Annotated in this window: 56 protein-coding genes and 1 riboswitch (2 of these 57 only partly in view); of the genes, 23 read left to right on the forward strand and 33 right to left on the reverse strand. The window is 74.5% G+C overall.

What is annotated here, in order from left to right:
* Positions 1 to 106, reverse strand: the 5' end (the start) of a protein-coding gene (gene glnA, locus BUB17_RS07240) for a type I glutamate--ammonia ligase (protein WP_072915634.1). It extends 1,328 nt beyond the left edge of the window; only the first 106 of its 1,434 coding nucleotides appear in the window; its start codon is at positions 104 to 106; its stop codon lies beyond the left edge, outside the window.
* Positions 107 to 272: 166 nt separating this feature from the next.
* Between glnA and BUB17_RS07245 the strand changes: the two genes are divergently transcribed.
* Positions 273 to 692, forward strand: a complete 420-nt coding sequence (locus BUB17_RS07245; RefSeq protein ID WP_072915637.1) for an RDD family protein — start codon at positions 273 to 275, stop codon at positions 690 to 692.
* A gap of 51 nt (positions 693 to 743) precedes the next feature.
* On the opposite strand, the gene BUB17_RS07250 is transcribed toward BUB17_RS07245, so the two are convergent.
* The 3 genes from BUB17_RS07250 to BUB17_RS07260 all read right to left on the reverse strand — a co-directional run bounded on the left by BUB17_RS07250 (position 744) and on the right by BUB17_RS07260 (position 4,012).
* Positions 744 to 1,586, reverse strand: a complete 843-nt coding sequence (locus tag BUB17_RS07250) for a DUF4191 domain-containing protein (RefSeq protein WP_175561311.1) — start codon at positions 1,584 to 1,586, stop codon at positions 744 to 746.
* 157 nt (positions 1,587 to 1,743) lie between these two features.
* Positions 1,744 to 2,718: a lipoyl synthase gene (lipA, locus tag BUB17_RS07255; RefSeq protein ID WP_072915640.1), complete on the reverse strand. Its 975-nt coding sequence runs from the start codon at positions 2,716 to 2,718 to the stop codon at positions 1,744 to 1,746.
* A 94-nt stretch (positions 2,719 to 2,812) separates the two neighbouring features.
* The gene (locus BUB17_RS07260; protein WP_072915643.1) at positions 2,813 to 4,012 is read right to left on the reverse strand and encodes a hypothetical protein; all 1,200 of its coding nucleotides are present in this window, start codon (positions 4,010 to 4,012) and stop codon (positions 2,813 to 2,815) included.
* Positions 4,013 to 4,349: 337 nt separating this feature from the next.
* Between BUB17_RS07260 and BUB17_RS27730 the strand changes: the two genes are divergently transcribed.
* On the forward strand, positions 4,350 to 4,472 hold the full coding sequence (locus tag BUB17_RS27730; protein WP_244277010.1) for a hypothetical protein: 123 nt from the start codon (positions 4,350 to 4,352) through the stop codon (positions 4,470 to 4,472).
* 8 nt (positions 4,473 to 4,480) lie between these two features.
* On the opposite strand, the gene BUB17_RS07270 is transcribed toward BUB17_RS27730, so the two are convergent.
* The gene (locus BUB17_RS07270) at positions 4,481 to 6,763 is read right to left on the reverse strand and encodes a putative bifunctional diguanylate cyclase/phosphodiesterase (protein WP_141242940.1); all 2,283 of its coding nucleotides are present in this window, start codon (positions 6,761 to 6,763) and stop codon (positions 4,481 to 4,483) included.
* Positions 6,764 to 7,001: 238 nt separating this feature from the next.
* Between BUB17_RS07270 and leuS the strand changes: the two genes are divergently transcribed.
* Positions 7,002 to 9,890, forward strand: coding sequence for a leucine--tRNA ligase (leuS, locus tag BUB17_RS07275; protein WP_072915645.1), 2,889 nt, complete (start codon positions 7,002 to 7,004; stop codon positions 9,888 to 9,890).
* A 58-nt stretch (positions 9,891 to 9,948) separates the two neighbouring features.
* Here leuS and lipB read toward each other — a convergent pair whose 3' ends face one another.
* The 3 genes from lipB to BUB17_RS07290 all read right to left on the reverse strand — a co-directional run bounded on the left by lipB (position 9,949) and on the right by BUB17_RS07290 (position 12,703).
* A complete protein-coding gene (gene lipB, locus BUB17_RS07280) occupies positions 9,949 to 10,596 on the reverse strand; it encodes a lipoyl(octanoyl) transferase LipB (protein WP_072915648.1) in 648 nt (215 codons plus the stop codon).
* A gap of 125 nt (positions 10,597 to 10,721) precedes the next feature.
* Positions 10,722 to 11,456 carry a Type 1 glutamine amidotransferase-like domain-containing protein gene (locus BUB17_RS07285; RefSeq protein WP_072915650.1) on the reverse strand — a complete coding sequence of 245 codons (735 nt, stop codon included), beginning with the start codon at positions 11,454 to 11,456 and terminating at the stop codon, positions 10,722 to 10,724.
* Positions 11,457 to 11,458: 2 nt separating this feature from the next.
* A complete protein-coding gene (locus BUB17_RS07290) occupies positions 11,459 to 12,703 on the reverse strand; it encodes an FAD-dependent oxidoreductase (protein ID WP_072915653.1) in 1,245 nt (414 codons plus the stop codon).
* Between the two features lie 118 nt (positions 12,704 to 12,821).
* On the opposite strand from BUB17_RS07290, the gene BUB17_RS07295 reads away from it, so the two are divergent.
* Positions 12,822 to 14,561, forward strand: a complete 1,740-nt coding sequence (locus BUB17_RS07295) for a serine/threonine-protein kinase (protein ID WP_141242941.1) — start codon at positions 12,822 to 12,824, stop codon at positions 14,559 to 14,561.
* Positions 14,562 to 14,567: 6 nt separating this feature from the next.
* Here BUB17_RS07295 and BUB17_RS07300 read toward each other — a convergent pair whose 3' ends face one another.
* The 3 genes from BUB17_RS07300 to lpdA all read right to left on the reverse strand — a co-directional run bounded on the left by BUB17_RS07300 (position 14,568) and on the right by lpdA (position 18,877).
* Positions 14,568 to 15,476 (reverse strand): TIGR01777 family oxidoreductase, encoded by a 909-nt coding sequence (locus BUB17_RS07300; RefSeq protein ID WP_072915658.1) that lies wholly within the window; start codon positions 15,474 to 15,476, stop codon positions 14,568 to 14,570.
* 72 nt (positions 15,477 to 15,548) lie between these two features.
* A complete protein-coding gene (gene sucB, locus BUB17_RS07305; RefSeq protein ID WP_072915661.1) occupies positions 15,549 to 17,450 on the reverse strand; it encodes a 2-oxoglutarate dehydrogenase, E2 component, dihydrolipoamide succinyltransferase in 1,902 nt (633 codons plus the stop codon).
* A 47-nt stretch (positions 17,451 to 17,497) separates the two neighbouring features.
* Complete coding sequence (gene lpdA / locus BUB17_RS07310) at positions 17,498 to 18,877, reverse strand: dihydrolipoyl dehydrogenase (protein WP_141242942.1); 1,380 nt, start codon at positions 18,875 to 18,877, stop codon at positions 17,498 to 17,500.
* Positions 18,878 to 19,030: 153 nt separating this feature from the next.
* Here lpdA and BUB17_RS07315 point away from each other — a divergent pair, with 153 nt between their 5' ends.
* The gene (locus BUB17_RS07315) at positions 19,031 to 19,339 is read left to right on the forward strand and encodes an oxidoreductase (protein WP_072915666.1); all 309 of its coding nucleotides are present in this window, start codon (positions 19,031 to 19,033) and stop codon (positions 19,337 to 19,339) included.
* Between the two features lie 70 nt (positions 19,340 to 19,409).
* Here BUB17_RS07315 and BUB17_RS07320 read toward each other — a convergent pair whose 3' ends face one another.
* A complete protein-coding gene (locus BUB17_RS07320) occupies positions 19,410 to 20,918 on the reverse strand; it encodes a leucyl aminopeptidase (RefSeq protein ID WP_072915669.1) in 1,509 nt (502 codons plus the stop codon).
* Between the two features lie 201 nt (positions 20,919 to 21,119).
* Here BUB17_RS07320 and gcvT point away from each other — a divergent pair, with 201 nt between their 5' ends.
* Complete coding sequence (gcvT, locus tag BUB17_RS07325) at positions 21,120 to 22,238, forward strand: glycine cleavage system aminomethyltransferase GcvT (RefSeq protein WP_072915993.1); 1,119 nt, start codon at positions 21,120 to 21,122, stop codon at positions 22,236 to 22,238.
* An 18-nt stretch (positions 22,239 to 22,256) separates the two neighbouring features.
* Here the strand turns inward: gcvT and BUB17_RS07330 are convergent, their stop codons facing one another.
* From BUB17_RS07330 to BUB17_RS07345, 4 genes are read right to left on the reverse strand one after another with little or no spacing between them, the layout of a single operon-like run.
* Positions 22,257 to 23,390: a YihY/virulence factor BrkB family protein gene (locus BUB17_RS07330; RefSeq protein ID WP_072915672.1), complete on the reverse strand. Its 1,134-nt coding sequence runs from the start codon at positions 23,388 to 23,390 to the stop codon at positions 22,257 to 22,259.
* Position 23,391: 1 nt separating this feature from the next.
* A complete protein-coding gene (locus tag BUB17_RS07335; protein ID WP_072915674.1) occupies positions 23,392 to 23,667 on the reverse strand; it encodes a DUF4235 domain-containing protein in 276 nt (91 codons plus the stop codon).
* Positions 23,664 to 24,221: a DUF3618 domain-containing protein gene (locus BUB17_RS07340; protein ID WP_072915677.1), complete on the reverse strand. Its 558-nt coding sequence runs from the start codon at positions 24,219 to 24,221 to the stop codon at positions 23,664 to 23,666. Before BUB17_RS07340 ends, BUB17_RS07335 begins: the two co-directional genes overlap by 4 nt.
* On the reverse strand, positions 24,218 to 24,655 hold the full coding sequence (locus BUB17_RS07345) for a phage holin family protein (RefSeq protein WP_072915680.1): 438 nt from the start codon (positions 24,653 to 24,655) through the stop codon (positions 24,218 to 24,220). Before BUB17_RS07345 ends, BUB17_RS07340 begins: the two co-directional genes overlap by 4 nt.
* 124 nt (positions 24,656 to 24,779) lie before the next feature.
* Between BUB17_RS07345 and BUB17_RS07350 the strand changes: the two genes are divergently transcribed.
* Positions 24,780 to 24,992 carry a hypothetical protein gene (locus BUB17_RS07350; RefSeq protein WP_072915682.1) on the forward strand — a complete coding sequence of 71 codons (213 nt, stop codon included), beginning with the start codon at positions 24,780 to 24,782 and terminating at the stop codon, positions 24,990 to 24,992.
* Positions 24,993 to 25,115: 123 nt separating this feature from the next.
* Here the strand turns inward: BUB17_RS07350 and BUB17_RS07355 are convergent, their stop codons facing one another.
* Positions 25,116 to 26,099, reverse strand: coding sequence for an aldo/keto reductase family protein (locus tag BUB17_RS07355; protein ID WP_072915685.1), 984 nt, complete (start codon positions 26,097 to 26,099; stop codon positions 25,116 to 25,118).
* A 46-nt stretch (positions 26,100 to 26,145) separates the two neighbouring features.
* Complete coding sequence (locus BUB17_RS07360; RefSeq protein ID WP_083606121.1) at positions 26,146 to 26,754, reverse strand: DUF3043 domain-containing protein; 609 nt, start codon at positions 26,752 to 26,754, stop codon at positions 26,146 to 26,148.
* Positions 26,755 to 26,900: 146 nt separating this feature from the next.
* Between BUB17_RS07360 and BUB17_RS07365 the strand changes: the two genes are divergently transcribed.
* Positions 26,901 to 27,248, forward strand: a complete 348-nt coding sequence (locus BUB17_RS07365; RefSeq protein ID WP_072915689.1) for a HesB/IscA family protein — start codon at positions 26,901 to 26,903, stop codon at positions 27,246 to 27,248.
* 90 nt (positions 27,249 to 27,338) lie between these two features.
* Here the strand turns inward: BUB17_RS07365 and asnB are convergent, their stop codons facing one another.
* From asnB to BUB17_RS07380, 3 genes are read right to left on the reverse strand one after another with little or no spacing between them, the layout of a single operon-like run.
* A complete protein-coding gene (asnB, locus tag BUB17_RS07370; protein WP_072915692.1) occupies positions 27,339 to 29,270 on the reverse strand; it encodes an asparagine synthase (glutamine-hydrolyzing) in 1,932 nt (643 codons plus the stop codon).
* A gap of 52 nt (positions 29,271 to 29,322) precedes the next feature.
* A complete protein-coding gene (locus BUB17_RS07375; protein ID WP_072915695.1) occupies positions 29,323 to 29,694 on the reverse strand; it encodes a DUF3817 domain-containing protein in 372 nt (123 codons plus the stop codon).
* Positions 29,684 to 30,049 (reverse strand): metalloprotease, encoded by a 366-nt coding sequence (locus BUB17_RS07380; RefSeq protein WP_072915697.1) that lies wholly within the window; start codon positions 30,047 to 30,049, stop codon positions 29,684 to 29,686. The genes BUB17_RS07375 and BUB17_RS07380 overlap by 11 nt, the downstream gene beginning before the upstream one ends.
* A 288-nt stretch (positions 30,050 to 30,337) precedes the next feature.
* Here BUB17_RS07380 and ctaC point away from each other — a divergent pair, with 288 nt between their 5' ends.
* On the forward strand, positions 30,338 to 31,207 hold the full coding sequence (ctaC, locus tag BUB17_RS07385) for an aa3-type cytochrome oxidase subunit II (RefSeq protein ID WP_083606124.1): 870 nt from the start codon (positions 30,338 to 30,340) through the stop codon (positions 31,205 to 31,207).
* A 45-nt stretch (positions 31,208 to 31,252) separates the two neighbouring features.
* Positions 31,253 to 31,654, forward strand: coding sequence for a cytochrome c oxidase subunit 4 (locus tag BUB17_RS07390; RefSeq protein ID WP_072915702.1), 402 nt, complete (start codon positions 31,253 to 31,255; stop codon positions 31,652 to 31,654).
* Between the two features lie 683 nt (positions 31,655 to 32,337).
* Here BUB17_RS07390 and qcrB read toward each other — a convergent pair.
* From qcrB to ctaE, 4 genes are all read right to left on the reverse strand, one after another.
* Positions 32,338 to 33,999 carry a cytochrome bc1 complex cytochrome b subunit gene (qcrB, locus tag BUB17_RS07395; protein ID WP_175561312.1) on the reverse strand — a complete coding sequence of 554 codons (1,662 nt, stop codon included), beginning with the start codon at positions 33,997 to 33,999 and terminating at the stop codon, positions 32,338 to 32,340.
* On the reverse strand, positions 33,999 to 35,111 hold the full coding sequence (gene qcrA / locus BUB17_RS07400; protein ID WP_083606126.1) for a cytochrome bc1 complex Rieske iron-sulfur subunit: 1,113 nt from the start codon (positions 35,109 to 35,111) through the stop codon (positions 33,999 to 34,001). Before qcrA ends, qcrB begins: the two co-directional genes overlap by 1 nt.
* A 64-nt stretch (positions 35,112 to 35,175) precedes the next feature.
* Entirely contained in the window at positions 35,176 to 36,063 is an 888-nt protein-coding gene (qcrC, locus tag BUB17_RS28190; RefSeq protein ID WP_072915705.1) for a cytochrome bc1 complex diheme cytochrome c subunit, read from the reverse strand.
* 7 nt (positions 36,064 to 36,070) lie between these two features.
* Positions 36,071 to 36,685 carry an aa3-type cytochrome oxidase subunit III gene (gene ctaE / locus BUB17_RS07410; RefSeq protein WP_072916003.1) on the reverse strand — a complete coding sequence of 205 codons (615 nt, stop codon included), beginning with the start codon at positions 36,683 to 36,685 and terminating at the stop codon, positions 36,071 to 36,073.
* Positions 36,686 to 36,817: 132 nt separating this feature from the next.
* Here ctaE and BUB17_RS07415 point away from each other — a divergent pair, with 132 nt between their 5' ends.
* Positions 36,818 to 37,234 (forward strand): hypothetical protein, encoded by a 417-nt coding sequence (locus tag BUB17_RS07415; protein WP_072915708.1) that lies wholly within the window; start codon positions 36,818 to 36,820, stop codon positions 37,232 to 37,234.
* A complete protein-coding gene (gene trpD / locus BUB17_RS07420; protein ID WP_072915712.1) occupies positions 37,231 to 38,274 on the forward strand; it encodes an anthranilate phosphoribosyltransferase in 1,044 nt (347 codons plus the stop codon). Before BUB17_RS07415 ends, trpD begins: the two co-directional genes overlap by 4 nt.
* A gap of 66 nt (positions 38,275 to 38,340) precedes the next feature.
* On the opposite strand, the gene BUB17_RS07425 is transcribed toward trpD, so the two are convergent.
* Positions 38,341 to 38,628: an Lrp/AsnC family transcriptional regulator gene (locus tag BUB17_RS07425; protein WP_072915715.1), complete on the reverse strand. Its 288-nt coding sequence runs from the start codon at positions 38,626 to 38,628 to the stop codon at positions 38,341 to 38,343.
* Positions 38,629 to 38,715: 87 nt separating this feature from the next.
* Positions 38,716 to 40,569, reverse strand: a complete 1,854-nt coding sequence (locus BUB17_RS07430) for a DEDD exonuclease domain-containing protein (protein WP_244277012.1) — start codon at positions 40,567 to 40,569, stop codon at positions 38,716 to 38,718.
* 167 nt (positions 40,570 to 40,736) lie between these two features.
* Here BUB17_RS07430 and BUB17_RS07435 point away from each other — a divergent pair, with 167 nt between their 5' ends.
* The 5 genes from BUB17_RS07435 to BUB17_RS07455 all read left to right on the forward strand — a co-directional run bounded on the left by BUB17_RS07435 (position 40,737) and on the right by BUB17_RS07455 (position 46,896).
* The gene (locus BUB17_RS07435; protein WP_072915720.1) at positions 40,737 to 42,467 is read left to right on the forward strand and encodes a D-alanyl-D-alanine carboxypeptidase family protein; all 1,731 of its coding nucleotides are present in this window, start codon (positions 40,737 to 40,739) and stop codon (positions 42,465 to 42,467) included.
* A gap of 98 nt (positions 42,468 to 42,565) precedes the next feature.
* Positions 42,566 to 42,910, forward strand: a complete 345-nt coding sequence (locus BUB17_RS07440) for a hypothetical protein (protein ID WP_072916006.1) — start codon at positions 42,566 to 42,568, stop codon at positions 42,908 to 42,910.
* 196 nt (positions 42,911 to 43,106) lie between these two features.
* Positions 43,107 to 43,255: riboswitch (cyclic di-AMP (ydaO/yuaA leader) on the forward strand.
* Between the two features lie 16 nt (positions 43,256 to 43,271).
* Positions 43,272 to 44,327 (forward strand): C40 family peptidase, encoded by a 1,056-nt coding sequence (locus BUB17_RS07445; protein ID WP_083606128.1) that lies wholly within the window; start codon positions 43,272 to 43,274, stop codon positions 44,325 to 44,327.
* A 158-nt stretch (positions 44,328 to 44,485) separates the two neighbouring features.
* Complete coding sequence (locus BUB17_RS07450; protein ID WP_083606130.1) at positions 44,486 to 45,772, forward strand: M48 family metallopeptidase; 1,287 nt, start codon at positions 44,486 to 44,488, stop codon at positions 45,770 to 45,772.
* Positions 45,769 to 46,896, forward strand: coding sequence for a glycosyltransferase family 4 protein (locus BUB17_RS07455; protein ID WP_072915726.1), 1,128 nt, complete (start codon positions 45,769 to 45,771; stop codon positions 46,894 to 46,896). The genes BUB17_RS07450 and BUB17_RS07455 overlap by 4 nt, the downstream gene beginning before the upstream one ends.
* Positions 46,897 to 46,959: 63 nt before the next feature.
* Here the strand turns inward: BUB17_RS07455 and BUB17_RS07460 are convergent, their stop codons facing one another.
* On the reverse strand, positions 46,960 to 48,753 hold the full coding sequence (locus BUB17_RS07460; protein WP_072915728.1) for an AMP-dependent synthetase/ligase: 1,794 nt from the start codon (positions 48,751 to 48,753) through the stop codon (positions 46,960 to 46,962).
* A 154-nt stretch (positions 48,754 to 48,907) separates the two neighbouring features.
* On the opposite strand from BUB17_RS07460, the gene BUB17_RS07465 reads away from it, so the two are divergent.
* Genes BUB17_RS07465 through BUB17_RS07480 form a run of 4 tightly spaced genes read left to right on the forward strand, consistent with a single transcriptional unit; the run spans position 48,908 to position 51,826 of the window.
* The gene (locus tag BUB17_RS07465; RefSeq protein ID WP_072915731.1) at positions 48,908 to 49,342 is read left to right on the forward strand and encodes an SRPBCC family protein; all 435 of its coding nucleotides are present in this window, start codon (positions 48,908 to 48,910) and stop codon (positions 49,340 to 49,342) included.
* 7 nt (positions 49,343 to 49,349) lie between these two features.
* A complete protein-coding gene (locus BUB17_RS07470) occupies positions 49,350 to 50,507 on the forward strand; it encodes an ArsA family ATPase (RefSeq protein WP_072915733.1) in 1,158 nt (385 codons plus the stop codon).
* Positions 50,504 to 50,836, forward strand: coding sequence for a hypothetical protein (locus tag BUB17_RS07475; RefSeq protein ID WP_072915736.1), 333 nt, complete (start codon positions 50,504 to 50,506; stop codon positions 50,834 to 50,836). Before BUB17_RS07470 ends, BUB17_RS07475 begins: the two co-directional genes overlap by 4 nt.
* Positions 50,837 to 51,826, forward strand: a complete 990-nt coding sequence (locus tag BUB17_RS07480) for an ROK family glucokinase (protein WP_072915738.1) — start codon at positions 50,837 to 50,839, stop codon at positions 51,824 to 51,826.
* 28 nt (positions 51,827 to 51,854) lie between these two features.
* Here the strand turns inward: BUB17_RS07480 and BUB17_RS07485 are convergent, their stop codons facing one another.
* The gene (locus BUB17_RS07485; protein ID WP_072915741.1) at positions 51,855 to 52,535 is read right to left on the reverse strand and encodes a hypothetical protein; all 681 of its coding nucleotides are present in this window, start codon (positions 52,533 to 52,535) and stop codon (positions 51,855 to 51,857) included.
* 170 nt (positions 52,536 to 52,705) lie between these two features.
* Here BUB17_RS07485 and BUB17_RS07490 point away from each other — a divergent pair, with 170 nt between their 5' ends.
* On the forward strand, positions 52,706 to 53,470 hold the full coding sequence (locus BUB17_RS07490) for a lysophospholipid acyltransferase family protein (RefSeq protein ID WP_244277014.1): 765 nt from the start codon (positions 52,706 to 52,708) through the stop codon (positions 53,468 to 53,470).
* Between the two features lie 103 nt (positions 53,471 to 53,573).
* On the opposite strand, the gene BUB17_RS07495 is transcribed toward BUB17_RS07490, so the two are convergent.
* On the reverse strand, positions 53,574 to 53,876 hold the full coding sequence (locus tag BUB17_RS07495; protein WP_012949357.1) for a DUF6221 family protein: 303 nt from the start codon (positions 53,874 to 53,876) through the stop codon (positions 53,574 to 53,576).
* 70 nt (positions 53,877 to 53,946) lie between these two features.
* Between BUB17_RS07495 and BUB17_RS07500 the strand changes: the two genes are divergently transcribed.
* A complete protein-coding gene (locus BUB17_RS07500) occupies positions 53,947 to 54,432 on the forward strand; it encodes a polyadenylate-specific 3'-exoribonuclease AS (protein ID WP_072915743.1) in 486 nt (161 codons plus the stop codon).
* A 33-nt stretch (positions 54,433 to 54,465) separates the two neighbouring features.
* Here BUB17_RS07500 and BUB17_RS07505 read toward each other — a convergent pair whose 3' ends face one another.
* The 3 genes from BUB17_RS07505 to BUB17_RS07515 all read right to left on the reverse strand — a co-directional run.
* Complete coding sequence (locus BUB17_RS07505) at positions 54,466 to 55,101, reverse strand: helix-turn-helix domain-containing protein (RefSeq protein ID WP_072915746.1); 636 nt, start codon at positions 55,099 to 55,101, stop codon at positions 54,466 to 54,468.
* Position 55,102: 1 nt separating this feature from the next.
* Complete coding sequence (locus tag BUB17_RS07510; protein ID WP_208983334.1) at positions 55,103 to 55,486, reverse strand: hypothetical protein; 384 nt, start codon at positions 55,484 to 55,486, stop codon at positions 55,103 to 55,105.
* A 124-nt stretch (positions 55,487 to 55,610) separates the two neighbouring features.
* Positions 55,611 to 55,989, reverse strand: the 3' portion of a protein-coding gene (locus BUB17_RS07515) for an NmrA family NAD(P)-binding protein (RefSeq protein ID WP_244277016.1). 500 nt of this gene lie beyond the right edge of the window; 379 of the gene's 879 nt are visible here — the last part of the coding sequence; the start codon falls outside the window, past its right edge — the gene reads right to left on this strand; it ends in the stop codon at positions 55,611 to 55,613.

Raw genomic sequence — 55,989 nt, forward strand, 5'->3', positions numbered from 1 at the left:
TCGTGAAGTGCTGCATGACGCCGGGCAGGTCGCAGAAGCGGACGTCGACGTACTCGACGTCGTTGTCGCGGATGTAGGCGGCGACCTCGTCGGGACTGGTGAACATCGATCCTCCGGGTTGGGGCGGACAGCCGATGGCGAACCTACGAGCGGGCGGTTGCCCCCGGGTGTCTCAGGTGTTTCCGCGCGGTAACAACGGCTTCCGGCGTGTCGCCGGCCCGTTGCCCGTCGGCCGGACGGGCGTTCTGCGGGCGCCTCCTAGGCTTGGGCTCATGGTCGGGGACGCGCAGCCACCCTCTCAGGAGCGCCCGCGTGGCGCCGCACTGGGACTGCCCTCCGGCGGTCCCGGTTCGCTGGCCACCTTCACCAGCCGGGTCGGTGCCTTCTCCCTCGACGCGATCGCCGCGGCGCTGGTCGCGGGCCTGTTCACCGCCCCCTCGCTACCCGGCAACTGGAGCCTGCTGTCGTTCGGGCTGATCGCCGTGGTCACCCTGGTCGTCTTCGGGCAGACGCCGGGCATGCGGCTGCTCGGGCTGCGGCTGGCCCATCCGCGGCCCGGGCAACGGCTGGCCCTGTGGCGGGCCGTCGTCCGCACGGGCCTGCTGATGCTGCTGGTGCCCGCCCTCGTGGTGGACGCCGACGGGCGCGGGCTGCACGAACGGCTGACCGACACCGCCGTCGTCCGGGGCTGAACGCACGAGAGCCCCCGTGCCGGCCGGCACGGGGGCTCTCGTCGCGTCGTCCTACCGCCGGCGCACCTGGCGCTGGCTGACCGTCATCTGACGGCCGCCGGGCATCGGGCCGCCGGGGACCGGCAGCCGCGCCCCGCCGAGCGCGGCGACCCGCTTGCGCAGGGCGTTGAGCTCGCCGCCGGAGAGGTTGCGGGGCAGCTTCATCACGTGCGCGCTGAGCTTGCGCAGCGGCACCTGACCCTCCTCGTCGCCGACGAGGAGGTCGTAGATCGGGGCGTCACCGGCGATGCGGGCGATGCGCTTCTTCTCTTGGGCCAGCAGGGGGCGGACCCGGGAGGGCGAGCCCTCGCCGACCAGGATGACGCCGGGACGGCCGAGCACCCGGTGCACGGCGTCCAGCTGCGTGGTGCCGGCGACGCCGGAGGAGACCTGCCAGTCGCCGCGCATGCCCTCGAGCACCCACGCCGCGGCGCCGGGCTGACCCTCCACCTGGCGGTAGGCCGAGCCCTGCGCGCGGCGGCCGAAGACGATCATCGCGGCCAGCGCGCCGAAGAGGATCGCGATGGGCAGGAAGAGGAACGGCGCCCCGAAGAGGATGGCGATCAGCTCGATGACGGCGGCCACCGCGACGAAGGCGATCAGCATGACCCAGGGCAGCTTGGGGTCGTTCTTGCGGGTCAGCGAGTAGGCCTGCTTGATCATGCGGGCCTGGTTGCCGACCTTCTTCAGCCGGCCGACCTTGGGCCGGCCGTCCTTGCCGACCTTCCCCGCACCCCGGCCGGAGGCCGTGGCCCCGGTCGATCCGCCCCGTCGGCGGAATCGGGAGCCGGGACCGGTGGCGGCCTTGCCGGTGCCGGCGGGCGCGGGGGAGTCGGTGGGCCTGCTGCGTGCCATGTCCCCAGGATAGAGACAGAACCCGCTCTGCCCCCCACAGCTCGCGGGCCGGCCTCGCCCAGCGGCTCGGCCCGAGCCTGCGAAGGCGGCGAGGGGCGAGCTCCTTCTGCCTGCGGGAGGACCGGCGGCCGGCCCCGGTGGACCGGCCGCGACGTCCTCAGATCGAGCGGGTCAGCCCGCGCGCCTCGACGGCCTGCTGGTACAGCCGGCCGGCCCGGTAGGAGCTGCGGACCAGCGGCCCGGCGAGCACGCCGGGGAAGCCGATGTCCTCCGCCGTCTGCTGGAAGCCGACGAACTCGTCGGGCTTGACCCAGCGGACGACGGGGTGGTGCCGCGGCGAGGGGCGCAGGTACTGGGTGATCGTGAGCAGGTCGCAACCGGCGTCGTGGAGGGCCTGCATCGTCTCGACGACCTCGTGCGGCTCCTCGCCCATGCCCAGGATCAGGTTGGACTTGGTGACCAGCCCGGCCTCGCGGGCAGCGGTGAGGACCGCCAGCGACCGCTCGAACCGGAAGCCGGGGCGGATCCGCTTGAAGATGCGCGGCACGGTCTCGACGTTGTGCGCGAGCACCTCGGGCCGGGAGGAGAACACCTCGGCGAGCTGCGCCGGGTCGGCGTTGAAGTCGGGGATGAGCAGCTCGACGCCGCAGCCGGGGACGGCGGCGTGGATCTGCCGGACCGTCTCGGCGTAGAGCCAGGCGCCGCCGTCGGGCAGGTCGTCCCGCGCGACGCCGGTCACGGTGGCGTACCGCAGCTGCATCGTGGCGACGCTCTCGGCGACCCGGCGCGGCTCGTCGGCGTCGAAGTCGGCGGGCTTGCCGGTGTCGATCTGGCAGAAGTCGCACCGCCGGGTGCACTGGTCGCCGCCGATGAGGAAGGTCGCCTCCCGGTCCTCCCAGCACTCGTAGATGTTGGGACAGCCGGCCTCTTCGCAGACGGTGTGCAGGCCCTCGCGGCGGACCAGCGACTTCAGCTCGGTGTACTCCGGGCCGGTCTTGAGCCGCGTCTTGATCCACTCCGGCTTGCGCTCGATCGGCACCTGGCTGTTGCGGACCTCCAGGCGCAGCAGCTTGCGGCCGGAGGGCGCCAGCGGGGTGTCGGAGGAGGGGGTCGGGGCCACCGTCTCGCTCATGATCGACCACGGTACCCCCGGATACGGCAACGCCCGCCTCGGTCGAGGCGGGCGTTGCTGCTCAGGGGCGTTGCTGCTCAGGGGCGGTGTGCGGTCAGGTCGCCGGGTTGCGCGGGTCCTCGGAGTCGGAGCCGATCCCGCCGGAGGCGGTCTGCGGCTGGTCGTTCGGCGAGGCGGTGGCGGTGTCCAGCGCCGGGTCGTCCGGATTGGCCGTGGCGGTGCCCGGGGTGGCGGAGCCCGGGCTCTCGGTGGGCTTGGACTGCTGCGCCCACGAGCCGGCGTCGGTGTCCGGCGGCGTGGCGTCGCCAGCCGTGGTCTGGGCGGTCGAGACGGTCTTGCCGGAGTTGCTCGGGGAGCTGGGCACGGGGTCCTCTCGGTAGCTCGGCACGGGCCCGTCGCCGGTGGTGGCGGGGGTCCACAGGTCGTCGGAGCCGCTGCGGCGGCGCAGCACCACCGCCACGGCGGCGGCGATGCCGAGGACGGCGAGCAGCCACGGCCAGCGCCGCGGCCGGGGCTCGATCCCGACCTTCGGCTTTCCTCCCCTACCCGCCCTGGCGGCCTTTCTCCCCAGTTCCCGGCGCTTCTTCGCCGCCGCCCGCTCCAGCTCGCCGCGCTTCTTCGCGGCCTTGGCGGTGGCGGCGGCGAGCTCCAGGCGGCGCAGGTCGAGTTCGTCCCGGGCGCTGCCCAGGCCCGAGGTGAGCGACTCGCGGGTGGTCTCCAGCACGGGGGTGACCGCATGGCGGGCGGCGACCACCCGGGGGGCGGCGTAGGCCAGCGTGGCGGCCTGGGCGGCGACCACCCTGGGGACGAGGTCCTCCACCAGCGTCCTCTGCGCCGCCTCGCGGGCGGCCTCGACGCGGGGGCCGAGGTCGGTGGCAGCCCTGGTGGCCGCGGCCTGGGCGGCGGTCACCGCGGCGGCCAGGTGCGGCGCGGCGGCCTCACGGGCGGCCTCGACCCGGGGGGTCAGCGCGTCGCGGGCGGCCTCCACGCGGGGGCCGAGGTCGGCAGCGGCCCTGGTGGCCGCGTCGCGGGCGGCGTCCACCCGCGGGGTCAGCGCGTCGCGGGCGGCCTCGACGGCGGGTGCGGCGACGGCCACCGCGGCGGCGACCCTGGGCGCGACCGCGCCCTTGGCGGCGTCCAGCGCCGGGCCGCTCGCCTCTCGGGCGGCCTCCACGCGCGGTGCCAGCTGGTCCGTCGCCGCCTTCCGGGCCTCCGCCACCGCCGTCCCGATGTGGGCGAGACCTTCCTGCAGTTCCTCGCCGATGATCTGGCCGTGCGTCTTCTTGCGGAACACGGGATGCACCTCCGGTTGATCGTGTCGGCGGCCATCCTGCCCGCTCACCGCGGACGGCACACCCCGGGTGCGGTCCCCGGGACGGCGGCCGCGGGAGGGTCTGGACAGCGTCGTCGGGTGCAGCTGCGCATCTCCACCGGACCCCAGCAGGGCGCCACCCACGACGACCTGCTGGCCGTCGCGCGGCGGACCGAGGAGACCGGTCCCGACGCCTCCCTCCGCGCCGACCACCACCCGGCCATGGGCGGCGAGGGCCTGCCCGGGCCGGCCGACGCGTGGGTGACCCCGGCCGGCCTGGCACGCACGCGAGACCAGCCGCATCCGGCTGGGGACGCCGATGTCGGCGGCGACGTCCCGGCTGCCGGGTCCGCCGGCGATCTCGTTGGCGCAGGTGGACCAGATGGGCGGCGGCCGGGTCGAGCTCGGCCCCGGGTCGGGCTGGTACGAGCAGCTGGGCTGACGGCGTCGTTACAGCGGCTGTACCGGGACGGACGCGTCCAGCCACTCGAGGAACGCCTCCACCGGCATCGGGCGGGCGATCGCGTACCCCTGAGCGGTGTCGCACCCCAGGGCCGCGAGGACGGCGCCCGTGTCGTCGTCCTCGACGCCCTCGGCCACCAGCGCCAGGCCGAGGTCGTGGACGAGCGCCACGGTGTGCCGGACGATCGCCGCGGCCCGCGGGTCGTGGCCGACGTCCCGGGTGAGACTCCGGTCGAGCTTGAGCTCGTCGGCCGGCAGGTGGCGCAGGTAGGCCAGCGAGCTGTACCCGGTGCCGTAGTCGTCGATGGACGTCCGGACACCGAGCCGCCGCAGCTCACCGAGGACGACTCGTCCCCGATCGGGGTCGGCCATGAGGGTGTCCTCGACCAGCTCCAGGGTCAGCGCCGCGGCCGGCAGGCCGTGCCGTGCCAGGGCCCCGGCGACCTTGGTGGGCAGGTCGAGGTCGGTGACGTCCGCTGCCGAGAGGTTCACCGACACGGGCACGCGGCGGTCCCACCACCATCGGGCGGCGGCGGTGAGGGACAGCTCCAGCACGGCGTCGGCGAGCGGACGCAGCAGCCCGGCCTGCTCGGCGGCGGGCAGCAGCTCGGCGGGGGAGAGCAGGCCGCGGGTCGGGTGGTGCCAGCGGACCAGGGCCTCCGCCCCGACGACGCGGCCGTCGTCGAGGGCGACCTGCGGCTGCAGGTGGACGGCGAGCTGGCCGCCGTCCTCCAACGCCGTCCGCAGCTCCTCCATCGTGTGCAGGCGGTCACCGGTGCCGCCGCGTGGGTCGGGGACGTAGGCACGGACGCCCTCCCGGCTGGACTTGGCCGCGTACATGGCGACGTCGGCGCAGCGGAGCAGCTCCTGCACCGTCGCCGCGGGGACGGGGGCCGTGGCGACGCCGATGCTCACGCCCACGTGCAGCCGGATCCCCTCGACGGTGAACGGCTGCAGCAGCAGCTCGCGGATCCGCTCGGCCCGCTCCTGGGCCTCGTCGAGAGCCGAGTTCGGCAGCAGGACGGCGAACTCGTCGCCGCCCAGCCGGGCGAGCGTGTCCGTGGCCCGGAGGGCGTCGCGCAGCCGGGGGCCGACCTGCCGCAGCAGGCTGTCGCCGGCGTGGTGCCCGAGGCTGTCGTTGACCTCCTTGAAGCCGTCGAGGTCGAGCAGCAGGAGGGCGGCGGGACGACGGGCGGTGGCCGCGGCCAGCACCCGCTGGGCCTCGTCCAGCAGCGCCCGCCGGTTGGGCAGGCCGGTCAGCTCGTCGGTCCGGGCCTGCTCGCGGACCTCGTTGAAGGCACGGACCTCCCGGAAGGTGATCGCGGTGCGGGCCAGCGCGGCGAGGACGCAGCCGACCGCCAGCCAGGCGGCCGCGGCGGTGAAGCGGTCGCCGTAGCCGGCGGCGAGGATCACCAGGCTGGCCAGGTTGCAGGTCAGCGGCAGCGCCAGGACGCGCCAGCCGACCCGCGTGCCCGCCTGCGCGCCGGCCCGTGCCGATGCCCGGACGGCGTCCGGGTCGCTGGTGTGCCCGGCGAGGGCGAACAGCGCCATCGTGATGAGCCAGGTGAGGTCCAGGGGTCCGCCCTCGACGTACACCCCGGCGATGGCCAGGTCGAGGAAGACGATGTCACCGACCAGCTGGGCCACGATGCCGGCACCGAGCAGCAGCAGGGTCCGGTCGCGGCGCACCCCCAGGATCGCGCCCACGCCGACCAGCAGTGCTAGGAGGACGACGTCGGCGATGGGGTAGGCGAGGCTGGTCAGCACCGCGGCGAGGTGGCCCTCGGTGACCTCCAGGGCCGGGCCCAGCAGGACGGCGACCGCGACGGCGCCCGCGCCCAGGGCCCCGACGACGCCGTCGAGCCACATGCTGGCGTGGAAGCGTGGGACGCGGGCCCGGATGAGCCCGACGAGGGTGACGTAGAGCGGCAGGTAGAACCCGAGGTAGAAGGCGTCGGAGATCGACGGGAACGGCTCCTCGGCCATCCGCGCGACCACCAACGAGTAGACGAGGTTGCCCGCGACACCCAGCAGGAGCGCGACCGTCATCGACCACCAGGCCAGCCGGTCGCCCGCCGCACGAAGCGCCGCGAGGGCGCACACAAGCGCAGCGCCGACGTAGACGGCGTTGTAGAGGACGAGGTCGTAGGCGACCGCCCAGACTTCGCCGTCCGGCCGGCCCCACACCCCGGTGGTGAAGAGCGCCAGAGCCGCCAGCGTCAGGGCGACGGCACGGCGGGACAGGGCGGTGGCCCGAGCGGTCGATCGCACACGATCCACTTCGGTCGGCACCCTCCCGGACTCCATCCCAGCCCGCGGTGGCCCACCCCGTCCGGGTGAGGTCGGGTCGGGAGCCCGCGCGCGGTAGGCTCGAGGGGTGACCAGGCGGCTCCTGCTTGCGCGGCCGTGCTGACCTGAGACCTCCAGTCAGCACGGCGACCCCTCCTGCGTGAGGGGTCTTTTGCTGTCCGCCGCCGGTACGAGCACCCCGATGACCAGGAGCACGACGATGAGCCAGACGGCCGACCAGCCGAGTGTCGAGCCGGCGGGGGACGTCCCGCCGCACCGCTACACCCCGGCCCTGGCGCAGCGGATCGAGCTCGCGTGGCAGGACCGGTGGGCGGCCGAGGGGACGTTCCACACCCCGAACCCGACCGGCCGGCTCAGCGCGGGCTTCGAGCGGGTCGCCGACCGGCCGAAGTACTTCGTCATGGACATGTTCCCCTACCCCTCGGGCGCCGGCCTGCACGTCGGCCACCCGCTGGGTTACCTGGGCACCGACGCGACCAGCCGGTTCCGTCGCATGGACGGCGCCAACGTGCTGCACCCGATGGGCTACGACGCCTTCGGCCTGCCCGCCGAGCAGTACGCCGTCCAGACCGGGCAGCACCCCCGGATCACCACCGAGGCCAACATCACGGCCATCAAGGGACAGCTGCGCCGGCTGGGCGTCGACCACGACGAGCGCCGCACCTTCGCCACGATCGATCCGGGCTACTACAAGTGGACCCAGTGGATCTTCCTGCAGATCTTCGGGTCCTGGTTCGACGAGGACGCCGGGAGGGCGCGGCGGATCGAGGAGCTGGTCGCCGAGCTGGACGCCGGCACGCGGGAGCCGGCGCCGGGCACCAACGGAACCGGCCGACCGTGGGCCGAGCTGGACCACGTGGAGCGGCGGAGGGTCGTCGACGCGCACCGGTTGGCCTACCTGCACCAGGCACCGGTGAACTGGTGCCCGGGCCTGGGCACGGTGCTGTCCAACGAGGAGGTCACGCCCGACGGGCGCTCCGAGCGCGGCAACTTCCCGGTGTTCCGGCGTCCGCTGACCCAGTGGATGATGCGGATCACCGCCTACGCCGAGCGATTGCTGGCCGACCTGGACCGGCTGGACTGGTCGGACTCGGTGAAGCAGATGCAGCGCAACTGGATCGGCCGCTCGACCGGTGCGCGGATCCGGTTCCCCGTCGGGGACCAGGGCATCGAGGTGTTCACCACCCGGCCCGACACGCTGTTCGGCGCCACCTACGTGGTGCTGGCGCCCGAGCACCCGATGGTCGAGACGCTGACCGCCGCCGCGTGGCCGGACGGCACCGACCCGCGGTGGACCCGCGGCGCGGCGAGCCCGGTCGAGGCGGTGCGGAACTACCAGCGGCAGGCCTCCCGCCGCTCGGAGCTGGACCGGCAGAACGAGGCGCGGGAGAAGACCGGCGTCTGGCTGGGCGTCACCGCGGTCAACCCGGTCAACGGCCGGGAGCTGCCGGTGTTCATCGCCGACTACGTGCTGACCGGCTACGGCACCGGCGCGATCATGGCCGTCCCGGGCGAGGACACCCGCGACTTCGAGTTCGCGCAGGTCTTCGGCCTGCCGGTGGTCCGCACGGTGCAGCCCCCGGCGGACTTCGACGGCGGCGCCTGGACCGGCGCCGGCCCGATGATCAACTCGGCGAACGACGAGATCTCGCTGAACGGGCTGGACAAGGCGATCGCGATCGCGACGATCACCGACTGGCTGGTCGAGCACGGTCACGGCGAGGCGACGACCACCTACAAGCTGCGCGACTGGCTGTTCAGCCGGCAGCGCTACTGGGGCGAGCCGTTCCCGATCGTCTACGACGAGGACGACCTGCCGGTCGCCGTCCCGGACCCGATGCTGCCGGTGCTGCTGCCCGAGGTCGACGACTACTCGCCCAAGACGTTCGCCGACGACGACGCCGACTCCCTGCCCGAGCCGCCGCTGTCGCGCGTCACCGACTGGACGACGGTCGAGCTGGACCTGGGCGACGGGCCGAAGAAGTACCGGCGCGAGACCAACACGATGCCCAACTGGGCCGGTTCGTGCTGGTACTACCTGCGCTACCTGGACCCGGGCGACGACGAGCGGATGGTCGACCCGGAGCTGGAGCGCTACTGGCTGGGGCCGCGGGAGGCCGGCGACGTCGGGGGAGTCGACCTGTACGTCGGCGGCATGGAGCACGCCGTGCTGCACCTGCTGTACGCCCGCTTCTGGCACAAGGTGCTGCACGACCTGGGTCACGTCAGCAGCGAGGAGCCGTTCCGGCGGCTGGTCAACCAGGGCTACATCTCCGCCTACGCCTACACCGACGAGCGCGGCTTCTACGTGCCCGCCGCCGAGGTGGAGGAGCGCGAGGGGCAGTTCCGCCACGAGGGCCGGCCGGTCACCCGTGAGTACGGGAAGATGGGCAAGAGCCTGAAGAACATGGTGACGCCCGACGAGATGATCGGCGCGTACGGCGCCGACACGCTCCGCGTCTACGAGATGTCGACCGGCCCGCTGGAGCAGTCCCGCCCGTGGGAGACCAAGGCCGTCGTGGGTTCGCAGCGGCTGCTGCAGCGGATCTGGCGGGTCGTCGTCGACGAGGAGACCGGCGCGGTCCGGGCGGCGGACGGCACCCAGCCGGCCGAGGAGACGCGGCGGGCGCTGCACCGGGCGATCGCCGGCGTCCGGGACGGGATGTCGACGCTGCGGTTCAACATCGCGATCGCCCGGATCACCGAGCTGACCAACCACCTGACCCAGGTCTACGGAGCGGACTCCGCGGTGCCGCGGTCGGTGGCCGAGCCGCTGGTGCTGCTGGTCGCGCCGCTGGCCCCGCACATCGCCGAGGAGCTGTGGGCGCGGCTGGGCCACGGCGAGTCGCTGGCCTGGCACGCGTTCCCGGAAGCCGACGAGCGCTGGCTGGTCGAGGACACCGTGCAGGTCGCGGTCCAGGTCAACGGCAAGGTGCGGGCCCAGGTGACGGTGCCGGCCGCCGCCGACGCCGCCGCCCTGGAGGCCGCGGCCCGGGCCGACGAGAAGGTCGCCGCGCACCTGGACGGGAAGACGGTGCGCCGCGTCGTCGCCGTCCCCGGCCGACTGGTCAACTTCGTCCTCGGTTAGCCGAGCCGGCCCTCCGCTGCCCGCCCGGTCGTGCGACGGCCGGCCGAGGAGGGGCTCCTCAGGGGGTGAGGACCGCGCGCATCGCCTTCTCGACCGGCTCGACGGCCTCCTCGACGGTCACGTCGCGGCCGAGCTCGGCGGACAGTGAGGTGACGCCGGCATCGACGATGCCGCACGGGACGATCGCGCCGAAGGCGCCGAGGTCGGGATCGCAGTTGAGCGCGAAGCCGTGCATGGTCACTCCACGGGCCACCCGGATGCCGATCGCCGCGATCTTGCGCTCGGGGCGCCACCGGCTGTCCGCGCCGGGCGCGTCGGCGGGCAGCCAGACGCCACTGCGCCCCTCGACCTGCCCGGCGTCCACGCCGAACCCCGAGCAGACCTCGATCAGTGCGCTCTCCAGCCGGCGGACGTAGGCCACCACGTCGACCGGGTCCGGCAGCGCCACGATCGGGTAGCCGACCAGCTGCCCGGGTCCGTGCCAGGTGATCTTCCCGCCGCGGTCGACGTCGACGACCGGCGTGCCGTCCTGGGGCCGCTCGTGCGGCTCGGTTCGCTTGCCCGCGGTGTAGACCGACGGGTGCTCCAGCAGCAGCAGCGTGTCGGGGCCCGTGCCGGCGACCCGGGCGGCGTGCAGCTCCCGCTGCCGCTCCCAGGCCTCCTCGTAGGGGACCGTGCCCGCCCGGACCACCTGCAGTTCAGTCACGCGCCCAGCCTAGTGAGAGGACTTCCGGCCCACGCCACCCGCAGCCTCCCGGCGGGATCCTGCAGGAGGACCGCCGGGACGGAGCCGCGGCGGGCCTCTGGCCGGGCCGTCCGGGACAGGGCCGCTCAGCGCAGCCGCCGGGGTTCCACGCGGGTCTCCACCGCGGTGCCGTCGGGGCCGCGCTCCACCCGGTAGGCCGCCTTGCCGGGTCGGTCGGCGACCGCTTCCACCAGCTCGGTGCCGCGGTAGACCAGCCCCACGCCGTCGTCGGTGGCGTGCCCGGCGGGCAGCGTGCCGTCGGCCACGAGCCGGTGGTACAGCGGACGGCGCTGTTCCTCGGAGTCGTAGTGGACGCCGTTGGACGTCGGGATCAACCCGAGTCCGTTGGTCACCGGGCGCAGGTCGGGGCCGTAGGAGTCGGTGGTCCCGCCGACGTGCCAGCACAGCGATCCGGCCGACACCCCGCCCAGCACGACGCCGGCCTCCCACACCTCCCGGAATACCTCGTCGAGCCCGTGCACCCGCCACACCGCGAGGAGGTTCGCGACGCTGCCGCCGCCGACCCAGACGACGTCCTGCGCCAGCAGGTGCGCCCGCAGGTCGGGCACGGTCGGCATCGGGAAGAGGCTCAGGTGGCTGACCTGCACCCGGCTGCCGGCGAAGGCGCCGTACACGCCGGCCACCCGCACCGGGTCGTCGCCGGTGGCGGTGCCGAGGTGGCACAACCGCGGCTGCCCGGGCGCCCCCGCGAGCTCGAACGCGAGGTCGAAGACCGGGCCCGGCGCCCAGTCGTAGGGGCCGCGGCGGCGGGAGTCGAAACCGATGCTGGTGGCCAGGATGGTCGGCGCGGTGGCGGGCACGGTCAGGCAGGTCCTCGCTGGTCGGGGGAGAGGGTGCGCAGAACGGCGCGGGCGGCCCGGGCGCCGCTGGCCATGGCGCCCTGGATGGACGGGGTGTCGCGGTGGTCGCCGGCCACGAACAGCCCACCGCCCAGGGCCACCGGCTGCCGCAGGCGTAGCGGCGGGACAGCGGCCGGTTGTGCCTCCGGCACGGTGACCGAGGTGAGGTGCTGCAGGTCGCCGGGGCCGATCCCGTGCAGCGCGGCGACCTCGGCCCGCACGTCGGCCTCCCGGGTCGGCGCCAGGCTGGAGCTGGCGACCAGCGCTCGGTCGTCGGGACTGTAGGCGGGCTGGGCGTCGGTGAGCACGGCGCTGTTCACCAGCCGCCCGCCGGGCGCGCCGAGGACCAGCAGCGGCTCTCCGGTCGGCGAGGACGGCAACACGTGCAGGTGGGTGGTCACCTGGCGGGGCGCGGACGCCGTCAGCCCGGGGACCAGGGCGGCCGCGGTGCCGGGGTCGGTGGCGACGACGACCGCGTCGGCACGGGTGCGCCCCGCCGCGGTGGTGACCGCGTCGCCGCTCACGGCGGTGACCCGGACGCCCAGGTGCACGCGACCGGCGCCGACCCGCTCGGCCAGCTGCGCGCCGACCGCCTGCATGCCGCGGGCCGGGAGCCCGATGGCCCCGCGGGCGAAGCTCCGCCACAGCAGGTCCAGGTACCGGCTCGAGGTCTCCAGCCGGTCCTCCAGGAGGACCCCGGCGAGGAACGGCCGGAAGAAGCGCTCCAGCGCCGTCTCGCCCACACCTGCCAGCCTCAGCCGCTCCTCGGCCGTCGTCTCCTGCTCTCGCAGCAGTCGCGCGACCGGGGTGTAGCCGGCCCGGGCCGAGTAGGCGGCGATCGCGGCCTTGCGCATCGGGGAACCGATCGGCGCCCGCAGCGTGTCCAGCGCGGCCGCGGGCCGTCGCCGCGGATCGACCACCCGGGACCGGCGGCCGTCCACCCGGACGACCGCGCCCGGCCAGAACCAACCGAGGTCGAGGGACGGCAGGTCGAGGTCGGCGGCGCGCGGGTAGCCGGTGTTGAGCACCTGGAAGCCGCGGTCGACGACGAACCCGTCGACCCGCTCGGTGGCGAGCCGGCCGCCGGCGTGTGCGGCGGCCTCGGCGACGTGCACGTCCACGCCCGCGGCGGCGAGCCGGAGGGCCGCGGACAGCCCGGCCAGCCCGGCTCCCACGACGACGACCTGGGCGCGGGCGGGCAGCGGCATGGCTCGAACCTAGGACGCCCACCGTTGTGTCACCCGTCCAGGCCCTAGGTCTGTGGAGGAGCCCGCCCCTGTGGACAGCACGGGCGGAGTTCCGGTGCGGCGGCCTACGGTGCCCGCCATGCCGTCGCCGCCCGCGCCCGTCGTCCCCGGTTACCGGTTGGAGGAGCTGCTCGGCCGGGGCGGGTCCGGGGAGGTGTGGCGGGCGGTACCCCGGTCCGGTGGCGCACCGGTGGCGGTGAAGCTGCTCGTCGCCGGGGACGCCGAGCGGCAGGCACGCGAGGCGGCGCTGCTCGGCGAGCTCGACCACCCGCACCTGGTCCGGTTGCACGAGGTCGTGCACGCCCCGCGTCGCGGGGGGCAGCCGCGTGTGGCCCTGGTGCTCGACCTGCTGTCCGGCGGCAGCCTGGCCGCGCTGCTGGCCCGCCGCGGCCGGCTGCGACCGGGTGAGGTGGTCACCGCCCTGGCCCCGGTCGCCGCGGCGCTGGCCCACGCGCACGAGCGCGGCGTGGTGCACGGCGACCTCTCCCCGGGCAACGTCGTCTTCACCGCCGAGGGCCGGCCGGTGCTCACCGACCTCGGGGTCGCGCGAGTGCTGGGGGAGGAGGCAGCGCGCGAGGTGACACCGGCCTACGTCGACCCGACGGTGGCCCGCGGCGGCGCATCCGGGCCGGAGTCCGACGTCTTCGGTGTCGCCGCCGCGGCCTTCCACGCGCTCACCGGGGTGGCGCCGTGGAACGCTGCGACGCCGGCCGACACGCTGCGGGTCGCCGCCGACGGCGTGCTGCCCGATCTCGCCGAGCTCGCCTCCGACGTGCCTGCGGAGCTGCTGGCCGTGATCACCCGCGGGCTCTCGCCCGACCCGCACGACCGCGGGTCGGCCGCCGCCTTCGCCCTCGACCTGAGGCACGCCTGCCGTCCGGAGCCGGTGCGCCTGCCGCGGGCCGGGGTGCCCGACGAGGAGCTCGCCCGCGCCGGCCGGGGCCCGCGCACCGAACTCACCCACCAGGTCCCCGGCCGGCACCGGCGGGACCCGGAGGAGGCCACGCCGGACCGGTCGGGACTGCGTGCCCGGCTCGCGCCGTCCGGCCCGCTGCTGCGCCGAGGGGCGGTGCTGGCCGGCGCCGCCGTTGTCGTGGTGGTCCTCGGGGTGCAGCTCGGCGGCTGGTGGGGCAGTGGGCCGGCACCCGAGCCGGCCCCCCCGGCCGACCGGGCAGCCAGTGCGCCTCGCACGCCGGAGCCGGCGCCCGGCCCCTCCGCAGCCGCGCCCACGTCGGCCGCCCCGGGGTCCGCGGCCCCGCCGCCGGTCTCGGCGCCCACGGGTTCCGTCGAGCCGACGCCGGTCCCGGCACCCGAGGCTGCTGCACCGGAAACCGCTGCACCGGAAACCGCTGCACCGGAAACCGCTGCACCGGAAACCGCTGCACCGGAGGCCGCGGCCTCGGAGGTCGCCGCCCAACCCGAGGACGACTGGCAGGGCCGGCTCGCCCGGCTCTACCAGCGCCGGGCGGAGGCGCTGGCCGCCGGGTCCGCGCCGCTGCTCGACGACGTGTACGTCCCCGACAGCACCCTCCTGGCGGCCGATCGGGACAGCGCGGCCGCCCTGACCGCCGCCGGCGAGGCGCTGCGCGGCTTCGCGCCGGAGGTGGTCAGCGCGACCCTGGTCGGCGGCACGCCCGGCGCGGGCCCGGTGACCCTGCGGGTGGTGGACCGCTGGCCGGACTACGAGGTGGTGCGAGTGGCCGATCCCGGCGGCCCGGCGTTGCGCACGGTCGGCGGGCGCGGGGAGGTGGAGGTGCGCATGACGATCGAGGTCACCGCTGAGGGGTGGCGGATCGCGTCGGCCGAGCGGGTGGGGTGAGACGGATCAGCCGCGTTGCAGCGCCGCGCGCAGGGCCGACTCCAGGTTGGGGTGGACGAAGGAGTAGCCCGACTCCATCAGTTTCTCGGGCACGGCACGACGTCCGCCGAGGATGCTGGTTCGGGCGAACTCACCCAGGGCGAGGGACAGGGCGAAGCCCGGCACGGGCAGCGGTGTGGGGCGTCCCAGGACCCGGCCGAGGGTGCGCGTGAACTCGGCGTTCGTGGTGGGCGCCGGAGCGGTCATGTTGACCGGCCCGGACACGTCGCCGTCCAGCAGATGCACGATGCCCTCGACCTCGTCGGTGAGGCTGATCCAGGGCCAGTACTGCTGTCCCGAACCGATCCGGCCGCCCAAGCCCAGACGGAAGACCAGGCCCAGGATCCGCACGAGCGGTGCCTGCCGGCCGAGGACCAAGCCGGTCCGGAGGTGGACGACGCGCACGCCGGCAGCCTCGGCCGAGGCCGTCGCAGCCTCCCAACGGGTGCACAGTTGGGCGAGGAAGGAGGTGCCCGGCGGCTCGCTCTCGTTCACGGGGCGGTCCCCGTGGTCGGCGTAGTAGTCGATACCCGAGGCGGACACCAGGACGCGGGGACGGCCGGGATCCTGGGCGACCGCCGCGGCCAGCCCGTCGCTGATCGTCACGGTGCCGTCGATACGACTATCCAGGAGCCGTTGCTTGTAGGCCTTCGTCCATGGGCGTGGCCGGATGGGCTCGCCGGCCAGGTGGACAACGGCGTCGACGTCCTGCAACAGCGCCGAGTCGATCCGCCGGTGCTCGGGGTCCCAGCGGTGCTCGTCGGCCGTCCGCGGCGTCCGGCGCACCAGCCGCAAGACCTCGTGGCCGTCCGCCTCCAGGCGGGTGACCAGCGCACGCCCGATCATCCCCGAAGCGCCGGTGACCGCGATCCTCATGACCCTCCTCTGGACCGGTGCTGGAAACGGATCGGGGCCCCGGCAGCTGCCGGGGCCCCGATCGGGTGTGGATCAGGAGAGGCCGAGCTCGCCCTGGAACTGACCGGCCTCCAGCCGCTGCTTCACCGTGCCGAGGAAGCGGGCGGCGTCGGCGCCGTCGACGATCCGGTGGTCGTAGGTCAGTGCCAGGTAGACCATCGACCGGACCGCGATGACCTCGCCGAGGCCGGGGTCCTGGACGACGACCGGGCGCTTGACCACGGTGCCCACGCCGAGGATCGCCACCTGCGGCTGGTTGATGATGGGCGTGTCGAACAACGCCCCGCGGCTGCCGGTGTTGGTCAGCGTGAAGGTGCCGCCGCCGAGCTCGTCCGGAGTCACCTTGTTGGTGCGGGTGCGCTCCGCCAGGTCGGCGATCTTGCGGGCCAGCCCGCCGATGCTCAGGTCGCCGGCGTCCCTGATCACCGGCACCAGCAGGCCGCGCTCGGTGTCGACCGCGACGCCGAGGTTCTCGGCGTCGTGGTAGGTCACCGTGCCGGCCTCGAGGTCGATCGAGGAGTTCACGGCCGGGTGGGCCTTGAGCGCCTCGACCGCCGCCTTGGCGAAGAACGGCAGGAACGACAGCTTGACGCCCTCGCGGGCCTCGAAGTCGCGCTTGGCCCGGTCCCGCAGCCGCGCGATGGCGGTGACGTCGGCCTCGACGACCGTGGTGAGCTGGGCGCTGACCTGCAGCGACTCCACCATCCGGCGGGCGATGACGCCGCGCAGCCGGGACATCTTCTCGGTGCGCCCGCGCAGCGAGGTGTCGGGCCTGGCCGCCGGCGAGGGGCTCGCCGCCGGCCGGCCGGAGGCCGCTGCGGCCGGAGCCGGGGCCTCCGCCGGAGCGGCGGCCTGCTCGGCAGCGGCGAGGACGTCCTGCTTGCGGATCCGCCCGCCGACGCCGGTGCCGGTGACCGAGGACAGGTCGACGCCGCGGTCGGCAGCCAGCCGGCGCACCAGCGGGGTGACGTACTGCCCGCCCCCATCACCGGCAGGCGCCGGAGCCGGGGTCTTCGGCGCGGCGGGCGCCTGCGGGGCGACCGCCTCGGCCGGCGACGGCGCGTCGGTGGGGGAGGTGCTCGGCAGCACGCCGCCGGAGCCGTAGTCGGCACCGGGCTGCTCCGAGGACGGCTGCGCCCGCTGCGGCGTCGGGTCGGCCTGCGGCGTCGGCTGGGTGGCCTGCGCAGGCGGCGCCGGCTCCCGCGGCTCCTGCTGCGACTGCGGCTCCTGCTGGGCCGGGGCCGAGGGAGCCGGGGCCTGCGCCGCAGCGCCCCCGCGTGCGGACCCGGAGCCGATGACGGCCAGCTCCGCACCGACCTCGACCGTCTCGTCCTCGTCCACCGAGATCGACAGGAGCGTGCCCGACACCGGCGCGGGGATCTCGGTGTCGACCTTGTCGGTGGAGACCTCCAGCAGCGGCTCGTCGGCGGTCACCTCGTCGCCGACGGACTTCAGCCAGCGGGTGACCGTGCCCTCGGTGACGCTCTCGCCGAGCGCCGGCATGGTCACCGGCGTCCCCTCGCCACCGCCACCCCCGCCGGAGCCGCTGTCGGCCGAGGCCGGCGCCGGCTCCTGCTGGGCAGGCTGCTGCTCCTGCTGCGGTGCAGGCCCGGTGTCGTCGACCTGGTCGACCGGGGTCTGCGGCGTGGTGTCCTCGTCCTCGGCCGACGCGGGACCGCCGGAGCCGCTGCCGTCACCGTCCCCACCGATGACCGCGAGCTCCGCACCGACCTCCACCGTCTCGTCCTCCGAGACCAGGATCCTGGTCAGCACGCCGGCGGCCGGTGAGGGGATCTCGGTGTCGACCTTGTCGGTCGAGACCTCGAGGAGGGGCTCGTCGACCTCGACCTGCTCACCCTCCTGCTTGAGCCAGCGGGTGACCGTGCCCTCGGTGACGCTCTCGCCCAGGGCGGGCATGGTGACGGAGGTCGGCATCGGGAGAGAGCTCCTTCGGGCGGGGGTGGGTGGAGGGTGGGGCGGGATCAGCCGTGCACGTGCAGCGGCTTGCCGGCGAGGGCGAGGTGGGCCTCGCCCAGGGCCTCGCTCTGCGTCGGGTGCGGGTGGATGAGGGCGGCGACGTCGCCGGCCTCGGCCTCCCAGTTGTAGATCAGCTGCGCCTCGGCGATCAGCTCGCCGACCCGGCTGCCGACCATGTGCACGCCGACGACGGGGCCGTCGACGGCCTGCACCAGCTTGACGGCGCCCGCGGTCTTGAGGATCTGGCTGCGGCCGTTGCCGCCGAGGTCGTAGGTGAGCGTCTTGACCTCGCCGTACCGCTCCTTGGCCTGGGCCTCGGTGAGGCCGACCGAGGCGACCTCGGGCTCGGAGTAGGTGATCCGCGGGACGCCGGCGTAGTCGATCGGCGCGGGCTCCAGGCCGGCCAGCCGCTCGGCGACGAGGATGCCTTCCGCGAAGCCGACGTGGGCCAGCTGCAGGGTGGGGATCAGGTCGCCGACGGCGGAGATGGTCGGCACGTTGGTGCGCAGGTACTCGTCGACGAGCACGTAGCCGCGCTCCATCGCGACGCCGGCCTCCTCGTAGCCCAGGCCCTGGCTGACCGGGCCACGGCCGACGGCGACGAGGACGATCTCGGCCTCGAAGTCCTTGCCGTTCTCCAGCGAGACCTTCACGCCGTTCTCGGTGGTCTCGACCGAGGAGACGCGGCTGCCGAGCGAGAAGTCGATCTTCCGGCGGCGGAAGGCGCGCTCGAGCAGCTTGGAGGACGACTCGTCCTCCAGCGGCACCAGGTGGGGCAGCGCCTCGACGATGGTCACGTCGGCGCCGAAGGACTTCCAGACGCTGGCGAACTCGCAGCCGATGACGCCGCCGCCCAGGATGATGACCGAGGCGGGTACGCGGTCGAGGCCGAGCGCGTGGTCGCTGGTGATGACCTTGGTGCCGTCGAGCTCGATGCCGGGCAGTGAGCGGGCGTAGGAGCCGGTGGCCAGGAGCACGTGCTTGCCCTCGTAGCGCTTGCCGTCGACCTCGACCGCGGTGGGGGAGACCAGTCGGCCCTCGCCCTCGACGTACTCGATCTTGCGGCTCTTGATCAGGCCCTGCAGGCCCTTGTGCAGCCGGGAGATGACGCCGTCCTTGTAGGAGTTGACGCCGTCCATGTCGATGCCGGCCAGTGACGTCTTCACGCCGAACTGCTCGCCCTCACGGGCTTGGTCGGCGATCTCGCCGCTGTGCAGCAGGGCCTTGGTGGGGATGCAGCCGCGGTGCAGGCAGGTGCCGCCGACCTTGTCCTTCTCGATGAGGACGACGGACATGCCCAGTTCGGCGGCGCGCAGCGCGGCGGCGTAGCCACCCGAGCCACCACCGAGGATGACCAGGTCGGCGGGGGAGGTGGGTGAGCTCACGAGGTCTCCTCGAATGCCGGGGTCCCGTCCGGTTCACACGGGCGGGGGATGATCCGCGCCCATCCTGCCACTCCGGGAACGTGTCCGTGGGCAGCACCGTTGCCACCCCGGACGTCGCGGTGCGAGCGCGACCCGGGCAGGAGGGGAGCGGGCATGGGGCTGTGGGGTCGACGACGGCGGCGGACACCGGGCCGCGCCACGCTCGACCGGGGTGCCGAGCGGGCCGACGTCGCCCACCTCGAGCAGTTCGTCGCCAGCCGGCGCGGTGTCGAGGGGTACGTCGAGCCCCGGACTGCGGTCACGGAGACCACGATCGTCCTGGTCGCCGCAGACGGCGAGTGGACGCGGCGCCGCATCGACGGGCCGGAGACGGCCCGGCGGCTGTCGCGCGAGCTCGGCATCCCCGTCTACGACGCGCAGGTGACCGGCTACCCCCAGCGGATGCGGGACTGGAAGAAGTAGAAGTAGGAGGACCCCGTCCCCCTCACCCCTCGCAAGCTCGGGGTGAGGGGGACGGGGTCCTCCTACTCGCTCACGTCGCGATGAGGTCCTCGATGGTGGCCAGCAGGGTGCGCACCGGGACGCCGGTGCCGCCCTTGGGCGTGTAGCCCCACGCGGCGCCGGTGTTGTAGCTCGGGCCGGCGATGTCGATGTGCGCCCACGGCACCCCGGCCGGCACGAACTCGGCGAGGAAGTGCGCCCCGACGAGCATCCCGCCCATCCGGTCGGCGTTGGCGTTGACGAAGTCCGCGATCGGCGAGTCGAGCCCCCGGCGCAGCTCCGCGGGCATGGGCATGGCCCACATCGCCTCGCCGCTGCGGACGGAGGCAGCCACGACGGCGTCACGCATGTCGTCGCTGCCCATGACCCCTGCGGTGCGCGAGCCCAGGGCGACCAGCTGCGCGCCGGTGAGCGTGGAGGTCTCCAGGATGGCGTCGGGGGAGTCCTCGGCCGCTCGCGCGAGGGCGTCGGCCAGGACGACCCGGCCCTCGGCGTCGGTGTTGGTGATCTCGGCCTTCTTGCCGTTGCGGAAGGTCACCACGTCGGCGGGCCGGTAGGCGGTCCCGCTGGGCAGGTTCTCCGCGATCGGCACGGTGGCGGTGACCTCGACAGGCAGGCCGAGCTCGGCGACCAGGCAGACGGTGGCGATCACGGCGGCGGCGCCGGCCATGTCACTGGTCATGTGGTGCATGTTGGCGGCCGGCTTGATCGACAGGCCGCCGCTGTCGAAGGTGATGCCCTTGCCGACCAGTGCGACCTTCCTGCGCGCCCGCTTGCCCGAGTGGGTCAGCCGCAGCAGGCGCGGTCCGCGCGCGGAGCCGCCCCCGACGGCGAGGACCCCGCCGTAGCCGCCGGCGGCCAGGGCCGCCTCGTCGAGCACCTCGACCTTGAGCCCGGCCGCCTTCCCGGCGGCCGCGCCGCGGGCGGCCAGCTCGGCGGGGTACAGGTCGTTGGGCGGGGTGTTGACCAGGTCGCGCACCAGCGTGATCGCGTCGGCGACCGCGCGGGCGCGCTGCAGCGGCGCCTTGGCGGCCCCGGCGTCGGGGACGACGACGGTGAACTCGCGCGGCGGGGTGGGACGGCCGTCGGTGTCGGACTTGTAGGCGGTGAACTCGTAGGCGCCGAGCAGGCTGCCCTCACCGACGGCGTGCAGCCGCGGCTCGTCCGGCGTCCCGCCGACCGCGGCCAGCAGGGTGACCACCGACGCGCGGCCGGACAGCGCCCGGCTCGCCGCACCGGCGGCCCGGCGGAGCGCCTCGGGGGCGTACCCGCCGCCGGCCTCGGGCGCGCCGAGGCCGACTGCGGCGACCACGGGGAACGGGCCCTGGCCCAGCGAGGCGACCCGGGTGACCTCGTCCTCGGCGCCGCGGGCACCCAGGTCGGCGAGGGCGGTCAGCAGCCGGCCACCCAGCAGCCGGTCGACGGCCTCCGCGCCGGGTGTGGGCAGCGGGCCGTCAGGCCCCTTGCCGACACCGACGACGACGGCGTCGGCAGAGAGCTTGTCGAGCGGGCGGTCGGTGGCGGAGATCGTGGGCGGCACCGCTCGATCCTAAGAGGACCCCGTCCTCCCCAGCCCTCGCAGGCTCAGGTCGGGACCCGGGACGGGGCCGCCCTGCCCCCACCGTTCGCACGCTCACGGCGGGCCCCTGCAGGGGTCGCCGCGCCCGTCGCCGACCGCGAGCTCGCACCGGGCCCTGCCGAGGGGCCACCCGGCGCCACCGGCACCGATAGCGTGCCGTCCGTGACCTCGCGGACCTCACCCCTGCACGACCGGCACGTCGCGGCGGGCGCCAAGCTCGCCGACTTCGGTGGCTGGTCCATGCCGATCGAGTACGCCGGCGGCGGAGTGCTGGCCGAGCACGAGGCGGTCCGCACCGGGGTGGGCCTGTTCGACGTGTCGCACCTGGGCACGGCCACGGTGCGCGGGCCGGGTGCTGCGGCGTTCGTCGACAGCTGCCTGTCCAACGACCTGTCCCGCATCGAGCCGGGTCAGGCGCAGTACACGCTGTGCTGCCTGCCCGACGGCGACCCGCGGGCCGGGGGAGTGGTCGACGACCTGATCGTCTACCTGCACGGCCCGGACGACGTCCTGCTGGTGCCCAACGCGGCCAATGCCGCCGAGGTGGTGGCCCGGCTGGCTGGTGCCGCGCCGGCCGGGGTGACGGTCACCGACCGGCACACCGAGGTCGCCGTCCTGGCCGTCCAGGGCCCGCGGTCACCGCAGCTGCTGGCGTTCCTGGGGCTGCCCGGCGAGCTGCCCTACATGTCGTTCGTGACCGGCGTGGGCGGCGGCTCGGCCGAGGTCACCGTCTGCCGCACCGGTTACACCGGTGAGCACGGCTACGAGCTGCTCGTGGCCGCCGACCGGGCCGGCGAGCTGTGGGACGTGCTGGTCGAGAACGGGCAGGACGAAGGCCTGCGGCTGTGCGGTCTGGGCGCCCGCGACACGCTGCGCACCGAGATGGGCTACCCACTGCACGGGCACGAGCTCTCGACCGAGATCACGCCGGTGCAGGCCCGCGCCGGGTGGGCGGTCGGCTGGCGCAAGCCGGCGTTCTGGGGTCGCGAGGCGCTGCTGGCCGAGAAGGAGGCCGGACCGGCCCGCCTGCTGTGGGGGCTGCGGAGCACCGGGCGGGGCATCCCGCGGCCGGGGATGGCCGTCCTCGACGCCGACGGCGCCCGCGTCGGCGAGGTCACCAGCGGCACCTTCTCGCCGTCCCTGCGCACCGGTATCGCGCTGGCCCTGCTCGACACGGCGTCCGGCGTGGCGGACGGCAGCGAGCTGGCGGTGGACGTGCGCGGGCGGCCGCAGACCGTGCAGGTCGTGCGGCCGCCCTTCGTCCCCTCGCACGTGCGCTGAGGTCCGGGCCGACCGGCGCTACTTCGTGCGGGTCGGGTCCTTGTCCTCCTTGCTCGGCACCGGCGGGTCGGGCAACTCGTCGGCGACCGTCGCGTTGCGTTCCCCCATCGGCTGGGGCGGCCCCTCGGTGGTGTCCTGCGCCGTCTGGTGCTCGGTCTCGGCGTTGATCTCCGCCCCGAGCAACACCAGGAAGCACGTCAGGTACAGCCACAGCATCAGCACGATGACACCGGCGATGGCCCCGTAGGTCTCGTTGTAGGACCCGAAGTTGTTGACGTAGAAGCTGAACAGCAGGCTCACGACCGCCCAGATGACCGTGACGACGAGCGAGCCGAGGCTGACCCACCGCAGCTTCGGGTTGTCCCGGTCCGGAGCGAGCCGGTACAGCACCGACAGCGACCCGGCCACCACCAGGAGCAGCAGCCCCCAGCGGGCGATCTGGGCCAGCACCGTGCCGAACGGGCCCAGCGGCAGGGCGTCGATCACCGCGGGGAGGACGGCGACCAGCCCGAAGGTGAGCAGCACGAAGACGATGGCGCCGAGGGTCAGCACCAGGGAGAGGGCGCGTAACTTGACGAAGTTGCGGGTCTCCACCTCGTCGTAGGCGATGTTCACCGCCTTGACCAGGTTCCCCACCCCGCCGGAGACGCTCCACAGGGCGCCGAGCACCGAGACGACCAGGCTCGTGGTCAGCGCGTCGTCGCTGCCGGCGGTGATGCTGGTGAGCTGGTCGGTGATCAGGTTCCGCGCGCTCTCCGGCAGGCCGCTGGCGAAGGACTCGATCTGGCTGGCCGCCTCCTCGGGGGAGGCGACCAGGCCGTAGATCGAGATGATCGCGATCAGGGCCGGGAAGATGGCCAGGAAGCCGAAGAACGCCACCCCGCCGGCGATGATCGGCATGTTGTCGGCGTTGTGCTCCGCCCACGACCGCTTGACGATCTGCCACCAGCCCCGCGCCGGGATCTGGGTGGGCTTCTCGGCGTGGATGCCCGGCAACTGCTCCTTGCTCGGCGCCCCGGCCGGCGGTCGGCCGGCGTCCGGGTGCGGGCCCCGGGCCTCGGCGGTCTTCGCGGCTGCCCGCCGCGCCGCCTTCTCCTCGACTCGCTCCCGGATCCGGTCGACCGCGCTCTCACGGGGTCTGGTGCCGCTCACGTCAGTCGCCCGGCCAGTTGCCGGTCAGCTTGGTGAAGCCGCGGGCTCCGGCGCGGTCGATGGCGGCCTTCGTGGCGGCGAAGATCGCGCCCTGCAGGGCCGCGGCGAGCACGACCTCGCGCATGCGGTACTCGCTCTGCAGGGCGTCGGGGGCGTCGTCCTCGTTCGACACGCGCTTCCAGACCTGCTTGAAGACGGCGCCCGAGATCACACCGGCGAGGACGCCGCCGAGCAAGCCGATCGGCCGGTAGACGAGCTTGGCTCCCTTGCTGCTCACTTGGTCCTCCTCATGGCCCGGCGGGTCTGCTGCGCCTTCTTCGCGGTCCGCTTGGCCGTTGCCGCTCGCCTGGCCGCCGCGGCCTTGCGGGCGGCCCTGGCCCTCTCCTGGGCGGCCTTCGCGGTCCTCCGCGCGGCCTTCGCGTTCCTCCGTGCGGTCCTGCGCGCGGCCTTCTCGGCCGCCGCGCGCCGCGCGGCGGTGACCTTGGCCTCGTGCCTCACCGCCCGCTTGGCGCGCCGCTCGGCGATGCGGCGGTCCCTGGTGAGGCGGCGCCACACCAGCAGGCCCAGCAGTGCCGCCGCCCCGGCGCCGGCGCCGATGACCGCCGGGGGGTTCTCCCGGTAGGTCTCGACCGCGGTGTCACGGGCGCGGTAGGCCCCCTCCTTGGCGCGCTCGGGGACGTCGAGCCGGTGCGAGAGCTCGTCCACGGTGCGGCTGAGCTGCTCGCGGGTGGCCTCGATGTCGGCCTTGATGGCGTCCGGGTCGTTGGGGGTCGTGCCGCCGGACGTCGTCCGGTCGGGCCCGTCGGGGCGGGGGCTGGCTGGCGTGCTCACCGGCGCGCACTCTCCTTCACCGTTGCGATGTCCGTCCTGGTGCTGGCGATGGCCTCGGTGGGCACCGGCGGGGTGCCCTTGTCGACGTCCTTCTTGCCGACCAGTGCGAGCACGCCTGCGACGGCGAACAGCACGACGGCGACGATCAGCGCGGCCAGCCAGGCGGGCAGCACGAGGGCGAGGGCGAGGACGGCGGTGGCGATGAGCACGGCCAGTCCGAAGAAGGCGAACAGGCCGGCACCGCCGAACAGGCCGGCGCCGACGCCCAGCCGCTTGGCCTTCTGGGTGACCTCCGCCTGCGCGAGCCGGGCCTCGTCGCGCACGAGCCGGCTGATCTGCTCGGTCAGCTGGCCGATGAGCTGGCCGGTCGAGGCGTCCTCAGGAGCGGGTGGTGGGACGGGTGCGCGACTGGCGCCCGCGGTGGGGTCGGTCATCGGTCCTCCGGGCCGGGGGGGTGTGTCGATGTCCTCACATGCCCCCGATGATCGGCGAGGTAACCAGGCGCGGGTCACACTCCGGGCACGACCGGCGGCCGGTCGATCGCTAACCTCGGCGCGCATGAGCTGGTACTGGCGGCTGGAGGACCCCTCGGGAGCGGAGCTCGACCCCGCCGCGGTCGGGGTGGAGGTGCCGCGGGCGGACAACCAGGGCGACGCGGAGTCCTGGCTGGGCGAGAACTGGCGGGACCTGCTCGAGCGCGGGGTCGCCACGGTGACGCTCTTCGACGGCGAGCAGGAGGTCTACGGCCCGATGGGCCTCGCCGCGACCTGAGGAAGGACCCGCCTGCCCCCGCCACTCGGAGGAGGACCCCGTCCTCCCCACCTCTCGCAGGCTCGGGGTGGTGCCCTGGACGGGGCCGGCGGGACCCTGCAGGGGGCCACCCGCGTGGGGTCCTCAGCCGCGGGAGGTCCTGGCGGGGTCGCGCTCGACGACGTCGCCGAGGACCTCGTCGATGCGGGCCAGGACGTCGGCGTCGAGGGCCACGCCCGCCGCCGCCGCGTTGTCCTGCACCTGCTCGGGACGGGTCGCGCCGATGATCGCCGCCGCCACGTTGGGGTTCTGCAGCACCCACGCGATGGCGAGCTGCGCCATGGACAGGCCGAGGTCCCCGGCGACCGGCCGCAGGTCCTGCACCCGGGTCAGGACGTCGTCCCGCAGGAAGCGCCGCATCGACCCGCCGGCCTCCGCGTGCCCGCCCCGGCTGTCGGCCGGCGGCTGCTGGCCGGGCAGGTACTTGCCGGTGAGGACGCCCTGGGCCAGCGGGGACCAGACGATCTGCGACAGCCCCTCCTTCTCGGAGGTCGGCACGACCTCGCCCTCGATGACCCGCCAGAGCATGGAGTACTGCGGCTGGTTGCTGATCAGCTGGACGCCGAGGTCCCGGGCGAGCGCGGCGCCGGCGGCGATCTCCTCGGCGTTCCACTCCGAGACGCCGATGTAGAGCACCTTGCCGGCCCGGACCAGGTCGGCGAAGGCGGTCATCGTCTCCTCCAGCGGCACCGTCGGGTCGTAGCGGTGCGCCTGGTAGAGGTCGACGTAGTCGGTCTGCAGCCGCCGCAGCGAGGCGTGGCAGCTCTCCGTGATGTGCTTGCGGGACAGGCCGCGGTCGTTGTGGCCCGGGCCCGTCGGCCAGTAGACCTTGGTGAACACCTCCAGCCCCTCCCGGCGCTGGCCCGCCAGGGCGCGGCCGAGAACGGACTCGGCCCGGGTGCCGGCGTAGACGTCGGCGGTGTCGAAGGTCGTGATGCCGGCGTCGAGGGCGGCGCGGACGCAGGCGTGCGCGGCGTCCTCCTCGACCTGGCTGCCGTGGGTCAGCCAGTTGCCGTAGGCGATCGCGGAGGTGTTCAGGCCGGAGCGGCCCAGTCGTCGGGATTCCACGCCACCCGACGCTAGCCCCGGACGACCGGACCGGCCGCCCGGGCGCTCACACCTGGGCGCCCAGCGCCACCTCGGGCTTCGGGAAGCGCCAGCGGCGGACCATGGTGGCCCGGCTGATGCCGTACCAGACCAGGCCCTTCATCTTGTGGTCGGAGCTCGGGAAGCGCTCGAGCACCGTCTTCTTGATCCGCCGGCCCAGGACGATCGAGTCGGCGATGATCACCAGGAAGAACACCAGCCAGAGGGAGACGGTGTAGCTGCGCACCTGCTCGTTCGGCACGAAGTTGCCGACCAGTACCAGCGCGGCGACGAGCAGGAAGAAGCTGCCGGCGTTGCGGCGGGCGTCGACCACGTCCCGGACCAGCTTGCGGACCGGGCCGCGGTCGCGGGCCGGCAGGTGGTCCTGGTCGCCCCGCGCCGCGGCGGCGCGGGCGGTGCCGCGGCCGGCCGCCTGCTGCTCGCGCATCCGCTTGTAGGCCTCCTTGCGGGTGGTCGGCGGCGGCGGGGGAGGGCCGGGACGGCGTCCCTGTGCCTCGTGGCGCTTGGGCGTGGGCCGACCCTTGCCGGCCGTCTTCGCCAGCTGCGCACTCAGGTCGGCGTCGGGGTCGGGGGCGGCCTCGGTGCGGTCGCGGCGCCCGGGCAGGCGGAGCTTCACGGCTGCGAGTCTACGTGTGACCTCGGCCGATCCCGGTCCGCGCGGCCCCGGACGCCGTACAGTGGGAAGAGGCTCCGCTCCGGCGGCGTTGGCCTGCTGCAGGACGTGCCGCAGCAGGCACCCTCGAACGTGGGAGGACTTCAAACATGACGGTGCAGGACACCACGGCCACCGGCGTCATCCTCAGCGACCCGGCGGCCGCGAAGGTCAAGGCGCTGCTCGACCAGGAGGGCCGCGACGACCTCCGCCTGCGCATCGCCGTCCAGCCCGGCGGCTGCTCGGGCCTGCGCTACCAGCTCTTCTTCGACGAGCGGTTCCTCGACGGCGACCAGACCTACGACTTCGGCGGCGTCGAGGTCATCGTCGACCGGATGAGCGGCCCCTACCTCGGCGGCGCCGTGATCGACTTCGTGGACACGATCGAGAAGCAGGGCTTCACGATCGACAACCCGAACGCGACCGGCTCCTGCGCCTGCGGCGACAGCTTCAGCTGATCGGCGGCACGGCGGTCCCCGGACCGCACCGCTGACACGACGAGGGCCCGGTACCTCCCGCGGGAGGTACCGGGCCCTCGTCGTGTCCCGCTACAGCCGGACGGGGTAAACGGTCTCGGGGACGTCGACCTTGATCCGCTGCTCGACGAAGACGCCATGCCAGACCATGAAGACCAGCAGCGTCCACAGCTTGCGGGACAGGTCGACCGGAGAGCCGGCCCGCTGGTTGTCCCGGTGGGCGTCGAGCATCCAGAGGACCTGACGCCGGTCGAGCCACTCGTCGGTCTGGCTCTCCTCGATGGTGTTCCGCGCCCAGTCGTGCAGGTCCTCGGCCAGCCAGTGCCGGGTGGGGACGGGGAAGCCGAGCTTGCGCCGGTTGAGCACGTGCGGCGGCACGATCTGCTCCAGCGCCCTGCGCAGCGCGTACTTCGTCGTCTCCTTCGTCACCCGCTGACCCACCGGCAGCGTGCCGGCGACCGCGAACACCTCGGGGTCGAGGAAGGGCACCCGCAGCTCGAGCGAGTTCGCCATGGTCATCTTGTCGGCCTTGACCAGGATGTCGCCGCGCAGCCAGGTGAACAGGTCGACGTACTGCATGGCGGTCACGTCGTCGTAGCCCGCCGCCCGGGTGCGCTCGTAGAGCTCCCGGGTGACGGCGACGTGCGACAGGTCGGGATCGCGGCGCTCGAGGAAGCCGAGCTCGTCGTCCCGGAAGATGCGGGCGTTGCCGTAGTACCGCTGCTCGAGCGGGATGGAGCCGCGGCGCAGCAGGTCCTTGCCGCGCATGCCGTCGGGCAGCCGCGCCGACAGCGCGCCCAGCGCCCGGCGGATGCCCCCGGGCACCTTGTCGAACGCCGCCAGCGACAGCGGCTCGCGGTAGATGTTGTATCCGCCGAACAGCTCGTCGGCACCCTCGCCGGACAGCACGACCTTCACGTGCTCGCGGGCCTCGCGGGCGACGAAGTACAGCGGCACGAGCGCGGGGTCGGCGACCGGGTCGTCGAGGTACCAGACGACCAGCGGGATCGACTCGGCGAACTCCTCGGCGGTGACCACCTTGGTGACGTGCTCGACGCCGATGGCGGCGGCCGACTCCGCGGCGACGTCGATCTCCGAGTAGCCCTCGCGCTCGAAGCCGACCGTGAACGTCATGAGGTCGGGGTTGTACCGCTTGGCCAGCGCCGCGATCGCGGTGGAGTCGATGCCGCCGGAGAGGAACGACCCGACGGTGACGTCGGCGCGCATGTGCACGCGCACCGAGTCGTCGAGGACCTCGGCGATCCGGTCGTAGCGACGCTGCTGCTCGTCCGCGGCGACCGGCCGGACGGGGAAGGTCGGGTGGAAGTAGCGGCTGGTGCGCAGCTCGCCGTCCACCACGGTGAAGCTCGTGCCGCTCTCGATCCGCCGGATGCCGCGGTGCAGCGTCGCCGGCTCGGGCACGTACTGCAGCGTCAGGTAGTGCTGCAGCGAGGCGGAGTCCACGCCGCCGGCGGCGTCGCTGCCGCCGAGCAGCTCCAGCAGCGCCTTTTTCTCAGAGCTGAAGATCAGCGCACCGTCGGCCAGGCGGGCGGTGAACAGCGGCTTGATGCCGAACGGGTCTCGGGCGCCGAACGCCGTTCCGGTCCGGGTGTCCCAGATGACGAACGCGAACATGCCGCGCAGCCGCCGGACGACGTCCTGACCCCAGTAGTGGTAGCCGGCGACGATCGCCTCGGTGTCACCCTCGGTGGCGAACTGGGCGCCGAGCGCCGCGAGCTCCTGGCGCAGCTCCACGTAGTTGTAGATCTCGCCGTTGAAGACGATCCGGTACCGGCCGTCGGCGTAGGGCATCGGCTGGTGGCTGTGCTCGATGTCGATGAAGGACAACCGGTTGAAGCCGAAGGCGACCCGGGCGTCGTGCCAGACCTGGGTCTCGTCGGGGCCGCGGTGGCGCAGACAGTGCAGCGCCTCGCGCACCTCCTTCACGCGGGTGTCGTCGACGCGGTCGGCGTCGGTGGACAGGTAGGCGATCAGGCCGCACATGGGCGTGGTTCTCCGAGGGTCGTGGTGTGCCGGCGGAGTGGCCGCGGCAGGGTCAGACGCGAGCGCCGGCGCGGGTCTTGCGCGTGGCGTTGCGCTCGGCCACGAAGGACAGGATCGGAACGGTGCCTGCGACCAGGGTGAGAACCGTGCCGCGCAACGTCCAGGAGGCGCGCAGGGCGAGGTCGCAGGCGGTCAGGAAGAAGATGAAGTAGAGCCAGCCGTGCAGGGTGCCGAGGACGGTCACCGGCCCCTCGATGCCGCCGAGGTACTTGAGCGGGACGGCAACCAGGACCAGCGCGATGAGCAGGACGCCCACGATCCAGGCCATCACCCGGTAGCGGGTCAGGGCCGCGGGGACGTCGCGGCCCACCCGGCGGGCCAGTGCACGGGGGAGCCGGGAGGCCGTGGTCGGTTCAGCGGCCATGCTCGGTCCGCTGCCGCAGCGCCCGCTCGTTGAGCTCGGCGAGGTAGGCGTTGTAGGCAGCCAGCTCCGGGTCACCCGAGGTGTCGATGCGCGGCCGCTGGTAGAGGACCAGGTCGGCGCCCGGCTCGTCGTCGTCGGGGTCGCGACGCACCTCGTCGAGGCACATCTTCACGTAGAAGCCGAGGCCCATGAACCCGTACAGCGGCCACTGGAGGGCATAGCTCCAGTTCACCGCGCCGCCGCCGGCCTCGGCCTTGGACAGCTGCCAGTACCCCAGGAAGAAGGTGGCCACGAAGAGGGCAGCCACCACCAGGTGCAGGAGCACCCACTTGGGTGTCAGCAGCCGGGAGAACACGGCCCCGACTGTAACCGGCGGTGCGCCCGGGGAGGGGACGCCGGTGAGGGGGCTCACCGCGCCGCCGTCGGGTCCCGGCCGCCGTCCGGCGCGGACCGCCGGGCCCTCGTCGGGCGGCCCGGCGAGCCGACCCGCCGGTGCCGTCTCTCCGGTGGTCGGCCGCCGTGCGGGGTCGGCTAGTCTCGCCGCAGACTGTGGTCGGCACAGGCGCCGTTCGCCGGGCACCGGCTGACGGCCGGCCAGGAAGACCGTCCGGCGTACCGGATGAGGACGAGGAGGCAGCGAGCAGTGGCTCGAGGCAGCAGGCTCGCGCGGGTCGCCGCGCTCGGTCTCCTGGGGGTGCTCGCCCTGACCGGGTGCACCCCGAACAACGAGTTCTGGCGCTGGGGCTGGCCCGACGGGATCACCGACGAGGCCTACGAGATGCGGACCCTCTGGATCTGGTCCGTCATCGCCGCCCTGATCGTCGGTTTCGCGGTCTGGGGGCTCATCGGCTGGTCGGTCGTCATGCACCGCAAGCGCGGAGACGAGTTGCCCAAGCAGACGGCGTACAACCTGCCGCTGGAGATCGTCTACACGATCATCCCGTTCCTCATCATCGCCGGGCTGTTCTTCTTCACGGTGGTCACGCAGAACCGGGTGCAGGAGCGCAGCGCCGATCCGGACGTGACCATCGCGGTCAACGCCTTCAAGTGGAACTGGCAGTTCGTCTACGCGGATACCACCGGTGCCGACGGCGAGCCGGTCAACACGGTCGGCAACAGCGACGAGATCCCGATCCTCGTGGTGCCGACCAACGAGACCGTCCGCTTCGAGGTCGCCTCGGCCGACGTCATCCACTCGTTCTGGGTGCCGGAGTTCCTCTTCAAGCTCGACGTCATCCCGGGCAACGAGAACGGCCGGGACAACGTCTTCGAGGTGACCGTCCGCGAGGAGGGGGCCTTCGTGGGTCGCTGCGCCGAGCTCTGCGGCACTTACCACGCGTACATGAACTTCGAGGTGCGGGCGGTCTCGTCGGCCGACTACGACGCCTACCTGGCTGCGCGCGAGTCCGGCCTGAGCACCTACGACGCGCTGGAGAGCATCGGTCAGTCGGGCACGGCGACGAGCACCGCGCCGTTCGACCTCATCGACGACGCGCAGCGGGCCGACGGCTGACGTGTCCGCCACCCGCGCACCGCACACCACGCAGGAGGGACGGCCGTGAAGGTCGAAGCGCTCATCTTCAACGGCATCGGCGTCTTCTGCCTCGTCGTCGCCGCCGTCTACGGCATCTGGTCCCGTGAGCCGATCGGCACGACGGCCCTCGTCCTCTCCGGCGGGCTGACGTTCCTCGTCGGCGGCTTCTTCTGGTTCGTCTCGCGGCGCATCGACGCCCGCCCGGAGGACCGCAAGGACGCCGACATCGCCGACGGCGCGGGCGAGCTGGGCTTCTTCAGCCCGGGCAGCTACTGGCCCTTCGGGATCGCGCTGTCGGCCGCGCTGATGGGCCTGGCCCTGGCGTTCTTCTACAGCTGGCTGATCCTGCTCGCGGGTGTCGCGCTGCTGGTCACCATCGGCGGCCTGCTCTTCGAGTACTACGTGGGGCAGAACGCGCAGGGCTGACCTCCCGTCCGACTGACGAGGGCCCCTCCCCGCTGCGGCGGGGAGGGGCCCTCGTCGTGTCCGGGTCGGCCGCGTGCCGTCACCCGGGGACGCCGCACGTCGTGAGCCCCCTGAGGGGCCGTTGCAGCGTGCGGCGACCTGCGCGCTGGTCCCTGGAGACACTCTGTACCGCCGAGGCGCTCAGCGGCCCGCAGGGCGGCTCGGTAGCGGCCTCGGGGAACGGGACCGCTGCCGCCGGACCGCTCGCCGAGGCCCCTGTGGACGCACGAGCCCGGGGGGCGCGCACCGCCGCTCGATGACTGCAGCCGGCGACGGCCACTGCGGCCACGGCGTCGGGGCGTTCGGTTGGCCGGCAGGCCTGGTCCAGGTCGGGGACGCCGACCCGTCGGGGAGTGCGCGCGGCCGGCGGGGCCGGCGGAAGCGGTGTGTCGTCGACGGGCAGGACGACCCGACGCCCTCGACGGCGCTGGGCGGCCACGGTGCGTCGGGTGCCACCACGTCTCCTGGGAGCAGGCGGTCTCCTGGGAGCAGGCGCAGCCGCGGGGAGGGCCACCCCGTCCGGCGGTGTCCCACTGGACGGCGCCGGCGAGGGAGGGGAGTCGGCCTGCCGGGCAGGACAGCCCCGGAACGCAGCAGGGCCCCGACGGGAACTCCGTCGGGGCCCTGCTGCGTGCTGCGGGTGCTCAGTCGCGCGGCTCCTGCGGCCGGCCACCGTCGGAGGGGCGACCGGAGGTGGTGAGCTCCCGGGACTCCGCAGCCGCCAGGCCCTGCTCGTCGCGGCGCTGTTCGAGCTCGACCTGCGCCGGCTCCTCGATCGGCGTGAAGAAGCCACGGATGGCCCGGCGGGCACCGCCCACCTGGTTCATCCGCTTGGGCACCGGAGCGCCGCCGTAGGCGAGCTGGCTGTGGCCGTGCTCGTCGACCGGGCCGAGGGGCTGGTGCACCTCGATGAACTCACCGTGCGGCAGCCGCCGGATGACGCCGGTCTCGAGACCGTGCTCGAGGACCTCACGGTCGTGCTTCTGCAGGCCGAGGCAGATCCGGTAGCTGAGCACGTAGGCGATCGGCGGCAGGATCAGCACGCCGATCCGTCCGGCCCAGGTCATCGCGTTGAGGCTGATGTCGAACCGCTCGGCGATGACGTCGTTGGCGCCCGACAGCATGAGCACGATGTAGAAGGTCAGCGCCATGACACCCAGCGAGGTCCGCACCGGCACGTCGCGGGGACGCTGGAGCAGGTGGTGCGAGGCCGTGTCCCGGGTGAGCTTGCGCTCGATCATCGGGTAGAGCGCGAGGACGGTGAAGATCAGACCCGCGATGACGACGGTCGGCCAGAAGAGCGCCGGGATGTTGTAGTCGCCGGGCAGGTTGATGTCCCACGCCGGGAACAGTCGTGTCGAGCCGTCGAGGAACATGATGTACCAGTCCGGCTGCGACGCCGAGGAGACCTGGGCCGGGTTGTACGGGCCCCACAGCCACACGGGGTTGATCTGCACCAGGCCACCGAGGGCGGCGACGACACCGAACACGATGAAGAAGAGCCCACCGGCCTTGGCGGCGAAGGCCGGGAACAGCCGGTTGCCGACCACGTTGTGCTCGGTCCGCCCGGGGCCGGGGAACTGGGTGTGCTTCTGCTTGACCAGGATCAGCAGGTGGACGGCGATGAGAGCCAGCAGGATCGCCGGGATGATCAGCACGTGGGCGATGTAGAAGCGCCCGATGACGAACTCGCCGACGTAGTCGCCGTTGAAGACCGCCCAGTGGACCCAGGTGCCCACCACGGGGATGGACAGGATGATCGCCGATGCGATCCGCAGGCCCGTGCCGGAGAGCAGGTCGTCGGGCAGGGAGTAGCCGGTGAAGCCCTCACCCAGGGCCAGCAGCAGCAGACCGACACCGATCAGCCAGTTCGTCTCCCGCGGACGCCGGAAGGCGCCGGTGAAGAAGATGCGCAGCAGGTGCACCACGATGGCGGCCACGAAGAGCAGGGCCGCCCAGTGGTGGACCTGGCGGACGAACAGGCCGCCGCGGACGTCGAACGACAGGTAGAGCGCCGAGTCGTAGGCCGCCGACATCTCCAGGCCCCGCAGGGGGGCATAGCTGCCGTCGTAGACGACCTCGCGCAGGGAGGCGTCGTAGAAGAAGGTCAGGTAGGTGCCGGACAGGAGCAGGATGACGAACGCGTAGAGCGCGATCTCACCGAGCAGGAACGACCAGTGGTCGGGGAAGACCTTGTTCAGGGTGCGGCGCAGCGGGCCGGCGACGATCAGACGGTCGTCGACCTCCAGCGCCGCCTTGCCCAGTGCGGTGGTCGGGACACCCGGCGCTGTGGCGGTACGAGCCATCAGATGCGCTCCCGGTTCCAGTAGGTGGGGCCAACAGCCTCAATGTAGTCACTACGCGCAACGAAGAAGCCCTCATCGTCGACAGTGATGGGCAACTGGGGCAGCGGGCGGGTCGCCGGGCCGAAGACCGGCCTGGCGCCCTGCGTCACGTCGAACTGCGACTGGTGGCACGGGCACAGGATGCGGCTGGTCTCCTGCTCGTACAGCGAGACGGGACAGCCGGCGTGGGTGCAGATCTTGGAGTAGGCGACGTAGTCGCCGTAGCCGAAGTCCTCCTGGCCGGTGCGAGGGCGGTCGACCGACAGCTGCTCCGGGCGCAGCCGGATGAGCATCGTCGCCGCGTCGGACTGCCGGTTACCACCCGGGACGGCCGGGAAGACGGTCTCCAGGGAACCGGGCTGCTGGTCCCCGGGGCGGATGGGGCTGCCGTCGTCGCGGACGAGGCGGACGCCCTCGGCCCAGCTGGTGGTGCCCAGCGGGTCGCCGGTGTTGGGGTTGCGGATCAGGCCGCCCAACGGCATGAGCAGCATGAGCCCGATCCCGCTGCCCATGAACACCAGGGAGCGGGTGATCAGCTTCCGGCGGGCCAGGCCGCTGTCGTGCAGGCCGCCGACGAGGGTGGCGCCGGTGGTGACCCGGTCGAAGTGGGAGCCGTCGTGCTTGTCCTGCACCGCGGTCTCGTGCGGGAGCAGCTTCTTGGTGTAGAGCACCATCCCGACGCCCACCAGCGTCAGGGCCAGGCCACCGAGCGCCCCGATCAGCGGGGTGAACAGGGCGCTCCAGCCGGTGTCGGTGATGTTCCACTGCCAGTCGGGGAGGAACCAGCCCGAGCCGACGTAGACGACGAAGGCCGCGAACGCGGCCACCCCGGCGAGGGCGAAGGTGAGGGCGACCTGGCGGACGGCCTGCTTCTCCACCGCGGAGCCCGGCTCGGGCCCCGGGTCGACGTGCAGGACCTGCACGCTGTCGTACCGGGCGCCCAGCAGGTCGAGCTCCTCGCGCGACATGGCCGCGAGCTGCTCGGGGGAGTAGTCGTCGTCCGGACCGCCGTGCAGGGGACCGGGGACGTCCGCGCCGCCGGTGGACCCGGGGGCGCTCTCGCGCGTGCTCACGCTTCCTCCTCGCTGGCGCTCGTCGTCAGCGCTCGGGGTGCCGTGGTGGAGATGGTGCGCGTGCTCACGCCTTGCTGCCCATCCAGAAGATGCCGAACATCAGCGCCGCGATGCCGACGACCCAGATGACCAGGCCCTCGGCGGACGGGCCGAGGCGCCCGGCGCCGAAGCCGCCCGGATCGGCCTGCTCCTTGACCGTCTGGATGTAGTTGATGATCGAGCGCTTCTCCTCGGGCGTGAGCTGGTTGTCCCCGAAGACCGGCATGTTCTCCGGCCCGGACAGCATCGCGGTGTAGATCTCGAGGTCGTTGGAGTCCTCGAGGTTGGGGGCCCGCTTGCCGGAGGAGAGGGCACCGCCCTCACCGACGAAGTTGTGGCACGAGGCGCAGTTGAGCCGGAACAGCTCGCCGCCCTCGGCCAGGTCGCCGTCGCGCAGGTCACCGGACGGCAGGGTCGGGCCGCCCCCGTTGGCCTGGACGTAGGCCATCAGCTGGTCGATCTCCTCGTCGGAGAACACCGCCGGCTTGTCCGGCGCCTGGGCCTCCTGGCGGACCAGCGGCATGCGACCGGTGTGCACCTGGAAGTAGACGGCGGCCTCGCCGACCCCGATCAGAGAGGGCCCGCGGGTCGGCACGCCCTCGAGGTTCTCGCCGTGGCAGGTGATGCAGCTGCGCTCGTACAGCTCGCGACCGGCGGCCTCGGCGGAGGACTCGGTGGCGTTGCTCTCCTGGGTCGCGTGGGCCGGCGAGAGCGCGGAGTACAGGGTGCCGGTGAGCACGAGCGCGGCCATCAGGCCGGCCACGTTGGCGACGCGACGGCGCTGCCGGGAGCGTCGCCGGAGGCGGGCCGCGGTGGCGGGGGACGCGTCGACGGGACGGCGGGACCAGCGACGGAGGCCGCGGGGCGTGGCCTCACCGGTCAGGGCGTCGGACTGCGGATCAGTTGTGGACACCGTTTCCCTAGCGGATCAGGTAGATCGTGGCGAAGAGCCCGACCCACACGACGTCGACGAAGTGCCAGTAGTAGGAGACCACGATCGCTGCGGTCGCCTGTGCCGGCGTGAAGCGGCCCATGGTGGACCGGATGAGCAGGTATACGAACGCCACCAGCCCGCCGATCACGTGCAGGGCGTGGAAGCCGGTCGTCAGGTAGAAGACCGAGCCGTAGGTCGAGCTGGAGATCGAGGTGGCGTGCTCGGTCACCAGCACCCGGTACTCGTTGGCCTGCGCCAGGACGAAGACCAGGCCCATCACGAAGGTGATGGTGAACCAGCGCCGGAGGCCGTAGACGTTGCCCTGCTCGGCCGCGAACACGCCGAGCTGACAGGTGACCGAGGAGGCCACCAGGATGATCGTGAAGACCAGCGCGTAGGGCAGGTTCAGCTCGGTCGGCTCCGGTGGCCACCCCTCGAGGGCCCGGGCGCGCGCCGTGAAGTACATGGCGAAGAGCCCGGCGAAGAACATCAGCTCGCTGGAGAGCCAGATGATCGTGCCGACGCTCACCAGGTTCGGTCGGGTCAGGGAGTGCACCCGGGAGGTGTCGAAGGTGCCGCTCGCCACGGGAGCCGTTGTCACGAGGCCCATCATGGCATCGCTCCCGGCAAGGCCACGACCGCGGGTGGGACGGCGTGCCGACGCCGTGACCTCCTCGACACCGAGAGCCCGTGCTGCCTGGTCAGCGGCTCCGCTGCCACTACGCTCGGCGACGTGAGGAACGCCGCCCCGGCCACCGTCCTGGTCTACAGCTCCCGGCCCGACGTGCGGGCCGCCGTGCGCACCGCGGTGGGTCGCCGCCCGGCCGCCGACGTGGGCCCCCTGACCTGGGTGGAGTGCGCCACGGAGGAGGACGTCGTCGGCACCGTGGACGGCGGCGGCGTGGACCTCTGCATCCTCGACGGGGAGGCGCAGCCCACCGGTGGCCTGGCGCTGGCCCGCCAGCTCACCGTCGAGGTCGCCGACCGCCCAGCGCTGTGCGTGCTGATCGCCCGCCAGCCCGACCGGTGGCTGGCGCACTGGTCGCAGGCCGACGCCACTCTGCCCCTCCCGGTCGACCCGCTGACGGCCCCCGCCGTCGTCGCCGGCCTGCTGCGCGACCGCGCGGGGCGGCGCCCGGTATCCCGGTGAGTGCGCGACCGACCTGGCCGGCCCTGCTCACCCGCCTGCTGGCGCGCGAGGACCTCACCGCCGGCGACGCCGCCTGGGCCATGCGCGAGGTCATGGCGGGTGAGGCGACCCCCGCGCAGATCGCGGCCTTCGCCGTCGCGTTGCGGGCCAAGGGCGTGGCCCCGCAGGAGCTCAGCGGTCTGGCCTCGGAGATGCTCGCGCAGGCGACGCCGGTCGAGCTGCCGCTGGCCTCGGTCGACATCGTCGGCACCGGTGGCGACGGCGCGCACACGGTGAACATCTCGTCGATGGCCGCGGTGGTCACCGCCGCCACGGGCGTGCCGGTCGCCAAGCACGGCGGCCGCGCGGCGTCGTCGTCCTCCGGTGCCGCGGACGTCCTCGAGGCGCTGGGCGTGGTCATCGACCTGCCGGCCCCCGCGGTCACGCGCTGCGTCGAGGAGGCCGGCATCGGCTTCTTCTTCGCACCGGTCTTCCACCCGGGCATGCGCCACGCCGCGGTGCCCCGGCGCGAGCTCGGCATCGCGACGGTGTTCAACTTCCTGGGGCCGCTCACCAACCCGGCGCGCCCGGCCGCGGCCGCCATCGGCGTCGCCGACGCGCGCATGGCCCCCGTGGTGGCCGAGGTGCTCGCCGAGCGCGGCACGCGGGCGGTGGTGTTCCGCGGGGACGACGGCCTGGACGAGCTCACCACCGCCACGACGTCGTCGGCGTGGCTGGTGCGCGACGGCGAGGTAGTGCCCGACCGGGTCGACCCGGGGGCGCTGGGCATCCCGGTGTCAGGGGTCGGCGCGCTGCGCGGAGGCGCCCCGGCCTTCAACGCCGACGTGTTCCGCCGGGTGGTCGACGGCGAGCGCGGGCCGGTCCGCGACGCGGTGCTGCTCAACGCGGCCGCCGCGCTCGCCGCCTTCGACGAGCGGTCCGTGCGGCTCCACGACGCCCTGGCGACGGGCATGGAGCGGGCGGCCGCGGCCGTGGACGACGGCCGGGCGGCGGCGCTGCTCGAGCGGTGGGGGACGGTCAGCCGGGCGCTGCGCGGCTAGCGTCGCTGGCCCCGTCCCGAGGCTCGCGCCGAGCGGAGCGAGGCGTGAGGAGGACGGGGTCCTCTTTCAGTCGGCCGACTCGAAGCCGATCGCGAAGGCCGCCTCGAGGTCGTGCCGGGAGTAGGCGCGGAAGGCGATGTGCGTCTCGGTCTCGAGGACGCCGGGCACCTTGTTGATCCGGCCGGCGATCACCTCGGCGACCTGGTCGAACTCGCGGACCCGCACGACCGCGATGAGGTCGACCTCACCGGCGGTGGAGTAGACCTCGCTGACGCCGTCGAGGCCGGCGACGGCCTCGGCCACCTCGGGGATCGCGTCGGTGGCCGCGTCGATCATGACGATGGCGGTGATCACGCCGGGGATGTTAGTTGAAGGACCCTCCTGCACCCCACGTCTCGCTCCGCTCGGCGCGGGCCCCTGCAGGAGGGCCGTTCCAGCAGGTCACCGGGTCATGGCGGCTCCGTGGGAGACGCGCTCGGGGCGTGCCCGGGTGCCCAGCGAGCGGCCGTCGGCGAACGGGTCGCGTCCGGCGCGGCCGGCCTCGACCCGGTCCAGGAAGTCGGTGTAGCCACCGGTGCCGGGCACCGGGCAGGCCAGCGTGCCGTCGACCTGGACCAGCCGGGTGCCCGCCTTCTCCATCCAGCGCAGCACCAGCTCGGTCTCGTCGACCGAGGCGGCCAGCTCGCCGTCGGGGCCCAGTGGCGTCTCCGCCGTCGCCAGCAGCCCCTCGAGGGTCGCCCGCACGGAGCTGCCGCGGGCGGCGCACCCGGCGGCCACGAGCCGGCCGCGGCGGACGACGGACAGCTGCCAGCCGCCCGCGCCGTCCGGGCGGGCCAGCACCAGTTCGGGCACCGCGGCCAGGGACTCCAGCCGCTGCCGCCGCCGCACCGCGCGCACCAGGGTGGCGGCGCGGTCGCGCAGGACGGCGGCGTCCTCGTAGCGCTCCTCGGCGGCCAGCCGCTCCACCCGCGCCAGCAGCGGTGCCAGCAGCGCGTGCGGGTCCGCGGCCACCGCCGTCTGCAGAACGGCGGCGATCTCGCCGTACTCCTCGACCGACTGGGCGCCGGTGCACGGTGCGCCGCAGCGGCCCATCCCGGCCAGAGCGCAGGCGGTGCCGAGCACGCGTACCGACAGCCGACCGGTGCACTGGCGCAGCGGCAGCGACTCGTGGACGGCGGCCACCGCGGCGTCGGCCGCCCGCCGGTCGGGGAAGGGGCCGAGGAACACCCCGGCGCCCGGGCGCACCCGGCGCACCACCGACAGCCGCGGGAAGGGCTCCTCGGTCAGCCGCACCCACAGCGCCCGCTCGGGGAACCGGGAGCGCCGGTTGTAGCGCGGCTTGTGCTCGGCGATCAGCCGCAGCTCGCGGACGGCCGCCTCGAGGTCGTGCGCGCACGGGATCGCGTCGACCCGCTGGGAGAGCGCCACCATCTCGGTCATCCGGCTGCGCTGCTCAGCGGCGGTGAAGTAGCTGCGCACCCGGCTGCGCAGGTCGGTCGACGTCCCGACGTAGAGCGGTTCGTCGCGAGGACCGCGGAACAGGTAGACGCCCGGGCCGTGCGGGACGTCGTCGGCCAGGTGCCGCTTGCGCAGCCGGTCGGGATCGACCTGCCGGGTGAGTCCAGTCAGCTCCTCCAGGCTGGTGATGCCCAGCGGGCCCAGCCGCTCGAACAGCCCGTGCAGGACGTCGACGGTGGCACGGGCGTCGGCCAGCGCCCGGTGGCAGGGCTCGGTGCTGGTGCGGAAGAAGGGCGCGAGGGTGGCCAGCTTGCAGTTGGGCACCTCGTCGCGGCTGAGCAGCCGGCGGGCGAGGACGGCGGTGTCGACCGAGGCCGTGGCGGGCCAGGGGATGCCGTTCGCCGCGCAGGCGGCCTTGAGGAAGCCGAGGTCGAACGGCGCGTTGTGGGCGACCAGCACCGCGCCACGGGCGAACTCGAGGAAGTGCGGCAGGACGGCGCCGATGCGGGGGGCCGCAGCCACCATCGTCGAGGTGATCCCGGTCAGCACGCTGATGTAGGGCGGGATCTCGCAGCCGGGGTCGACCAGGGTCTGGAACTCACCGAGCACCTCCCCGCCGCGCACCTTGACCGCGCCGATCTCGGTGATCGCGCTGTCCTTCGGGGACCCGCCGGTGGTCTCCAGGTCGACGACGACGAAGGTGACCTCCGCCAGCGGGGTGCCGAGCTCCTCGATGGTGGCCTGCTCGAAGCGGGGCAGCCCGGCCGCGGCCCGGGCGGCCGTCCCGGCCAGGCGGGCGGGGGAGAGCGGCACCGGCCGGGAAGGGGAGGAGCGCACGGGGCGGACGGTAGGTCGGGGCGCTGACAGTCCCGGGGACGCGCGCCGGGGAACGGGCTCACCTGGCCCGTCCGGGGGAGCGCGACGCCGTCCCCCTGGCGCGCCTGCCCGGGCCCCGACACCATCTCGTCGAGGACCGCTGCGGTCCCGACTCGCAGAGGTGGTCCGTGCACTCGCTCTCCCGGCCCCGCGTGGTGGCGGCCCTGTCGCTGGGCGTCGTCGCGCTCGCCGTCGTCCTGTTGCCGACCGCGCACGCGGGAGCCGACCCGGCGGGCCCGGCCGTCGCGACCGCCAGCCTCCTGGACAGCCCCGAGCTCGACGAGCTGCAGCGGCGCGCTGCCGAGGTGCAGGCCGACCTGCAGGAGCGGCAGTCCCGGGTCGTCGCGGCCCGGGAGGCCCTCGCCGCCGCCGAGGCGGCCGCGGCGCAGGCGGAGGCCGACATCGTCGCGGCGGACGCGGAGCTCGCTCGGGCCCGGGCCGAGGTGGCCCGGCACGCCTCGGCGGTGTACCGGGACGCGGGCGAGGTCACGCCGCTCTCGGTGCTGCTGTCCGGTGGTGACCCGGGCGACGTCGTCGCCGCGGGGGGTCTGCTCGACGCGGCCGAGCGGCACGCGGCCGCGGTGGTCGCCGCGGCGGAGCGTCGACGGCAGGAGGCCGCGGCGCGGCGCGCGGAGGCGGAGACGACGCGGGAGACCGCCCGTGCGCGGGCAGCGGAGCTCACCACCGAGACCGCCGAGCTGGAGGCGGCCGCGGCCGCGGCGGGCCGGGACCTGGAGGTCGCCGTCGCCGCCGCCGACCGGCAGCTGGGCCGGCAGCGGGAGGAGCAGCGGGCGGCCGGCCGGCAGGCGGCGGCCGACTGGCACGGGTACCTCGACGAGCTGGCCGCGGCCGGCGTGACCCCGCCGCCGGCCGCGGCGCTGCGCGACCCGGTGGTCGGCCTGCCCGACGGGCTGGTGCCGGTGCCGGCGTCCGGCGGTGGGGTGCAGGCCGGGGCGGCCCGGCTGCCGGGCGCGCCTGCGCCGCTGGTCGTCCCGGCCGCCGAGGCGGTCGACGCGGTCAGCGCCGCGGTGGACGCCCTGGAGCTGCCCTACGCCGCCGGGGCGGCGGGCCCGGACGCGTGGTCCTGTGGAGCTCTGGTGCACGCCGTCTACGCCTCGGTGGGTATCGACCTCCCGGACGACCAGGCGGGGCTCCACGCGGTCACCACGCCGGTCGACCCGGCCGACGTCCTCCCGGGGGACCTGGTCTTCCTGCGCGCCGGCCGGTCCGGTCCGGGCAACGTCGGCATCGCCCTCGACCGGTGGACCGTGCTGGCGGCCGACGCCCGCGCCGGTGCCGTCGTGGTCGGCCGCCCGGCGGCCGACCGGGTGCTGGGTGCCGGACGGCCCGGCCTGGGGCTCCGCGCGGCCGTCCCCGCGACCGGGCCGTCCGGCGGGGCGCTGCCGGTCGAGTGCGGCGACGTGCGGTACCCGCCCGAGACGTCGGGAGGGCGGGCGTGGGGCGGGTTCCCGAACGGGCTGATCCCGCCCAGCGCGATGTGCCCGCTGGAGGGCGCCGGCCACGTGCTGCGCTGCGACGCGGCGGCGGCCTACCAGGTGATGAGCAGCGCCTTCGCCGGCGCCTTCGGGACGCCGCTGTGCCTCACCGACTCCTACCGGAGCTACGCCGCCCAGGTGCAGCTGTACGGCGAGAAGCCGGAGCTCGCCGCGGTGCCGGGCACCAGCAACCACGGCTGGGGCCTGGCGGTCGACCTGTGCGGGGGCGTCGAGCGGTTCGGGACGGCGCAGTACGCCTGGATGGCCACCAACGCCGGCCGCTTCGGCTTCGTCCACCCGCGCTGGGCCGACCTGGGCAACGGCCGCGAGGAACCCTGGCACTGGGAGTACGCCGGCGCCTGAGCCGGAACTGTCGGTGCCCGCTCCTAGCGTCCTGCCCGGATCGACCGGGGCCACGGACGGCCTCCCGCGACGAGGGTCGGCCAGTGGAGGAGTGGACCGTGTACATCGACTGCGACACCTGCACCGCTCGTGGTACCGGCTGCGGCGACTGCGTCGTGACCGTCCTCCTGGGCGCGCCGCCGGGCTGGCGGGGCGCCGACCCGACGGTGGTGCCGATGACCGGCCGGCGGGACGACCGGCTGTCCGCGGAGGACGTCGTCGTGCTGCCGCCGGGGGTGGTCGTGGAGTTCGACGAGGTCGAGCGGCGCGCCGTCCAGGTGCTGGCAGCCGCCGGTCTGGTGCCGCCGCTGCGCCACCAGCACTCGGTCCGGCCGGCCCCGGCACGACGGGCTGCGCCGCAACGGCGGGGAGGTGGTCTGGGGTCGCAGCGGCGCACCGGGTGAGCGAGGTGCTCCGGCGTCCGTGCGAACCGGGCGCGACGGGCGGCGTGTCTCCGACCAGGAGCGACCCCGATCCCACAGTCCCCGGCACCCCCGTTCGTCACTTCTCCACCACCCCCGTACGGTGAGCCGGTCCGGCCGGGTGGTCGTCACCTGCAGACGGGTGACCTCGGCCGGTCACCGCCGAATCGCCCGACGCGCCGCACCGGCGCCGAAGGGGAACCGGGGACCCACCGCAGCACTGGGGTGAGTTCTCCTGCGCGCCGGTCCGCCGGGGCGCAGAGATAGGGCGCCTTCTTCCCAGCCCGAACCCGTCAGCTAACTCGGTAGGCGGTCGCTGAGGAAGAACGGAGAGCCGCCGCCCGTGGCGACCCCCCGCCCTGCCCTGGGGCATGCCCTCGATCAGTTCCACCCCGACCTCGCGGTCGCGGTCCGCCGTCCCACCCTGTCGCGCGGCACCGCCCGCGGACTGGTCCTGGGAGCCACCGCCACCCTCGCCCTGACGCTCCTGCCGGGCACCGCCGCCGCGAATCCCGAGGAGGCCGCCAGCGCCGCGCAGGCCGCGCAGCTGGTCGTCCGGGCCGCCCACGACCTCGAGGTCGTCACCGAGCAGGTGAACGAGGCCCGCGAGGCGTTGGCGCAGCGGCAGGCCGCCGTGCAGAGCGCCGACCGGGCCGCCGCCGAGGCCCGGTCGCAGCTCGACGCGCTCGACGGCCACATCCGCCAGGTCGCCCGCGCGGCCTTCACCGCCTCCCCGGGGAACGGCATGGCCGAGCTGGACCTGCTGATGACCAGCGGGTCGGCCGAGGCGTTCCTCTCCCGGCTGGCCACCCTCGACGCGATCGCCGGGCACACCGACGAGGTGCTCGAGGAGGTCGCCGAGTCCGCCGCCGCCCGGGCCGCCGCTCAGCGGACGCTCGACGGCGTCACCGCCCGCCAGGCCCGGCTCGAGGCGGACACCGCCGAGTACCAGGCGCAGTACGACGCCCTGTCGGCGCCGCAGCAGCAGGAGGTCGTGGCCGCGCACGCCGGACAGTCGGTGGCCGCCGCGCCGGCGGCGGCGGCCGGCGGCGCCGCGCAGACCGCCGTCGACACCGCGCTGGCCCAGGTCGGTGACGCCTACGTGTGGGGCGCCGGCGGGCCGGACGCCTTCGACTGCTCGGGGCTGACCCAGTACGCCTACGCCGCGGCCGGCACCAGCCTGCCGCACTCGTCGCGGATGCAGGCGACGATGGGCACCGCGGTCTCCCGGGCCGACCTGCAGCCGGGCGATCTGATCTTCTACCACAGCCCGGTCAGCCACGTGGGGATGTACATCGGCAACGGCCAGATGGTGCACGCCTCGACGTCGGGCCAGCCGGTGAAGGTCGTGAGCGTCGACTCCATGGGCGGCATCACCGCGATGCGCCGCGTCGCCTGACACCATTTCATGGCTGAGACCGCCGTCGTTCCGGATTCCGGCCATGATCAGGGTCCCTGATCATGGAGCGTCCTCCCTCACCGCAGGAGGTCGGGGAGGACACCGCACGATCAGGGACCCTGATCATGGCCGGCTCGGCCCGACCTAGGATCGAGCGCGTGAGCGGGGCGGGCGGGGTGGGCTCCCGCCGGGCCGCGCTGCTGGTCGCGGCCGTGCTCGGCGCCGCGCTCGTCGTCGTCCTCGTGGTGGTCCCGCCGTGGACGCTGCTGCCCGAGCCGCCGGGCGGGCCCGCCCCGGCCGAGCCGTCGTCGGTCCTCCCGCCGGACGTGCTGGAGCAGGCGGAGTCCTTCGCCGCCGCGCTGCGCCCGGCCTCGCTGATCTCGCTGGTGCTGGGCCTGGCGGTCTCCGCGGTCCTGGGCCTGACCCGGCTGGGAGCACGGCTGGTGCGCGCCGTCGCCGCGCCCCTCGGTGGTGGGCGGGCGGCCCAGGTGCTGCTCGGCACGGCGGCCGTGGTGGTCGTCGGCCGGCTGGCCACGCTGCCGGTGTCGGCGTACGCGGAGGTGGTCCGCCACCGGTACGGCCTGTCGACCCGCGGCTGGGGGCTGTGGCTGCGCGACGTCGCCGTCTCCACCGCCATCAGCGCCGTGGTCACCGCGCTGGCGCTGGGCGGCTTCCTGTGGTTGGTCCGGCGCGCGCCGCGCACCTGGTGGGCGTGGGCCGCGGCGGTGGCGGCCGGCCTCGTCGTCGCCGGGTCGTTCGTGCACCCGGTGGTCATCGAGCCGGCGTTCAACCGCTTCGAGCCGCTGCCGGCCGGCGAGCTGCGCACCCGGCTGCTCGACCTGGCGGAGGAGAACGGCACCCCCGTGCAGGACGTGCTGGTCTCCGACGCCTCCCGGCGGACGACGGCGCTGAACGCCTACGTCTCCGGGTTCGGCTCGACCCGCCGCGTCGTCCTCTACGACACCACCCTCGAGCGGCTGCCCGACGACGCCGTCGCCTCGATCGTGGCGCACGAGCTCGGCCACGTCGTCCACCGCGACGTGCTCACCGGCACCCTGGTCGGGGCGCTGGGCGCCGCGTCCGCCGTCGCGCTGTCGGGCTGGCTGCTGTCCTGGACGCCGCTGCTGCGCCGCGCGGGGGTGCAGTCGCCCGCCGACCCGGCCGTCGTCCCGCTGGTGCTGCTCCTGCTGTCGGTGGGCGGTCTGCTGAGCACGCCGGTGCAGAACCTGGTGTCGCGGCAGGTCGAGGCGCGCGCCGACCTGCGGGCGCTCGAGCTGACCGGGGACGCCGGGGCGTTCACCGCCATGCAGCGGGAGCTGGCCGCCACCAACCTCAGCGACCCCGACCCGCCCGCCGCCTGGCAGTGGTTCTTCGGCTCGCACCCCACCGGCGCGCAGCGGATCGCCTTCGCCGAGGACTGGCAGCGGCTGGAGGACGCCGGGTGAGGACGCTCGTCGTCACCAACGACTTCCCGCCGCGCCAGGGCGGCATCCAGACCTTCGTCGCCGCGCTGCTGGCCCGCCGCCCGCCCGAGTCCCTGGTCGTGCTCGCCTCTCGTTCGCCCGGCTGGGAGGCCCACGACGCCGCGCTGCCGTACGAGGTGGTGCGCCACCCGACCGGGGTGCTGCTGCCCACCCCGGGGGTGGCCCGCGCGGCGGCCGGCCTGGCCCGGCGGCACGGCTGCGACACGGCGTTCTTCGGTGCGGCCGCGCCCCTGGGGCTGCTCGCGCCGGCGCTGCGCGACGCCGGGGTGCGTCACCTGGTCGGGGCCACGCACGGCCACGAGACCGGATGGGTGGCGCTGCCCGGCGCGCGGCAGCTGATGCGGCGGATCGCCGCCGGGCTCGACGTGCTGACCTGCATCAGCGACTACACGAGGGACCGGCTGGCGCCGGCGCTGGGCGCGGTCACCCGGATGGCGCAGCTCCCGCCGGGGGTGGACGTCGACCGCTTCACCCCGGACGCCGACGGGGCGGTCGTCCGGGCGCGGTACGGGCTGGGCGACGCACCCGTCGTCGCCTGCGTCTCGCGGCTGGTGCCCCGCAAGGGCCAGGACGTGCTGATCGCAGCCTGGCCGGGGGTGCTGGCCCGGCACCCCGGGGCGCGGCTGCTGCTGGTCGGCGGCGGCCCGCTGGAGGAGCGGCTGCGCCGGGAGGTGGCCGCGCGCGGGCTGGCGCACTCCGTCGTCCTCACCGGGCCGGTGCCACCGGAGCAGCTGCCCGAGCACTACGCGGCAGGCGACGTGTTCGCCATGCCCTGCCGCACCCGCCGCGGCGGGCTGGACGTCGAGGGTCTGGGCATGGTCTACCTGGAGGCGGCCGCCTGCGGCCGGCCCGTGGTGGCCGGCACCTCCGGCGGCGCGCCGGAGACGGTGCAGGAGGGCGTCACCGGGCACGTCGTGGCCGATCCACGCTCGCCGGAGGCGGTGGCCGCCGTCCTCACCGGCCTGCTCGACGACCCCGAGCGGGCACGGCGGATGGGCGCGGCCGGCCGGGCGTGGGTCGAGCAGCGCTGGTCGTGGACGGCGATCGCCGGCACCTTCGCCGCGCTGCTCGACCCCGACGGCTGACGGCCCTGCTGCTCACGGCCCTGCTGCCGGGTCCCGCCCCGGGTCTGCGCGGGGAGGGGCCGCTCAGCGGCTGTAGAGCTCCTCGACCACGGAGTCGAACTCCTTGAGCACCACGGAGCGCTTGAGCTTCAGGCTCGGCGTGAGCATCCCGTTGTCCTCGGTGAAGTCGGTGCCCAGCACCCGGAACCTCTTGATCGCCTCGGCCTGGGACACCGCCTTGTTGGCGTCCGCGACGGCCGCGTCGAGCTCGGCCAGCACGTCGGGGTCCTCGCTGAGCTGGGCGGCGGTGAGGCCGGCGTCCTTGCCCTTGGACTGCAGCCACAGCGGCAGCGCCTCCTCGTCGAGGGTGACCAGGGCGGCGATGAAGGGCCGCTGGTCGCCGACGACGATGCACTGGCTGACCAGGCGGTGGGCGCGCAGCCGGTCCTCGAGCACGGCCGGGGCGACGTTCTTGCCGCCCGCGGTCACCAGGATCTCCTTCTTGCGCCCGGTGATCCTCACGAAGCCGTCGGCGTCGATCTCGCCGAGGTCGCCGCTGTGGAACCAGCCGTCCGCGTCGATGGCCTCCTTCGTCGCGGCCTCGTTCTGCCAGTAGCCGCGCATGACGATGCCGCCGCGGATGAGGATCTCGCCGTCCTCGGCGATCGCGAAGCCGACGCCGGGCAGCGGGCGGCCGACGGTGCCGATGCGCAGCGCGCCGTCGTGGTTGACCGACGCCGCGGCGGTGGTCTCGGTCAGGCCGTAACCCTCGAAGACGGGAACGCCGATGCCCCGGAAGAAGTGGCCGAGTCGCTCGCCGAGCGCAGCGCCGCCGGAGATGGCGCCCTGACAGCAGCCACCGAGCGCGGCGCGCAGCTTGCCGTAGACGAGCCGGTCGAACAGGGCGTGCTGGGCGCGCAGCGCGAGGCCGGGGCCGCCGGTGTCCTGGGCGCGGGACCAGTCGATGGCCACCTGCGCGGCCCGGTCGAAGATCTTGCCCTTGCCGTCGCCCTCCGCCTTGGCCTTGGCGGAGTTGTAGACCTTCTCGAACACCCGGGGGACGGCGAGCACGAAGGTCGGCTTGAACTCGCCGAGGTCCTCCACCAGGTTCTTCACGTCCGGCGTGTGCCCGATGACCGTGCGGTTCTTCACCGCCCCGATCTGCAGCACGCGGGCCAGCACGTGCGCCAGCGGGATGAACAGCAGCAGCGAGCTCTGCGCGTTCAGGTACCGGTCGAGCAGCGTGATGCCGTTGCCGATCTCGAACAAGAAGTTGCGGTGCGTCAGCTCGCAGCCCTTGGGCCGGCCGGTGGTGCCGCTGGTGTAGATCAACGTGGCCGGGCTGTCGGCATCCAGGGTCGCCCGACGGGCGTCGAGCTCGCTGTCGGGGACGTCCTGGCCGGCGACGGTCAGCGTTCCGACGGCGTCGTCCTCGATGACGAAGACGGCCCTGAGGTCCGGCGCCTGGTCACGGACCGACTCGACGGCCGCGGCGTGCTCGTCCCGCTCCACGACGACGGCGGTGGCACCGGAGTCGGCGAGGATCCAGGCGACCTGGTCGGCGCTGGAGGTCTCGTAGACCGGGACGACGACGCCGCCGGCGGTCCAGATGGCGTAGTCGAAGACCGTCCACTCGTAGCGCGTCTTGGCCTGCAGGGCGACGCGGTCACCGGCGGCCACGCCGGCCGCGACCAGCCCCCTGGCGACGCCGCGGACCTCCTCGCCGAACTGCCGCCAGGACACGTCGACCCACCGGCCGTCCACCCGACGCCGCAATCCGGTCTCGTCGCCGTGCCGGGTGACGTTCTCGAACAGCATGTCGGTCAGGGCCTCGTCGGGGCCCACCTCGGTGGTCGCGGGGACGCTGAACTCGCGCACGCCTCGTCCTCTCCTGCCCGCCCGGTCCCGGGCGCCGTCGCCCCGGACCCCGTCGCGGGGCGTCTCGGAAAATCTAGCCGCTGCTCCCTACCCGTGAGTAGGGACAGCCGGCGCCGTGCCACCCGTACGGGGGCGAGCGGTTAGCCTGCTCCGCATGGCCGACCAGTCCACCCAGTCGATCACGGTCGCGGCTCCGCCGGCCGACGTCATGGCGGTCATCGCCGACTTCCCGTCCTACCCGGAGTGGGTCGCGGCGGCCAAGCAGGTCGACGTGCTGGAGACCGGACCGGACGGCCGGGCCCGCCGCGTGCACTTCGTGCTCGACGCCGGTCCGGTCACGGACGACTACGTCCTCGAGTACACCTGGGACGGCGACCGGCGGGTGTCCTGGCAGCTGCTCCAGAGCCAGATGCAGAAGCGCCAGGAGGGCTCCTACACCCTGCGGGAGGCCACTCCGGGCACCACCGAGGTCACCTACGCCATCGCCATCGACCTCGCCATCCCGATGCTCGGGATGATCAAGCGCAAGGGCGAGAAGGTCATCCTCGACACGGCCCTCAAGGAGCTCAAGAAGCGCGTGGAGGGCTAGGCGGCCGGTGCGCACGCTCCTCCTCACCGGCCCCGGCGGGTCCGGTACCTCGACCCTCGCGGCGGCCACCGCCGTCCGCGCTGCCGCGGACGGCGCCCGCACGCTGCTGCTGCTCCGCCCCGGCCGGCGGCCGGCCGGCCTGGATGACGTCCCCGGGCTCGCCGTCGCCTCCGTCTCGCCGCTCACCGCGGCCGAGTCGCTGTGGACGTCCGCCGGTGAGGCGTTGGGCGCCGTCCCCGGGCTGACGCCGCCCCCGTCGACCTCGGTGGTACCCCTGCCGGGCGCCGCGGAGCTGGCGCTGCTCGCCCGGCTGGCCCGCGCGGCCGCGGACGGCGAGGCCGACACGGTGGTCGTCGACACCGGCCCGCTGGAGTCGGGCACCGCGCTGGTCGGCCTGCCACGCGCGCTGCGCTGGTGGCTGGACCAGGCGCTGCCCACCCAGGTGCGGGTGCTCGGCGCCGTGCGGACCGCGGCGGTCCGCTCCGGTGCGGCGGTGCGCGGACCGGTCGACGCGGTCCTCGACGCGGTGTCGCCGCTGGAGGCCGCGCTCGGCCGGCTGCCGCTCGACGACCCGGCGGCCACCGAGGTCCGGCTGGTGGCGGTGCCGCGCGCCGGCGCCGTCCCGGCCCTGCGCGCGGCGGTGACCGCGTTGGCGCTGCACGGCCAGCGGCCGGCCGCCGTCCTCGCGCGGGTGCTGCCCGACGGCGGCCCGGGGGAGTGGTGGGCACGGCGCGCGGCCGAGCAGGACGACGCGCTGGCCGCGTTCGCCGAGCTGGCCCCGCTGCTGCGGGTGGCGGAGCGCGCGCAGGAACCGGCGGACGCCGCGGCGCTGGCCGCCCTGCTGCCCGCCGGGGACGGCGTCGCGCCCGTGGCCGCCCTGGCGCCGTCGGTGGACCGCGCGGACGGCGTCCGCCGCCTGGTGCTGCCGCTGCCCTGGGCCGAGCGTGCCGGCCTGGACCTGACCCGCTGGCAGGACGACCTGGTCGTCACCGTGGCCGGTGCGCGCCGGTCGGTCCCGCTGGACTCCCTGCTGCGCCGCTGCGTGGTCACCGGCGGCGCCCTCGCCGACGCCGGCACCGCGCAGGCGCGGCTGGAGGTCGCCTTCACACCTGATCCGCAGCAGTGGCCGGCCGACCTGCTGGCCGCCGAGGGGAGTACGCCATGAACGACGGACCGGACTGGGTCGAGCAGACCCGCCGGCTGGTGACCGGGCTGGGCCAGACCCTCGGCTCGGCCCTGCGGGAGAACGCGGGGGACGGGGAGGCCGCTGGTGCGCACCCGGCCGACTGCCACTGGTGCCCGGTCTGCCAGGTGGCCGCCGTGGTGCGCGGCGAACGGCCCGAGGTCACCGACGCGCTGGCCGACGTCCTCATCGCCGCCGCGGCGGCGCTGCGCAGCGTCTCCGAGCGCGCGTCCGCCGCAGCCGCGGAGCCGCCGGCGGCGGCGGAAGAGCCGCCGCCCGCGCCGGCGGTGCAGCACATCGAGATCGCCTGAGTGACCGGCGCAGCCGCCGCCGACCTGCCCGCACTGGGCATCGACATCGGCGGCACCAAGGTGGCCGGTGGCGTCGTCGCGCCGGACGGCACGGTGCTGGCCACCGCGCGGCGGGCGACCCCCGGCTCGTCGGTGCAGGAGACCGAGGACGCGATCGCCGCGGTGGTCGAGGTGCTCGCCCGCGGGCACGGTGGCCCGCTGGTCGGCGTCGGCGTGGGGGCGGCCGGCTGGTTCGACCGCACCGGCGACACGGTGCTGTTCAGCCCGCACCTGGCCTGGCGGCACTCGACGCTGCGCACGGACCTCGCCGCCCGGCTGCAGCGGCCGATGTGGGTGGGCAACGACGCGGACGCCGCGGCCTGGGCCGAGTACCGCTACGGCGCGGCTCGCGGAGCGGACCTCGCGCTGATGATCACCCTGGGTACCGGCATCGGCGGCGGCATCGTCATGGACGGCCGGCTGCAGCGCGGCTCGCACGGCGTCGCGGGGGAGTGGGGCCACATGCGCGTCGTCCCCGACGGGCGGCTGTGCGCGTGCGGCAACCGCGGCTGCTGGGAGCAGTACGCCAGCGGCACGGCGCTGGGCCAGACCGCCCGCGAGGTGGCCCGCAGCTCACCGGCCGCCGCGGCCCTGCTGCTCGAACGGGTGGACGGCGACCCGGACAGGCTCACCGGCGAGCACGTCGCCACCGCCGCCGCCGAGGGCGACCCGCTGGCGCTGGAGCTGCTCGCGGAGGTGGGCGGCTGGCTCGGGCAGGGGATCGCCGACCTCTCCGCCGTCCTGGACCCGGAGGTGGTCGTCATCGGCGGTGGGGTCAGCGTGCTGGGCGAGATGGTGCTCGGCCCGGCCCGCCAGCGGCTGGAGCGGGCGCTGCCGGGCCGCGGGTTCCGCCCCGGCCCCCGGGTGGTGGCCGCGCGGCTGGGCGCGGAGGCCGGGATCGTCGGTTCCGCGGACCTCGTCCGCCGGGCCGTCGCCGAGGGCCGGGCGTAGTCAGGCGGCCCCCGGGAGGGGTCCTTCTTCAGACGACGGCGCCGTCGTCCCCGTCGTCGGTGGTGCGCTCGCGCATCCGGGACAGCAGGACCCCGACCCCACCGGCGACGGCGGTCACCCCGAGCACCAGCCCGAGGTCCGCGGACAGCCCGATCACCCGCGGCGCGGCGACCAGGACCGCACCGGCGGCGATCAGCAGCACCGCGTACAGCGAGGCCGGCGCCGGAGCGGGCACCGGCGGAGGCGGCGGCGGCTCGTAGTGCTCCTCCGGGCGGTCCAGCACCGACGGCTCGGCCGGGGTCGGCGGTCGTGGATCGGCGGGGTCCTCGTCGACGACGGTGCGCCCGTGCTCGGCCTCGAAGGCGGCGACGATGCGGGCCCACTCGGCGTCCTCGTCGACGTCGCGCCGCGCGGGCTGCCGGGCGCGGCGGCGCTCCTGCACGTGGTCGTCGGCGTGCTCGTCGACCAGGGCGCGCGCCTCGCCGCTGCGGGCGCGGTCGACGAACAGCCGGTCGCTCGGTGGGCTGGGCAGGGAGACGGTCCGGGTGTAGGGCTCGACGTCGGCCGAGGGTTCCAGGTAGGCGGCCACCCCGGCGTCGCGGAGGACGTCGAGCAGGTGCTCGCCGACCCGCGGGTCGACGTCGCGCAGCGGGGTCCACAGCGCGGCGTCCAGGCCGTTGTCCCGTCGGCCGCGACCGCGGGTGTTCACGCGCTCGCCCGGTGGGGCAGGAGGGACGGCGCGACTCCGGTCATCGGCTCGGGCTCGGGCACGGGTCCTCCTCGACGGCCGGCGGTTGAGCGGGTGTGGCGGGGACGGCGAGGGGGTGGGATTGTCCTCCCGCCCCCGGGCTCCCTAGTCTGGCAGCCCCCGAGGGAGGCGTGTTGTTCTACTGGTTCCTCAAGTTCGTGGCGCTCGGCCCGGTCGTGAAGCTGGTGTTCCGGCCACACCTGGAGGGTGTGGAGCACGTGCCAGCCCGCGGAGCGGCGATCCTCGCGAGCAACCACCTGTCGGCGGCCGACTGGGTCTTCATGCCGCTGTCGGTGCGCCGGCGGGTGACCTTCCTGGCCAAGGCCGAGTACTTCACCGGTTCCGGCCTGAAGGGCTTCCTGCAGCGGGCCTTCTTCACCGGCGCGGGGCAGGTCCCGATCGACCGGACGAGCGCCTCGGCCGCGGAGGACGCCATCCAGACCGGTCTGCGCCTGCTCCGGGAGGGACGGCTGCTGGGCATCTACCCCGAGGGCACGCGGTCGCCGGACGGCCGGCTCTACCGCGGTAAGACCGGCGTGGCCCGGATGACGCTGGAGACCGGCGTGCCGGTCGTGCCGGTCGCCATGGTCTACCGCCGGCGTCGGCTGCCGCTGGTCGGCTGGAACCTCCCGGCGGTGACCGTCCGCTTCGGGGAGTCGCTGGACTTCTCCCGCTACGAGGGTCTGGCCGGCGACCGCTTCGTCGAGCGCTCGATCACCGACGAGATCATGTACGAGATCATGACGCTGTCCGGCCAGGAGTACGTCGACGTCTACGGCGCCCGGGTGAAGAAGTCGATGGACGCCACCGGGGCCAGCGCCTCCGACGTGGTCAGCCGGCTGCAGCCGCCCGCCGACGAGGCCGCCGACCGGGCGCCGGAGTCGCTGGCCGGCTGACGACGGATCCCTGCCCCACCGCTCGCGAGCTCGCGGCGGGATCCTGCAGGAGGCCAGCGGTGCGGGACGGGGCCGAGCGGGCCCGGCGGGATCCCTCCGGTCTTCAGGGCCGCCAGTCCTCCCGGTAGTGCGGGTGCTCGGCGTAGGTCTGCCCGATCAGCCGCAGTGCCCGCTCCATGGTGGCGCCGCGCGGGCCCTGCTGCTCCAGGTCTCGGAAGTAGCGCACCAGGTCGCGCTTGGCCCGGACGTCGCGCAGCACGTGCGCCACCAGCGAGGCGTTGGACCGCGACGCGCTGAGGGCGACGAACCGGGCGGCCTCCTCGTCCTCGTCGAAACGGGTGAGCAGGAAGTCGACGAGGTCCTCGTTGCGGATGCTGCTCGGCAGGTCCGGGTGCGGCGCGCTCACCCGGGCACGCTAGCCCGGCGTCTCCCGGCCGGCGCCGCGGCCCGCGGACGCCGGGACCTACCGTGAGAGCGTGCGGCGCTTTTTCTACGACACCGAGTTCATCGAGGACGGCACCACCATCGACCTCGTCTCGATCGGTGTCGTCGACGAGGCCGGCCGCGAGTTCTACGCCGTCAGCACCGAGTTCGACGAGCGCCGGGCGATCCCCTGGGTGCGGCGCAACGTGCTCGACCAGCTGCCGCCGCCGGCCGACCGGGCGTGGCGCAGCCGGCAGCGCATCCGCGACGACCTGCTGGCCTTCCTCACCGGCCCGGGTGAGGAGATCGACCTGTGGGCCTGGTACGCCGCCTACGACCACGTGGCGCTGTGCCAGCTGTGGGGGGCGATGCCGGCGCTGCCGCGGCCGATCCCCCGGTTCACCCGTGAGCTGCGCCAGCGCTGGGACGACCTCGGTCAGCCGGCGCTGCCGCCGCGGCCCAGCGGCACCCACGACGCGCTGGTCGACGCCCGCCACAACCTGGCCCGCTGGCGGGCGATGGAGGGCGCGGCCCGTTGACCCCGCCCCTCGGACGTGCTCCGAGCCGCCCGCTCAGCCGTCCGAGCCGCGGGGGATGCCGAGGGTGGCCAGCAGGTCCTCGTGGAACTGGATCCAGAGCAGGTGGCAGGAGTCCCGGTCCGGGGCGTCGAGCCAGACGCCCTGTCCGGTGTCCACCTTCCGCAGCGCCGCGGACCAGCGGTCGGCGTAGCCGTCGAAGCGGGCCAGGTGGGAGGAGAGCTCGTCGCACAGGCCGCGGAACGTTCCCTCGACGGACGTCAGTGTCCGCAGCACGCGCTGGTCCCACCGCCAGTCCGTGTGGTCGTTGAGGGCCATCGGGTCGAGGCGGGTGGGCCGCACCTGCCAGTCGGTGCAGGCCGCGCCGAAGCGGCGGTTGAGCGGGAGGAACCGGGCGTGCGCCGCGGTGACGGCCTCCCGGAGCCCGGTCCGGTCGAGCTCGGCGGCGAGCCGGCGTTCGCCCTCGACGCGGCCGGCGTCGGTCAGCGACCAGCCGCTGGTGGGCCCGAAGGTGAGCGTGCGGACCCAGCCGCGCGCCTCGGCGTCCAGGAGCGCCTCCTCGACCGTGTCGCGGTCGACGCCGAACCGGACGGCGATGCGCGAGGTCGTCGGGAAGCCGAGGACGCGGACGCCGTGCAGGGCCAGGTCGGCCGGGTCGGAGCGGTGGGCCACCTCAGGAGTCCCCTCGGGCGTCGACGCGGCCGGTGACCCGGTCGAACCGCTGCTGGGCCGCCTGCGGGGAGGCCAACCCCATCCCCTGGGACACCTGCCGCCAGGGCAGCCCGTGCGAGCGGGCCGCGAACAGCAGCGCGGCCTCGAGCTGGTCCAGCTCGGCCCGGGCGGCGGGCAGCAGGGCCAGGGCCGCCAGGAGGTCCTCGTCGTCGGCGGAGCCGCTCCGGGCCCGCCACAGCGCGAGGTGCACGAGGTCGACCGCGGACGGCGGCTGGCCGCCCCGCAGCCAGGGCGCCCGCGGCAGGTCGGCGCCGCCGGCCGAGAGCAGCCGGGTGCGCGCGGCGGACTCGGCGGCGGCCTGCCCGTGGTCGTCCGGTGGGGTCACGGCCGCCACGGTCGACCATCAACGCCTCGTTGTCAACGGACCGTTGAAAGGCGGCGGGGCGGCGGGAGCGCGGCGCGGCGGAACGGCGCAACCCGCGGTTCCGGACCGCACGGCCCCCGTGCGCTCAGGAGCGCAGGTGGGCCCAGTCCTCCGGGTGGGCGCGCAGGTGCTCGGCCACCGTCCGCGCCGGGTGTCCGGTCAGCGCGGGGACGACGTCGGTCACGCGGGCCAGCTCGCCGGCGGCGATCGCCCGGTAGCTGGTGACCCAGCCCTCGATCTCCCAGTCCGGGTGCCCGGACGGACGCCGGGTCGCCCACGCCTCGGCCACGGTCTGACGCCGGTAGACGGCGGGCCGGCCGGTGATCTCGGCCAGGACGGCGGCAGCGTCGTCCAGCGACAGCGCCTCCGGCCCGGTGACGTCCAGCACGGCGCCGTCGAGGGCGGGGGAGTCGTCGCCCAGGACGGCGGCCGCGACGTCGGCCAGGTCGTCGCGGCTGACGAAG

The sequence above is a fragment of the Geodermatophilus obscurus genome (assembly GCF_900143215.1).
GTDB lineage: Bacteria > Actinomycetota > Actinomycetes > Mycobacteriales > Geodermatophilaceae > Geodermatophilus > Geodermatophilus obscurus_A.

Coding starts and splice junctions, on each gene's coding strand:
- BUB17_RS07245 (WP_072915637.1), top strand. CDS start 273: ATGGTCGGGGACGCGCAGCCACCCTCTCAGGAGCGCCCGCGTGGCGCC.
- BUB17_RS07250 (WP_175561311.1), bottom strand. CDS start 1,586: ATGGCACGCAGCAGGCCCACCGACTCCCCCGCGCCCGCCGGCACCGGC.
- lipA (WP_072915640.1), bottom strand. CDS start 2,718: ATGAGCGAGACGGTGGCCCCGACCCCCTCCTCCGACACCCCGCTGGCG.
- BUB17_RS27730 (WP_244277010.1), top strand. CDS start 4,350: ATGTCGGCGGCGACGTCCCGGCTGCCGGGTCCGCCGGCGATCTCGTTG.
- leuS (WP_072915645.1), top strand. CDS start 7,002: ATGAGCCAGACGGCCGACCAGCCGAGTGTCGAGCCGGCGGGGGACGTC.
- BUB17_RS07290 (WP_072915653.1), bottom strand. CDS start 12,703: ATGCCGCTGCCCGCCCGCGCCCAGGTCGTCGTCGTGGGAGCCGGGCTG.
- BUB17_RS07295 (WP_141242941.1), top strand. CDS start 12,822: ATGCCGTCGCCGCCCGCGCCCGTCGTCCCCGGTTACCGGTTGGAGGAG.
- BUB17_RS07300 (WP_072915658.1), bottom strand. CDS start 15,476: ATGAGGATCGCGGTCACCGGCGCTTCGGGGATGATCGGGCGTGCGCTG.
- sucB (WP_072915661.1), bottom strand. CDS start 17,450: ATGCCGACCTCCGTCACCATGCCCGCCCTGGGCGAGAGCGTCACCGAG.
- BUB17_RS07315 (WP_072915666.1), top strand. CDS start 19,031: ATGGGGCTGTGGGGTCGACGACGGCGGCGGACACCGGGCCGCGCCACG.
- BUB17_RS07345 (WP_072915680.1), bottom strand. CDS start 24,655: ATGACCGACCCCACCGCGGGCGCCAGTCGCGCACCCGTCCCACCACCC.
- BUB17_RS07350 (WP_072915682.1), top strand. CDS start 24,780: ATGAGCTGGTACTGGCGGCTGGAGGACCCCTCGGGAGCGGAGCTCGAC.
- BUB17_RS07365 (WP_072915689.1), top strand. CDS start 26,901: ATGACGGTGCAGGACACCACGGCCACCGGCGTCATCCTCAGCGACCCG.
- asnB (WP_072915692.1), bottom strand. CDS start 29,270: ATGTGCGGCCTGATCGCCTACCTGTCCACCGACGCCGACCGCGTCGAC.
- BUB17_RS07375 (WP_072915695.1), bottom strand. CDS start 29,694: ATGGCCGCTGAACCGACCACGGCCTCCCGGCTCCCCCGTGCACTGGCC.
- qcrB (WP_175561312.1), bottom strand. CDS start 33,999: ATGGCTCGTACCGCCACAGCGCCGGGTGTCCCGACCACCGCACTGGGC.
- BUB17_RS07465 (WP_072915731.1), top strand. CDS start 48,908: ATGGCCGACCAGTCCACCCAGTCGATCACGGTCGCGGCTCCGCCGGCC.
- BUB17_RS07475 (WP_072915736.1), top strand. CDS start 50,504: ATGAACGACGGACCGGACTGGGTCGAGCAGACCCGCCGGCTGGTGACC.